Raw genomic sequence first — 57,671 nt, forward strand, 5'->3', positions numbered from 1 at the left:
TTGCTGTGAACTGAGCCGTACGGTTAGCTGTCGATGGTCGCTTCGTCCGCTTTCTCTTCGTTCTCTTCTGAGTCCGCGTCGGCCGCCAGCTCGTCGAGTCGTTCTTCGGCGCGATCTCTGTCTTCGGGGTAACCGACGTCGATGCGCCACCCGTCGAGCCGGATGGCGTCGATGGTGCGTCCGGACTGAATGAGTAGATCGATCGCGTCAGGGAGCTCGTACTCGCCGCGGTCAGACGGTTGGACGAGATGGCACGCGTGGAAGATGGCGGGCGTAAACGTGTAGAAGCCGGTCATCACGAGGTTGCTCGGCGGGTCGTCAGGTTTCTCGATTACCTCGGTGACCTCGCCGTACTCGTTGGTGTCGAGGACGCCGTATCGGGAGGCCTCCTCGTAGGGGACCTCTTCAACAAGAAAGGCGGCGTCGGCGCGTTCCTCCTTTTGGCGACTCGCAACGTCGCCGAGGTTGCCGCGGAAGACGTTATCGCCGAGCATCAACATGAAGTCGCCGTCGACGTGGGGTTCGGCTTGGAGGATGGCGTGTGCGAGCCCCAGCTGTTCGCGTTGGTGTGTGTAGGTGATCGGGACGTCGCGATACTCGTCGCCGTAGCGGTCGATGATCTGTTCGGCTTTGTAGCCGACGACGACGATCAGCTCGGTCGCGCCCGAGTCGATCAGGTTGTCGAAGACGTCCTCGATGAGCGGCGTCCCGTTGACCTCGACGAGTACCTTGGGCTTGTCGTCGGTGAGTGGGCGGAGGCGAGTGCCCTTGCCCGCCGCGAGTACCACTGCTTGCATGGTTAGGGGGTCTCGGTGAGATTGGAAATAGTTTGTGAGTGAGCGAGCACGCCCTGAGTCTCCGGTCTGAGACGAGTACCTCTGAGACGGGTCCCTGATAGCCCTCGCAGGACCGTGTTCTCGTGGGTCTCTCGACGGGGTGTCTGGCAAACAGCAATCTTATCAGTCGAGCACGGGAACCCTCACGCACTCAAATGCCGGACGCCAGCGACGACATCACTTGGAGTGAGAAGCTGACGGCGTTACGTCGGGTTGCGGGATATCGGCCGAAGCTCACTCTCGTGATCATCCTGTTGGGCGGTGCCACCGCGCTTCTTGAGGGAATCGGGCTCAGTTTCATTTGGCCCATCCTCGAAGTCGCGCAGGCCGATGGGCCGATCACGGAGGGCGGGGGATTACTCGCCGTCTTCCTCGAACTGTTTCGGTTCATCGGTATCCCGTTCCGGCTGGAGTATCTAATCCTCGGCGTCGGGATGGCGATGACCGTCCGATTCACGTCGTCATTCCTCGTGACGTGGATGCGTGCGATTCTCCAGAAGGGGTACGAGGAAATGCTCCGGACGGAGGCGTTCGACTCAGCACTCGACGCGCGGGTCAGCTACTTTGACGAGGAGGGTTCCGACGACATCCTGAACGCGATCATCACCGAAACGCGGTACTCCAGTCGGGTGATCCGATTCGCAGTGCAGTCCATCGAAACGATATTCCTCGCTCTCGTCTACCTCTCCGTGATGTTTTACATCGCGCCGCTGATGGCGTTCGGCGCGCTGATGTTGCTCGGCGGGATCACCTACCTTTTGCGCGAGGTTATCGAGCCAGCCTACACCGTAGGATCGCGCGTCGCGACGTCGAACGAGCGCGTCCAGGAGACAGTTCAGGCCGGGACACAAGGGATCCGCGACGTGAAGCTGTTTGGACTTTCTGCGGAGATATTCGAGGTCTTTGACGAGTGGATCGGAAATTACCGCGAGTCGTCCATCGATCTGGATCGCAACAAGGCGGCGATTCAGAACTTCTACGACCTCGCGGCGGCGCTCACACTTTTTGGATTAATCTACATTGGATTCACCTACAGTGGCCTCGTGCTCGGTGCGCTCGGCATCTTCTTCCTCGCGATGTTTCGACTCGCACCGCTGGTCAGTCGACTGAACAGCAACGTCTACAACATGGAAGGAAATCTGTCGCACCTCGTTCGCACACAGACGTTTGTCGAGGAACTCAACGGGCGGCGAGAGACGAGCGGCGATGTCGATCCCGGTCGCGTCTCCACGATCAAGTTCGATGACGTCCGGTTTTCGTACACAGACGACGAGCAGGTGCTCGACGGAATTTCCTTTTCGGTCGACCGAGGCGAGTTCATCGCGTTCGTCGGACAGTCGGGCGCCGGTAAGTCGACGATCGTTTCGCTCCTCGCGAGATTCTACGATCCCGACAAGGGGAGAATTATGGCCGACGGAACACCGATCGGCGAATTCGACCTTCGTGTGTGGCGCGATCGGATCGCTGTCGTGCGTCAGCAGCCGTTCATCTTCAACGACACACTGGAAGGGAACGTCACGGTCGGGAACCGCGACGCGTCCCGTAAGGAGGTCGAGCGGGTCTGCGAGATCGCGAAGGTAGACGAGTTCGTCGACGAGTTGCCGAACGGATACGATTCCGAGTTGGGCGACGATGGCGTTCGGCTGTCCGGTGGGCAGCGTCAGCGTGTCGCACTTGCGCGGGCGCTATTGACCGACGCCGATTTCCTCGTGTTAGACGAGGCAACGAGCGACCTCGACTCGAACCTGGAGAAAGAGGTACAGGAGTCGATCGAGTCTATGGACCGAGAATACGGGATGATTGCGATCGCGCATCGATTGTCGACGGTGCAGAACGCGGATCGGATTTATACTGTTGATGATGGTACAATCGTAGAGGAAGGCACCCATATAGAGTTGCTAAATAGTGGGAAAAAATATGCAAAACTATACAATATCCAATCATAGTATGCGAGGATACAGCAAGGTTTCCAAGACAAGTGCTTCGAATTCAGTGGAAGATATCGCGGATGGTAGTAGCGTCATATGTAGAACCGCTCGCAGAGAGTTTTATCTCACTTCGATTCACCGGTCGATGCACACCGAGATCTCTCATGAAAAGCCGCAAGCTCGGGAACAAATTGGAGAAATCCCGTCAAGTGGACAGGTTTGAGGACGCTTTCCAGTCACTGATTACGTCGGTTTAACTCACAACACGCTTCACCTCAAGGATTTTACGTCCTAAGGCCATGGGCCCCGAAACGAGGTCCAGAACCGATAGGCCGAGAAGCCCATACGGTTTGATCCCTAATTCATCATGGAGAATGTCATCGTGGTCGTGTAAACACCGAACACTGTACTTCGCGGCTGCATGGGAGTTTTCGTTGAGGTACGCTCCCCACGCACGCGTGAAGTGTGTCTCGCGTCGCTTTCGACGGATGTCTTCTCGCAACTCAGGGTGTCTTAAGGAAAGCTTGTGGAGGAGGTAGAGCAGTTCTCGGTAGTTCAATCCTCGATTAGCCGAGACGTTCTGGTCATGCACCCGCTTTTCAATCAGGAGTTCTGGGATGTGCTCGAAATCGTGGCTCTCCGCAAGGCGGAACCAAAAGTCGTAGTCGGCGGCGAGCTGGAACGTCCCGTCAAATCCACCTAATCGGTTCCATAAATCTCGGGAAAGAGTTACACCGCTCAGTGTTCGGACGAAATTGTGCTCCTCTATCAACTGTTTGAGTAGTGAGGTTCCACTCGAATTAGAATCCGGACAACGCCATGTGTCGATGGACGATCCATCGTTGGAGACCACTCGATAGTCTGAATACGCCATCACGGCCGACTCCCGGTCGTGTGTCTCGGCGTGGGTTGCGAGTTTATTTGGCAGCCAGCGGTCGTCCTGATCGAGAAATGCGATGTACTTTCCGCGTGCTCGTGAAACGGCACGGTTCGTGTTACGACCGATTCCAACGTTTTCCTCGTTCTTTAGGAAGATCTCGGGAGAGACTGGGTGATTCTCGACGACTGCACAGGTATCGTCACTGCTTGCATCGTCGGAGACTACGAGTTCATAGTCCTCGAACGTTTGTCCTTGAATGCTCTCTAATGCGTCTCCAACGAAGTCAACCCCATTATAAGTAGGAAGAATTATAGAGAAAGTCGGTTCGTTGCCCATTACGAATTTATATTTATTCCATCAGCCTATACTTATCGGCTGTCACGCTCGCGGCCCTTTAGTCCCGATTTTACGTAGAACTTGTCAATCTCAGGATGACTCCCAACATAAAGCGGGGTTGGGTCCAACATTCTTTAAAATATTGGACAAAACGGTAGATTGTCCCGTACGAAACATAGATGCCTATATCCGACTATCTGAAACTTGTATTAAATGGACGTACATCTAAATTGCGTGAGTTGACAAGCGCACACTTTCTGAGTGCAACCTCGGAGTATTCGAAGACGGTCCCAGCTTGATCATCGAACGTACGGTCGCAATCCTTGCACAGATATCGCTGAAACACTCGATAGTTACCGTACCGAATTACAGATGCACCACGGCAGCATGGACAAAAGATGCCGTCGCCCCAGCGAATCTATGCCAGCAGAGTCGTGGCTCAACCCTCCGAGACGAACGTCTTGATAGGCATCATCGTTCGTCCGGTAACACGGCCGCCCATCCTTATCCGCTGTGACTTCCAACTGCTGCTGAGGATCGACTAACAAGTCTCTACCTATGAATCCAGTGATTTAACTCACTCGCTGACCACTCACCATTATGACTCGAGTCGCCCTCGTCGTCCTCGATACGCTTCGGAAGGATGCTTTCGACAGACATTTTGATTGGCTTCCGGGGATTCGGTATCCGAATACGTGGTCCCCGTCCCATGGCACGGTTCAAGTTCACGGATCCTTATTTACGGGCAGATACGCGAGCGAACACGGGGTCACATCGAAGACCCCAATCTTAGATGTCTCTAAACCAACGCTAGCAGAACGTCTTTCCGATATGGATATTTCGACGCGGGGCCATTCTTCAAATCCCTACGTGTCTCCTGCATTTGGGTTCAACCGAGGCTTCTCTTCATTCGACGGTAACCACCGTGTGCGTCGTATGTTTGAGTCAGTGTATGACTGGAGTGAATTACTAGATACGGACCTCCCTCAACATAGAAAATACCTCCAGGGACTTCTCGGTTGTCTTCGAAGTGACGACCCCGTCGAATCAGTTCGACAGGGATTGCTCTTGAAAGCAGAAGGAAGCGGTTGGTGGGAACCTACTGATAAGGGCGGGAAGAGGACTGTTGAGTGGGCTAAATCGCAAACGTACAAAGAAGATGAATTCGTATTCATCAATCTGATGGAGGCTCATTCTCCGTATCTTCAGATTCCCCCTGAGTTTACGGAGGGCATCCCGAATGAAGCCGTTCCCCGCAACCCTAATATTGAACAGGTCTTTGAATCCCCCAACAGCGATCCGGTTCGAGCCGCATATGAGGCGAGTGTAGAGTACTTATCCGACATTTACAGGAAGTTGTTCTTTGAGCTAATTAAGGACATGGATTATGTGATTACCATCGCGGATCACGGAGAAATGCTAGGAGAAGACGGGCTATGGGGACACGATCATGGTATAAATCCTCCTCTTGTTGACGTGCCGTTGGTCGTTTCGGATGGTTCACAGGAGAAGGAATCAGACGACAGGCTCGTGAGCAGTCTGGACGTTTACCAGACGATACTTGATATTTTTGGCAGTTCCGATGAGGATGTAGAAGCGTTCTCGCTGTTCTCTTCTGAAAACCGAGAGGTCTGTCTCACTGAGTGTCTCGGACTCCCTACAGGACTTCTGGAGAGGTTCAGCGGGAAGTATCCCTTGGAGAGTTACGATGCCACGTTCAGGGGAATCGCAATACCTACAGACTACGGATACAAAACGCGAAGTGGATGGAGGCAACTAAACGGGGAGAAGGGGCTCCAAGAGCAACTTGATTCTCAAGTCGAGTCCTTGTCAAGACAAAACATAGGAGAGGAGACTAAACGAGCAACAAAAACAGCATCTGAGAGACTTAGGATACGCATAGACCCAGATCAGATTCCAGGCTTTCGCTGTTATTGGATTCAACAAAATAAAAGAAGAGTTTAGGCACATTCGGCTCTTCCACATTCTGACCGATGCTATCCTCTCGGCTTCCGCGGATTCTACAGAGCAATAGTTATATGTGGGTTTCTAGCTGTGTTCATTACCACAAAGCTCATAATCCATCAAATCTGGCATCTCTCTAAGTAGTTCTAAGATTGTTATATTAAATACATATTAGGATTATTTTAACTCAAATACATTAATCTGAATAGTGAGTATCAGCTTAAATATTGTGATCAGTATTATAATATCCGTCCATGTAAAATTACGTTCTATGCCGTTCGAGTTCGAATCGACAGATATCAACGGACCAGTTGTGATCAAGCCGAGGGTGTTTGATGACGAACGTGGGTACTTATTAGAAAGCTATGCAGAGGGTCCATTTCGAGAAAGAGGGCTTCCAACAGACTTCGTGCTTGAATTCTATTCAGAATCCTTCAAAGACGTTCTACGTGGACTTCACCAGCAGGCAAGTCCCTATGAACAAGCAAAAATCATACGCTGTTTTAGCGGAAAAATATACGACGTTGTAGTCGATGTCCGACCAGGTTCTGAGACGTATGGACAGTATATCTCAAAGGAAATATCAGGAGAAAACAAACATGCGCTCTATGTCCCAGAAGGATTCCTCCACGGATTCGCCACGCTGAGTGACTCTGCACTGGTTCATTATAAGGTGACTAATCAGTTCGCACCGGATCATGAACGTGGAGTGAGATGGGATGACCCGACAATCGGTATCAATTGGCCAGTCAATAATCCAATTATTTCAGACAAGGATCAGCAGTTACCGACATTACAGCAGAGTATTTATGCTAACCAGTGAATAAGCAGACATATATAATGAGTGATTATCGAATCCACTACGCAAAAGCAACCTACGGTGACGAAGAACGGCAAGCAGTTAACGATGTGCTCGATCATCCAGAACGACTCGTTGGGGGTCCATATACGGACGAAATGCAAGAGCGAGTGTCGGACCTATTCGGAAAAAAACATGGCGTGATGGTTAACTCCGGATCCTCTGCAAATATGCTCGCTGTCGAGGCACTAAATCTTCCTCGCGGATCAGAAGTAATCACTCCTCTGGTAACGTTTTCAACGACCGTTGCGCCGCTTGTTCAGAAGGGGTTAATTCCAGTCTTTGTGGATATCGGTATCGGTGACTATCAATTAAAGATTGATCAAGTTGAAGACGAAATTACTGACAAGACGGAGGCACTAATGGTACCTTCTCTCTTGGGAAACATACCAGACTATCCCAAGTTACGTGAAATTGCCGATAAGTACGATCTCTATATTATTGAAGACTCAGCTGACACTCTCGGAGCAAAGATCAACGATCGTCCAACTGGCGAATTTACTGACATATCGACAACAAGCTTCTATGGGTCTCATGTTGTTACCTCCTTCGGTGCAGGGGGAATGGTCTCGGTCAATAATGATGCATGGAACCAACGAATGAAGAAACTCCGTGGGTGGGGGCGATCATCTGCCGCTGATGAGACAAACGATATCGATAAACGGCTTGAAGCTAACCTCGGGGGAACGGCCTACGATTCAAAGTTTATCTTTGACGAGCTCGGATACAACTTCTTGGCAACGGAGGCGAGTGCTGCGTTCGGTGTTGAACAGGTCAAAAAACTTGAGAAATTCACAGACATTCGTCGTGAAAACTTTAATGCGCTGTACGAGTACTTTGAGAAGTATGAAGACTGGTTTGTACTACCCGATCAGCTTGAGAATGTAGACACCTGCTGGCTTGCGTTCCCACTTACGATTCGTAGTGACGCCCCATTTGATCGGAAATCAATTGTTAAATTCCTTGAACAGAATAGGATCCAGACTCGCTCTCTTTGGTCAGGGAACCTATTGAAGCACCCTGGGTTCGAAAATATCGATGCAAAGCTACCACTTGACTCCTATCCGAATGCCAACCGCGTTATGCAAGATTCCTTCGTAATCGGTGCCCACCAATCACTAGATGAAGCTGACATAGAGTACGTCACAGACACCTTCTCTGAATTCTTCACACAAGTACAATGAAGATCTTAGTCACAGGAGGATCGGGATTCGTGGGCTGGTCTATCCTAAATAGGCTTGCAACAGATTATGATGTGTGGTATACGTACTTTCAGAATGATGTCACACACCCAATAGCTACAGGTATAAATCTGGATATCCGGAATAAAAAGGCGGTCTTCGAGTGTATTAATAATATTTGTCCAGATGTTATCATCCATTCAGCAGCTATGACTGATGTCGACGCCTGCGAGACAAATCCAAAACAAGCTCATACCATTAATGTCAATGGAACAAAAAACATTTTAGATGTTGCAACCGACTGTGACGCATCAGTTGTATTTCTGTCAACGGCCTTTGTTTTCGACGGCAAAAAATCGGAGTATCGACCAAATGACAACCGGAACCCAATCAATAAATATGGTCAGACAAAATATGAAGCAGAGAAAGCTGTTGAAGATTCTGACCTCAGAACGACAATATTACGAATTGATCAACCCTATGGGAGAGTTCAACCATGGCAATCTGAAACAATGATCCAGTGGACTCTTGCTCAACTGTCGGATAATACGCATGTCGAGGTGTTTGACGACTGGCACAACAATCCGACATATATATTTGATATTTCAAAAGTAATAAAATTAGTAGTTGAGAGAACGTCTACTGGCACATTCCATGTTGTGGGTCCCAATTATATCAGTAGATTCTCTTGGGCAAAATTAATCGCAGATGCATTTGGGTACGACAGTTCTCGTATTGTTCCCTCCCATTCAAAGTCTGTTAACTTACCCGCAAAGAGACCAAATGTCGATCTCGACAATACAACTGTAACAACTGATCTCAAATTATCAATGACTGAAATTAACATGGGACTTAAAGAGATGGTAGACTCCTAATCTTGTTTTACTACACTAATTGTAGCGAATACATTCATAAGTCAATACTCCATTATATCATATTATAACCACAACATTAATCCAACACAAGTGAAAATTTAAACTAATGAAAGGTGTACTACTTTCTGGTGGTACTGGGTCACGCCTTCGACCTATAACCCACACTGGACCAAAACAATTAGTCCCAGTCGCAAACAAACCAGTTCTCGAATACGCAATCGAGGATCTCAAAGAGGCTGGAATAACCGAGATCGGCGTCATTCTCGGCAACAAGGGTCGAGACGAAATTCAAGATCTACTCGGCGACGGTTCCAAGTACGGTGCCGAGATCACATATATCGTCCAAGGAAACCCGCTTGGACTTGCCCACGCAGCTGGATGCGCTCGCGACTTCGTCGGCGATGACGACTTCGTGATGTACCTTGGGGACAACATCCTCAAGTCAGGCGTCACTGACCTCGTCAAAAGTTTCCAGGCGGGTGACTACGGTGCGGGCATCGCTTTACAAGAAGTAGATGATCCACAAGCTTTCGGGATCGTTAATGTCGACGGGGAAGGCAAAATCACGGAACTCATCGAAAAACCAGACGACCCGCCCACGAACCTCGCACTGATCGGTATGTACATTTTCTCGCCGGCAATATTTGATGCGATAGATAACCTCAAACCGTCGTGGCGTGGAGAACTCGAAATCACCGACGCGATCCAATCGCTTCTCGAAGATGGCCACGCAATCGATTCCCATGTCGTTACGGGCTGGTGGAAGGACACCGGCAAGCCCGAAGACATCCTTGAAGCGAACCGCCTCGTACTTGAAGAGATGGCTCTAACCACTGCAGGTGTCATCGAAGATGGTGCAGAGGTCAATGGTCGTATTGAACTGGACCAATCTTCGACGATCAAAAGCGGGGCAGTCGTCCGTGGTCCTGTGTCTATCGCAGAAAATACGACCATTAAAAGTGGAACGTACGTCGGGCCTTACAGCTCAATTGGCGCCAATTCAACACTTAAAAACATCCATATCGAGAATAGCGTTGTAATCGGTGACTCGCAGATCACTGCAGACGGTCGGATTGTCGACAGTCTCCTTGGACGCAACGCTAACGTCGAGAGTGCAGCTGAACTCCTCCCCGAAGGTCGCCGACTCGTCGTCGGTGAGAACTCCCAACTCAAACTGTAATCATGCGTATCACCACCCACACCTGTCCTGACTGTGGCACCATCGTCGCCGCGAACGAACTCGAAGATAATCGCGTGATGAAATGTCCGGGACTCGGTTGTCAGGAAGTGCTCCGATTTGAAGATCTCCCTGCAGACGCACGCGAGCACTTCCTTGAGCACCGAGACCGCTACCAGATCTAGCGAAACATGTCTTTGACAGTGTTGACATACTCTCGTATCGTCGGTAATGTACACCCAAGCGTCGATTACACACCTTCAATATTGAAGTAGCCATGTGTGGCTCATGGTGTATATCGGTCGAAATCGTCTATCGATCCTTCGGTCAGTAGATCTTCGCTGCGACCAACCCGATCGGCGATTACCACTCCAAACGTATTGGGGTAATACATGACAAACACGCGACATTAACACACCCAGTGGCGTCTCGCTCAATGAGATCCAGCAGTGTGTCGGCATCCTGGCCAGCCAGTGTCGTCGTTACCCACAGATCTGTGATCAACGGAACGGCTTAATCCGAGTGGAGCTGGTCACGAACTCATGCCGGAAAGCGACTCAGAGTATCACTACTTCGATGAATGCCTCAGACGAAGGAGAATCGCGCCACGAGTGCGTCTGGTAGTACATCGGTGACTGCCTGCTCATCCGATAGTTTCGACTTAACGTAGACCTGTCGGGGGTTCGTCGCTGCGGACTCAATGTAGGGCTCCCGATTTGTTCCGTCGAAGACATAGTCCGTCGAAACATGAACGAATGGAACACCGGTTGCGGCACAATGAGCCGCCAGCTTCCCGGGTACGTCCCCGTTGAGCAGCTGGGCCTGTTCGAGATCCCGTTCACAGTCATCCATATCCGTCATCGCAGCACAGTTAATGACCACATCCGGATCGTAAGTTGTGAGTACATCTTCGAACAAGGTATGGTCTCTGAGATCGAACTGCGTGAGTGGAATCTCAAATGCTGGTTGCGTTGAGTGGTAGGATCCACAGATGGTCAACTCGCGTTGGAGGCCTACATGAACAACATTACTATCGAGGAGTCCATTAGCACCGACGACGAGCACTCGCATACTGTGGTGTTCCGACAGGTATGTAAACATGTACCGTGAATTAACTCCATATGCAAATTCTCGTCACCGGTGGTGCTGGCTTCATCGGATCGAACTTCGTTCATTATCTTCTCAACCAACACGAAGACGACGAAGTGATCACTTTAGACGCCCTCACATATGCGGGCTCAAAAGACAATCTCGATGGTGTTCTCAACGATCCTCGTCATGAGTTCGTCGAAGGTGATATCCGCGATCGGGAACTCGTCAGTGACCTCGCCGATGATGTCGATACAATAGTTAACTTTGCCGCGGAGTCACACGTCGACCGCTCAATCGACGGTGGTAAACCCTTCGTGAGTACGAACGTCCAGGGCACTCAGACCCTCCTTGATGCCGCTACTGAGGGAGACATCGACCGGTTCCTCCAAATCTCAACTGACGAGGTCTACGGGCAGATCTTGGATGGAAAATTTTCTGAAGAAGATCTACTCAATCCGCGAAATCCTTATGCTGCGACGAAGGCAGGTGCGGATCTGTTAGCTCAAAGCTTTCAGACGACCCACAACCTTCCAGTTGTCATCACACGGACCTGTAACAACTTCGGCCCACGCCAGCACCCCGAAAAGCTTATTCCGAAATTTATCCAGAACGCTGCCGACGGCATGACACTACCTGTCTATGGTGATGGGTCGAATGTCCGAGAGTGGATCTACGTCAAAGACAACTGCCGTGCACTCGATGTAGTGCTTCGAGAGGGGACTGTCGGAGAGATATATAATATTGGTAGTAATACTGAAAAGACAAATCTAGAAGTTACCGAAGCGATTCTCAATGCTGTCGGTGCATCTGAAGATCTCATCGAGTTCGTTGAGGACCGCGCTGGTCACGATCAGAGATACGCCCTTGAAACTAAGAAGGTCGAAGCCCTTGGATGGGAACCACAGTATACGTTCGAAGATGGACTCCGTCGAACTATCGACTACTATCTCAACTAAGCGATGACCAGCGAGCAAACAATCCCAAACGAGGATTGGGTAACGACAGTCCGAACTTCTCACTAGTCTCAGTTGAGCTCATTGTCGAGTACGATTTTGGTAACCTCTTCGGAAAAGATTAACGAAGTGCGTTCAAAATATACATATGCGAATTAGTAAACTGTAGAGCTTAATTTTTCTAAGACGGATCGGTTAAGGCTACTGTTCTGTGATCATAAAGTTCTCATCGGTGAACAAGTTTAAGATATTTACATATGCCCAAGGCAACCCTTTTTATAAAAGTTGGTTCAAAGTTAGCATATGTTGCGGTGTAGTCTGTGAGTTTATAATAGTTTTCCCATATGTCACACTCAGAGTCACTTCCGTCTCTCCAAGGGGATGTGGATGCATAGTGCAATATCTTAATCTTGGTATAGTCAATATCTATGTTTCCGTCCTTTACTAAATCAGTATTTGGTGGGAAATTCCATATCGGAGATATAATTTTCACATTGTTATCCCGATGTAACACGGCATTAAGTGCTGTTTGCTCATTACTGTATGGATTATATTTTTCGATGAATTCAATTGACCTTGATGCAATATTCTCATTTCTCCATTTTTTAATATTAATATACATAACGCCTGCATTAAAATATCTTTTTTCCAAGGAGACGTTTAGACCTGCGACAGAATTCCAATAATCAGGAGCTGCGGCCACAACATAGTCTGAAATATCTTCATTCATGATTGGTAAAATATCTTCCTTCACTATGGTATCTGAGTCTAAATATAATACACGTGTTACATCCTCCGGTAGGAGATCTCCCAGGAGTAGTTTAATATTAACTCCCTTTGGAATTCTTGAGATATTTGAATCTGGAAGGCAGTCAAATTTATTTCCAGGTACATGTATGAATGTTATGTCAAATTTACCATGGATATTATTTAGATACTCAATGTTTTGAAAAAAATCCTTGTTATATTCTTCCTCAGATATAATATGTATGTGGAATTTATTCTTGTTGTTGTTATCCAACAGCGATGCAATTGATGCGAAGCACTCATACCAAGCATCACCACCGACAATATAAGCAATATGTAATACCATATATTTTGGTTTATATCTCACCCAGTCGTCCGCAGGTTATAAACATGACTTTTCAGCAATTCATTCATTCCAATATAATATTATTGGATGAGCCAGGTTCCTCCTTGGCACTCCGGGTATATTGTGAGTGTTCACCTACCATACAACAAATAGTTTAAATGGGTAAACTAGTATCTAGCAATAATGCCAACCAAATCCATCTTGGTTACCGGAAGTAGTGGAACTATTGGAACCGCACTTTGTCACCGGCTACTTGAGAAGGGTTACGATGTCCGAGGGACAGATCTTAAACAAAATCGATGGTCAACTGAGATTAACAAACGTACCATCATCGCAGATGCTACCGATAAATCGACTGTTGAACAACTACCTAATACATTCGATTTAGTAATTCACCTCGCTGCGAATGCTCGTGTCCATAAGCTGGTCCAAAATCCCGATCTCGCGAAAGAAAATTTTGATACCACATTTACTATCTTAGAATACGCCCGGGAGATCGGAGCCGACTTCATATTCTCTAGCAGCCGGGAAGTGTACGGAAACAACGGCAAGATCATCTACGACGAGACGGACACATACGTCGACGAGTGCGAGAGCCCGTACACCGCGAGCAAGATCGGCGGCGAGGCGTTGGTCAAGTCCTACGACGTCTGCTACGACATCGACACCAGCATCGTCCGCTTCTCGAACGTCTATGGGAAGTACGACGCGTCGAATCGAGTGATTCCGCTGTTTATCGCGCAGGCGTCCCAGGGAGAGGATCTGACCGTCTACGGAGACGACAAAGTCCTCGACTTCACGTACATCGACGACTGCGTCGACGGTGTCGTACGAGTTGTTGAACAGTTCAACAAGGCTGCCGGCAGTACGTTCAACATCGCGTCGGGAGAGGGGACCTCTCTGGTTGAGGTCGCACAGACGATTGTCGACAAGACCGACGCCGACGTCTCGATCAACGTCGAGGAGAATCGAACTGGCGAGGTTAGCCGATACGTTGCAGACATCTCGAAAGCGAGTAAGATCTTCGGCTACGAACCGTCCTACGACATCGATCAGGGGATCGAGGCGACGGTAGACTGGTACCTCGCCCGTCAAGACCTCTTCGACACGATCACTTCCTGACAACCTACAAAACAGAGTTGTACAGCTCCATGAGGTTGTCCGTTACGGCCTCGATCGAGTGACTCTGTTCGATGTGCTCGCGACCATGCCTTCCCATTTCCGACCATCGATCGGGTTCCGCGAGCAGCGTCTCAAGCGCGCGAGTAAGCGCCTCGCTGTCTCGTTCCGGGACGAGTAACCCCGTTTCACCGTCATCAACGATCTCCGGAATTCCGGCGTGGTGCGTTGCAACGACTGGCAGTCCCATCGACTGCGCTTCGAGTAATACGGTGGGCGTCCCCTCTTTGTCCCCGTTCTCGGCCGTGACGCTGGGTAACAAGAATAAGTGCGCTTCTGCCATCTCATCTGCGACCACCGACTGCGGCTGCCATCCCCGGAGATCGACCACGTCTTCAAGACTGTGTTCCTCTATTTTTGTCTCGATCAGGTCACGTCGTTCGCCGTCGCCGATGATGGTATACCGGAGGTCGTGATTCTCTGCGATGGCTGCGACCGCTTCAAGCGCGTACATGATCCCCTTCTTTTCGACAAATCGTGCTACCGTAAGTAACCGAATGGGTCCACCGTCTAACGATCGCCTATGGTACGGGAAACGGTCCGTGTCGATACTCAGTGGGAGTATTTCTGTATTCTCTTTCGGGCAGCCCGCCTCGATAATCGCTGATCGCATGTCTTCACTTAATACAGTGACCGCGTCAGCGCGCTTGAACAGTTCGTCGTAAACGTGAGGATCCACCTGAAGCGATTGACTGGCATCCCGACCGTAGAATGACACGATATATGGCACGTCATGGCATTTCATAAAGCTTAGATATCGATTACCGACCGTTCCGAAGTGAGCGTGATAGACATCCGTTATTTCGCTCTCTGAAAGAGTTCTTAGATTGGATATCCGGCGAGGCGCTGATGTGCCAGCAGCGAATTCTCTGAGAATAACCCGTTTCGGAATTTGGCTATTCCGTAATAATGGGGGAAGGGAATCAGACAGAAGCTGGAGACCCTCCCGATATGACTGGGGGGCATTAGAATAAGTCACCCGTCTATCGAGATCGTACTCCTCAACCACGTCATGCATGGTATCTGAGTCTGACTTGGATTCCGCAAAAACAGACACATTTTGATCCTGGTTTAGTAATCCGACTACTTGGTTTTGAATGAACGTCTGAGTGGTACTTGGAAATTTTTCGACCAAGAAGTTAATGTCCATTGTTAACAGGATGTTCCCATACCGATTTATGTATTTCCCATTCGTTACAACGATGAATCTATATGCCGATACGTATCGAAATTTGCCCAAAATTGACTCCGAAGAGACCACTCAATTCGAATATTAGGTAACCACGTTCATAGAATCCCAGAGTAAGCGCTTATATGATCGTCTGCAATCCGCTCAGGCCGGAATCGTCTAGAGTGGAGCCTTCCCTTTGATGATAGTTTCCTCCGTAGGTCTCCTTCTTCGGTGATCCTTCTCAATTTAGCCGCCAGATTGGAGGAGTCCCCTGGAGGGAATAGCAGCCCGTTTGCACCATCCTCAATGATCTCTGCGATACCTCCGACATCGCTCCCGATTACCGGAGTGCCGAGCATCATTGATTCGACCGTGATTCGCCCAAATGGTTCCTCCCACAGAGAGGGAAAGATGGTCGCAGTTGCACCGGCCATAGTACGATAAACATTGGATGTTGGCACTCTGCCACGAAATTCAATCGAGTTTGGAGCGTGAGTCTCTGCTACCTGATCCAATCGCTCATAATCAGGACCGTCACCGAATACGATCAGCCGACAATTGGGGTATCGATCGGCCAGCCTGCCCACCGCTTTGATCGCTGTTTCAATCCCCTTTGATCTCGTGAGCGAACTTGCAGTAACGAAAGTCGGGAAAGGAAGCGAAACAGATTCGATATCGGTATCCATGGAAACGGGATTGTAGACCACTGTGGTGTGGGGGGGCAGTTCCATACTATTCGACATTCGGTCACGCAAATGGTTCGCAATGAAAACAGAACAATCAATCGATGAAAGAACCTGACGCTGATGCCTCCGTTTCGCCAAGAGATAGGCTTTCGTTCCGGTTCTACTGTGACCGTCTAGATCATTCCGCGTAACACAGTCGTCTAGTCGATCCTCGCATCCTGTACAACGCTCGCCCGCTACGCTATACGTACTGATGGGGCAAACTGGCCAGTAGTCCCGAACGGTGGCAATTGTTTTCGCCGACGTCTCGATGCCGCTTAATGCGAGAGCACTTCTACGATGATGTGCATGTATCAGGTCAGCAGATTTACTTTGAGCCTCTATCTCTCGAGCGAGCAATTTCTTAATAATTAGATCAGCAGCTAGCGCCGGAAGACGCTCTACGCGTTCCGGAATGTTAACTGGTACAACGTGAGCATCACCGAAATCAAGATTTGATTCACTGGATGAATTCACGCCGATAACTGTTACTTCGCTAATATCACTGCGGTGGCTCAGTTCACTAATAGTGGTTTGTGCGCTGAGTTCTGCACCTCCCACGTTGGCCAAATTGTCTGTTACTGCAAGCAGTTTCATTAGATGATTCTACCGCTCGTAATGGACTGATCGATTCCTATAATGCCACTCAGTTTGAGTTGATGGTCGCCCCGGAAATTTTGAAATTCTCTCAGGCTGCATTATGGTATAATTCAGTTAAGCGTTCAACATGATTACTCCATGTTGGGATTCTGTTTTTGTCCACCTCTAATGAACGAACAGAGTTGACAGCCTCGCATACTCTATCGGTGTCTGGTGAGTCAACGCCCAAAACGGCCTCATACGCTTCCCAATCCACGAGTGCTCCCTGACGTAATATGACGCAAGGCGTTCCTGCTGCCAGCGCTTCTCCGACGGTTAGGCCGAACGACTCGAACGACGATAATGTTATGAACACTTCCGCGCCACAATATAGGCCGGGGAGATCCTGATCTGGGACGTGCCCGAGGAAACGAACGCGATCCTCGACACTCGTCTGCTCGGCAACGTTCTCAAGGTGTTTCCTATACGGACCACTTCCAGCGATCAAAAGGTCGTGATCCGGGAATTCGGTCATCGTTCGGATCGCATACTGAACTCCTTTATACCTCTCTAACCGTCCGACACAGAGTAAATATGGCCGGTTATGTTTGTGTGGTTCCGCGGTTGAGAATCGATCCACATCGATCCCGTTCGGAATCACCTCGGCCTCTATTCCGAAATCTGATTGCAGTTGAGTGCTTTCCCACTCACTAACCGCGACAACAGCATTTGTTCGATCGAAAATCCACTGACCAATCGGGTGATATCCCCTCAGAAGTAAGTTTCGGATCCTGTTTTCGCTTCCACCGTGATAGTGAGGAGTGACAATCAGTGTGGCATCTCTCGCAGCGATTGCCGCGAACGGTAGAAGCAGCGCATGATAGTTATGGGCGTGAACGATATCTGGCTCGATTTTCCGGATCACGTCGGCTACTTGTGGAGCAAAGTGATATGCACCATCCGGTGAGAGAGACCGGTAACGACGAACTGCAACGCCATTCCGAGTTTCGAACCGTCTCCCAGTACCTGCATCCGCAGAGATGACTGTGATCTTGTGTCCAGCCTCAACGAGACGAGTACTGATCGCCTCCACGTGATTTTCAACACCTCCTTGTGACGGAGGATAGCTCTGCGTCACTTGGACGACGTGCATTGAGACTTATCAAAAACCACACTCATAGGATTAATACCCACCGATTTCGTCAATGATCGCGTACGAGAGTCTTACAGACAAATGAGATGACTGAATCGTCATCACTATATCAGCATTCGCCTCTTCATTACAAAATGAATGTGTGCCAGGTCGCTCCCTACGTCACGTATCCACCGCGAATGGGAGGCGATCATCGCACACACGGGCTGATGAAGGAATTCCCGGAGTTCGGCGATTCCGTTGTCCGCTATTGTCAGGGCGGATCACCCGCAATGTACCGATCGCTCGATCTTCGACGATGGGTGACGATCGCGGACGGGTACGAGGAGCGACGACATCTCCACCCGCTTCACGAAATTCTAAAGGCCCCGATGCTTCTCGGGTATCCGAACTTACTCGCTAGCGGTTCACTCCGAGCCGTAAGCGATGGTCTCGATGAGTTCCTGTCAAACGCAGATATCGTCGTCGTGCGCGAACCCTGGCAGATGGTGTACGTACTCGACCACGCGGACCCGGATGCACCAGTCGTCTATTCGAGCCACAACGTCGAGACGGAGCGCTTCGGCGATATTGAACAACCGCTTTTTTCCGAACAAGTACGGAAACGGGTAGCCGCGCTGGAACGGCGGGCAGTTGAGGAGACCGACGCCGTGATCTGCACGAGTGACCGAGACGCAGACGTATATCGCGATCAGTACAATCCGGGCGGACCGGTGATCACGGCACCGAACGGGGCGTACGAGGAGGATCTTCGCGAGCATCGTCCGGATTCGGACGATGCGAATCGAGTTCGACAGCGGTACGGGATCCCAACAGACGCGACCGTCTCGCTGTTCATGGGCAGTAACTACCGTCCGAACGTCGAGGCGGCCGAGATCGTCGTTGATGTTGCCCGGGACCTCGAAGAGCGAGATCACGACTTTCGGTTCCTTATTCTCGGCGACGTCGGCAACGCACTCGATGGTCGGAGTCTTCCGTCAAACGTCACCACGACCGGATACGTCACGGAAGATTTTGAGGCCCACTTCGATGCGGCCGACATCGCGTTGAACCCGATGGTGTCGGGAGGAGGAACCAACATCAAACTCATTGAATACTTCGCTCGAAGCCTCCCAGTTGTTTCGACTCCGTTCGGTGCACGAGGACTTGACGGAGGTGACGAAACGCATCTACTGGTGTCCGATGTGGCTGAAATCCCGGAAAGGCTCGAAAAATTGCGTACTGACAGTAAAATTCGGAGACGGATTGGTAATAATGCCCGGTTACTCGCCGCAGAGCGATATACGTGGGAATCCTCCTCACAACACGTTCGAGAGACTTTATACGAACTGTTTGGTCCGTTTTAAATAAACTCCCGTGACTGCCCCTCATGGGTGAATCAACCATCGTTTGAGAAGTGATTGAAGGAGAGATGACAAGCCTTATGCGCGTTTTGACAGTCGTCTTCACGTAATGAGTAAAGCGAACGATTCACCAGACGGATCGGCGTCTTCGCCCTCCGACTTGGTCAAAAAGTGGTACCATGTTCCCCTCCTTTTCGGGGCGCTAGCTTTCATGTTGTGGGCTCGGCTTCGGTCATACGGCAACTTTGTCGTTAATGGGGAAGTCTACTTCCGCGGTAACGACGCGTGGTATCACTTCCGTGAGACAAGTTATCTCCTTCAAAACTGGCCGAAAACCATGCCCTTCGACGTCTGGACCGGTTTCCCGCTTGGTAACCAGGTCGGCCAGTTCGGGACGCTGTGGGACCATATAATAGCGGTAAGCGTCTGGATCGCCCGCCCGATCATGGGTAGCACCGAGGAGGTTATGCTTATTATGGCCCCCATTGCCGGGGCACTCGTCGCGATCCCGACGTACTTCATCGCACGCCGGTTCGTTGACCGGTTCGCTGCGCTCGCAGCTGTCGTCGTCCTTGCGCTTCTCCCGGGGACCTTCTTCAGTTACAGTCTCGTCGGATTCCCGGACCACAGCGCTGCCGAAGTGCTCTTCCAGAGTCTCGCCGTCCTCGCGTTCCTCGTCGCCTTCGCTGTCGCCGAACGCGAGGCACCCGTCTGGGAGCTCATTGTCGACCATGACTGGGACGCGCTCAAACGTCCCGCCGCGTACGCCGCGGCCGCAGGAGTCGCGCTCGGCCTCTACATGTGGACGTGGCAGCCAGGCATCCTCATGGTCGGCTTCACCGGCGTCTTCCTCGCAGTGAAACTCACCAGCGACACCTTCCACCGCAAAAGTCCGGAGCCTATCGCCTTCGCGGGCGCCATCTCGATGGGCGTCGCTGGCCTCATGCAGTTGATCCCGCTCGACACGTTCTCGTTTACTCCCACCCAGTATTCGCTCCTCCAAGTTGTTCTTCCGCTCGGCGTCGCCGTCGGCGCCGTCTTCCTCGCGTGGCTCGCCCGGCAGTGGGAGCACCGAGAGCTTGAGGTCAACACCTACCCGCCGGCCGTCGGCGGGCTCATCCTCGCCTCCGCGGGCGTCGTCTGGCTCGCGCTTCCGTCGCTGTGGTCGACGCTCACGACGAATCTCCTGAACTTCATCGGTTTCAGCGCGAGCGCTTCGTTCCGGACGATCGGCGAGGGCCAACCTCCCCTCCAGAACGCCGCCTTCTCCGACTTCGTCCTCTCGCAGTACGGCTTCGCCTTCTTCCTCGCGCTCGCAGCGATTCTCTACATCCTCGCGCGGCCCCTCTACCGCTCCGACGACGCCAACCACACCCTCTACATCCCGGCCGCGCTCGCGGTCGTCGGCTCCGTCTACGCGGTACCCCAGCTCTACGGCGCCATCGGTGGCCTCGTCGGCCTCGACTGGCAGGTGGTCGGCCTCGTCATCGCCGCCGCGTTCCTCGTCGGCGCGACGTTCCTCGTCGAGTACGACACCGAGGAGCTCTACTTCGGCGTGTGGGCGGCCTTTATCGGGAGCGCCGCGTTCACGCAGACTCGCTTCAACTACTACCTCGCCGTGATCGTCGCGGTCGGCGCGGCGTACTTCCTCCAAGTGGCCCTCAACTCGATCAGTCTTCGGTCACTCGACGACCTCCGCGACGTCGAGGGGTGGCAGGCGATGGTCGCGATCGCACTCGTCGTCGTCCTGATCGTTCCGCTGGTCGCGATGGCCACTCCGGTGTGGGCCGCAGGCGCGAACACCGGCCCCGGCAGCGTCGTCCAGTGGGACGACAGCCTCCAGTGGATGAACGACGAGACGCCCACGCCCGGCGAACTCGAGGGCGCGGACAACCCGATGGAGCTGTACGGTACCTACGAGCGCCCGGCAGACGGCGACTTCGAGTATCCTGAGGGCGCCTACGGCGTGCAGTCGTGGTGGGACTACGGCCACTGGATCACCACCCGCGCGGAGCGCATTCCGAACGCGAACCCGTTCCAGCAGAACGCTGGCGAAGCCGCCGACTACCTCCTCGCGCCCAGCGAGGAGGCCTCCCGCGAGGTCCTCGCGAGCCAGAGTACGGAGGGCGAACACACCCGCTACGTGATGGTCGACCGGCAGATGGCCTCGCCGAACTCCAAGTTCGGAGCGCCCGTCACGTTCTACTCCGGCAACGAGACGCGCTCCGATTTCAACCGCGTCCTCTACCAGGAGACGGAACAGGGCGGGTTTAGCACGGTGATGCAGGTGAACACCCAGCGCTACCACGAGAGCCAGATGATCCGCCTGTACGAGCATTACGGTAGCGCGGTCGACCCCGAGCCGGTCGTCGTCGACTGGGAGCCGCGGACCGCCCAGACGCAGAGCGGTGAGCAGGTCACCGTGAGCGTCATCCCGAGCAACCCGCGCACCACGGTCCGCCAGTTCGACAACATGACCGCAGCCCGCGAGTACGTCGAGGCGGACGGAAGCGCGCAGATCGGCGGCGTCGGCGACCTCCCCTCCGAGCGCGTGTCGGCGTTGGAGCACCACCGCCTGGTCCACGTTTCCGAGGCAAAGGGTCGGTCGGCCTCCGCGAGGCAGATTCAGATCCTCCAGCAGCTCGTCGCCGAGGGAACCACCGTCGAAGACATCCTCGGCGAGTCGTTCCTCGCGGCATTCCAGGACGACTTCGTGAAGACCTTCGAGCGGGTTCCCGGCGCGACGATCGAGGGATCGGGCGCTGAGCCCGGCGCGGAGGTCAACGCGACCGTCGAACTCGAGAAGCCCTCGGGCCAGACGTTCGAGTACACCCAGTACACGGAGGCCGACGCAGACGGGACCTTCGAGTTCACGGTGCCGTACTCGACGACCGGCTACGACGAGTTCGGCCCCGAGAACGGCTACACCAACACCAGCGTCCGTGCGACCGGGGCGTACACCGTTAGCACCGCACAGACGACCGGCGACGACCTGTACACGACGCAGCGCGTCGGCGAAGTCGAGGTGACCGAGGCGCAGGTCGTCGGCGCGGACGACGCCGCGGCGACGGTCGAACTCGAACGGGAGGTCATCGACTGTCCGAGCGGTGATCCCGAGTGTCCGATCGGCGGGAGCGGCTCCGATGGTAACGAGTCGGCAACGCTCGTCCCCACGGCTCCCGTCGTCGCGGACGCGACTGACGCCGACGCGATCCTCGTCGGGGGCGCGAGCGCGTAACCGACGATGGCAGGCCTCCGAAACTGGGCGATCCTGTATCTGAAGGGCATCGCGATGGGGAGCGCGGACGCGGTCCCCGGCGTTTCTGGCGGCACCATCGCGCTGATCGTCGGCATCTACGAGCGCCTGATTGCGGCCGTGACCGCGATCGATCTCGGCCGAGTTCGTCGCGTCCTCGCTGGCGTCCGGCCCACCAATATTCCGGACGCTCGCGCGGCGTTTCACGAGGTCGACGGCGCCTTTCTTCTCGTGCTCGGCGCGGGCATCGGCACGGCGGTCATCGTCGTGTTGAGCGGCGTCAACTACCTCCTCGCATCGCGGCCGATCGCGACGTATGGCTTCTTTTTCGGACTGATAGCCGCCTCGGCGGGCGCGCTGCTTGGGGGCGTCTCGCTCGATACGCCGCGACGGAAGGCGGCCGCAGTCGCCGGCTTCCTGCTGGCGTTTCTCGCCTCGGGGGTTGCTTCGACCGGCCTCGGGAGCTCACTGCCGGTCGTCTTTCTCGCCGGCGCGGTCGCGGTCAGCGCGATGGTGCTGCCGGGCATCTCCGGGTCGCTGCTGCTGGTCGTGCTCGGCCAGTACGAGTACATGTCTGGCACAGTGAGCCAGACGGTCGACGGGCTGGCCGCGCTCGTTACCGGAAACGGAAGCGACGCGTTGGTCGAGACGCTGCCGACCGTCGCGACGTTCCTCGTCGGCGGCGTCGTCGGGCTGTTCACGATCGCTCACGCGGTTCAGTACGCGCTCGCCCGCGCCCGGAGCGCGACGCTGGCGTTCCTCTTGAGCCTCGTCGTCGGTGCCCTCCGGGCACCGCTCCTCGAGGTGTCGGTTCGGCTCGCAGAGAGCGGGGAGTCGTGGCGGGCCGCGGCCCCCCGGTTCGCACTCGCCGCGGTCGCCGGCGCGGCGTTCGTGCTCGTGTTGGACCGGTACTCCGCGGCGATCGAGTACTGAGGCTGATCGACACTCAGCCGATTCACCCGAGCCTTGAAATCGGCGCTCGTCGAACCCACGTGACGATGCGAACGCGACGAACCGTGTTGGCCTCCGGAGTCGCCGGACTGACCGGCGTCACCGGCTGTGCCGGGCGACGCTCGAGGTGGCAGGGCGACGATTCGAGCGAACGCGACGGTCTGAACGCCGCCACTGTCGACGCGCGACTCGGGTTCGTCGGCGACCTCATGCTCGGCCGCAGCGTCAACGACCGGTGGATCGACGACGACCCTACCGGCGTGTGGGGGTCGACGCTACCGCGCCTCAACGAACTGGACGGGCTTGTCGGCAACTTGGAGTGTTGTGTCTCCGAGGGCGGCACGAAGTGGCCGGGCAAGGTGTACTACTTCCGATCGGATCCGTCGTTCGCGATCCCGGCGCTCGAAGCCGCCGACGCGTCGTTCGTCTCGCTCGCGAACAACCACATTCTCGACTTTCAAGCGCCCGCACTTCGGGACACGCGGACGCATTTGGATCGGGCGGAGATTACCCACGCCGGCGCCGGCCCCGACCTGCAGACCGCGCTCGACCCCGCGGTGTTCGAAGCGGGCGATCTGACGGTCGCGGCCTTCGGGCTCACCGACCAGTCCGAGGCGTTCGCCGCCTCCGCTAACACCGCGGGGACCGCGTTCGCGACGCTCGATCCGGCGGTCTCTGAAACCCGCTCGCTCGTCGAGGGGATTCTCGACGCGGCCGCCGCTTTCGACCCCGACCTCGTCGTCGCCTCGCTCCACTGGGGGGCGAACTGGGAAACCACGCCACGGAGAGTCCACGAGCGATTCGGTCGGTGGCTCGTCGACCGAGGGGTCGACGTCGTCCACGGCCACAGCGCGCACGTCCTCCAAGGCGTCGAGGTGTACCGAGGGCGACCGATCATCTACGACGCCGGCGACTTCGTGGACGACTACGTCGATTACATCGACCGAGAAGGCGTCCACAACAAACGGAGCGCGCTCTTCGAGGTGGTCGTTCGCGACGGCGACCTCGACGAACTACTCGTCGAGCCAACCGCGATTGTCGACGAGGCGGCGACGCTCGCCGACCCCGAAATCGCTGCGTGGGTCCGCGACACCGTCGCCGAGCGCTCCGCGGCGTTCGGGACCGACGTCGAGCGCGCGGACAGCGGGCTATCGATCTCACTCGGCGAGGACTGAACTTGCACGCGTCCTGCTGGCGTCCAAACGCTATTCAGTCGCCGTCGGCAACGGCGAGTGTGACTGATACCAACCGCGAGTGGGTGCTCGCCGAACGGCCGACTGGCGAGCCTGATCTCGACTGCTTCGAACTCCGAGAGTCCGCGGTCCCGACTCCCGACCCGGGCGAACTCCTCGTCCGGACGCGGTTCCTCTCGGTAGACCCGTACATGCGTGGGCGGATGCGCGACGCCGAGTCCTACGCGGAACCCTGGGACGTCGGCGACAGCCTCAAGGGGGGAATCGTCGGTGAGGTCGTCGAGAGCGAGCACGACGCGTACGCCGCGGGCGACCTCGTCACGGGCGAGGGCGCGTGGGCCGACTACGCGACCCTCGCCGCCGACGCGGTCGCTCCCGTCGACCCGTCGGTCGCCGACCCCGAGGCCTACCTCGGCGCGCTCGGGATGCCGGGTCGGACCGCCTACTTCGGCCTGCTCGAGGTCGGCGAGCCGAAGCCGGGCGATACCGTCGTCGTCTCCGGCGCGGCGGGCGCGGTCGGCTCAGTCGTCGGCCAGATCGCAAAACGCAACGGCTGTCGAGTGGTCGGGTTCGCCGGCTCCGACGAGAAGACCGCGTGGCTTACCGATGAACTCGGCTTCGACGCCGCGATCAACTACAAGGCGACCGACGACTATCACGCGGCACTCGAGTCGGCCGCGCCGAACGGCGTGGACGTCTACTTCGACAACGTCGGCGGCCCGATCACCGACGCCGTGTTCGCGAACCTGAACCTCGACGCTCGCGTCGCCGTCTGCGGGCAGATCGCTCACTACAACGACGAAGAGGTGCCGACCGGACCGCGGAAGCTCCCGCAGCTGATCGCCGTGCGTGCGCGAGTCCAGGGCCTGCTCGTGAGCGACTTCGCCAGTCGGTTCGGCGAGGCCAGCGAGCGGCTCGGCCGGTGGGTCGCGAGCGGCGAGTTGACGCACCGCGAGACGGTCGTCGACGGCCTCGAGAACGCGCCCGACGCGTTCCTCGGACTGTTCGAGGGCGACAATATCGGCAAGCAAGTGGTGCGGGTGTCACCGGAGACAGCGTAGCGAGCGCTGCGGGATACTCGTCAGTCAGTATCGATGTCGCTTCTCGGAAGCCAGATTATCATACTGCCAATAAATGACTTCAGAGAAGACCTCAAGTACTACTCCCCACACAACTTCGCATATTGATAAGTATACCATCGAACCAGACTGCTCGGAAGAAGAATTTATAGCAGTCTCTAAGGTGTATGCCCGGGAGATCGTCAAGGCCTACGAGTTGTCTGTAAATGTTAGCCAGTTGGATTGGGAGGTTAGTCGAAGAGCCAAGAGAAGAGCAGGCCAAGTAAAATACACCGGAACTGAGGCCACATCAGTAGTACTCACTTGGGCATACTTTGCGGAACTAGGCTGGGAGGCAATGGCAAGTACTATTCGCCACGAATTGATCCATATTCACTTACTCAACGAACGTGGCGACAGCGGACATGGAGACGCCTTTCAGAAATTAGCTAAACAACTCGATACCACTGTCAATTGCGAGTTGTTTGTAGAACCGAACTGGTGGATTACGTGTGTTGACTGTGGTCTAAGGCTGCCTCGATATCGTGAATCTAAGCTTGTTTCATCGCCTGAAAAGTATCAGTGCGGTAAGTGTAGCGGAGATCTTGTCGTTGAATAACACTGGAACGACGCCCTCCGTGCTCAAACTCTTCGGCGATAGCTACGATGTCGACACCTGGGCGGACACTCTCACCACGGCGGTGACGCAGATACGTTACGACGCCAACGACCACAAGTCAATCACGGAGATCGAAGGCCCCAAGCGGCGCTATTAGTCGAAATCCGGCATCCAACTCCGCTCACCTGTCTGTAAATCAATTCCTCGTCACCGACACCGGCCGCCAGTTGGGCGAATACCCCTCGTACCTACCAGGTAAAACCAGTTGACAACCTGGCTCTCAACTGACTCGGCAGCTGGATGATTTCAGTCCACCCCTGGTGAGACCGATCCGCGGTTCAACTAGACCTCATGTCCACGAGGATACCGGGACTGCCAGGAGTAGCGTATTACTCGACTTCGATCTCGGTTCGCTCGCTTGGTGTCTGATACGAGCGGTCGTCATGTTTCGAGAGGTCGTTCACTACCAGTTTGAAATTGCGCTTGTTGGCTTTCCAGACGATATCAAAGATATCACCCACGATAGGGATGGTCCCCCCGACCACATCTACGGAGATGTTCGCGATCATTTTGAGCAGCGTTGTGTAGGATACACCGAGACGGGCCGCCTCAAGCACGATGTACAGCGAGAATCCGCCGGTGAGAACGTCTCCTGCGCCTGGGAGAACACCGACCACTGGATCGATACCGATACGATAGTCTGTTCCCGGAACGCGGAATCCCTCATCGAGAACGTACGCCACCATTTGCATGCGCTTGACTGCCGCTCGGTCAACCGATTCCGGAAGGTGCTCTATCCGTTCATTGAACTCTGTCAGTATTTCGCTCTCCGGTTCATTCGTCATAGACACCATACAGCGTCCTGCCGGATAGTCCTGGTGTCGGTAAATCGAGACTGTGGCAGAGACCTGAAGGCCCCATGACCTCCTCGTCACGCAGAACCACCGCGATCACATTGTTCCCGACGACGGTTGCGTTCTCGCCGAGATGATCGCAGTCGACAGCCGAGTGACGACAATTTTTCGTCAGTTTTGACGACATAGATCAGCACCTCGCCGTCTCGCTTGGAGCCGTCGGGATTGGTTGGATACGCGTCCGGCGGTGGCTAAATCTGAAGACGCTCCTGTAGTCGGCGATTGCGGGCGATCACTCGTTCGTTTTTCATCGAAGCTCGAGGCCTGCTTCGACGTTGTCGCCCTCAACTCGAATCTGGTGGTGACCTATGTCGCTGACTTCGGCCGGTGTCTGCTACTTGTGTGTTCCCGCTCTGTCGCGAGGGAGTCTCAACGGATCTGGTCGTCCCGCCCCCCAAGTGGATTTATTATTGACATATGCTTACATAGTGTGAGAGGCTTTAGTTGAATATGCAAGAAGCCGGACAGTCAACGATCGGCAATACCTCGATCACCGCGGGAAGCCCGTGGGTGTTCTTTGGAGTGACGTTTGCTATCACATGGGGGTGCTGGCTGTCGGCGATAATCCTAGGGGTGAGTTTTGACACAGCCTTCGGAGCCGTGCTGCTACTGATCGGGCTTGTCGGCCCTGGTGCTGCTGGTATTGGATTCACCTACCTCGTGTATGATTCTGGGGGACGGTCTGATTTCTGGAATCGCATCAAACAGATTCGCCGAATCGGTCTCCGATGGTTCTTGGTTATCCTGTTGATTCCAGTAGTAGTGACAATCGTGGCTGCTATCGCCGATTCGTTACTGGGTGGCCCGGGTGCTGTCTGGGGCGAAGGGATACAAGACTTAAACGTGAATCCACTAGCGATACTGCCAGCACTGTTCTTCGCAACGCTTCCGCCAATCCTTGAAGAGTTAGGCTGGCGTGGGTATGCGTTAGATCGGCTTCAGCTTGATTGGTCAGCGGTTGCTGCCAGCTTACTCTTAGGTGTTGTCTGGGCAGTCTGGCACCTCCCGTTGTTTTTCATAGAAGGCTCATTTCAGCGTGAGGTCGTCGGATTTGCAACACCGGGGTTCTGGCTGTTTATGATTGGTATCGTCGCACTTTCAGTCGTCTTCACGTGGGTGTACAATCATACGTCACGTAGCATTCTCGGTATCATTCTACTGCACGGGTGGGTGAATTTCGTATCTGAAACCGTCGAGGTTGCAGATCCGTTCTATTATCCTACTTGGGTACTTCTTGCAGTCCTCGTTGTGATGATTTGGGGGGCGAAAACACTGACAAATGTCGATGAAGTGCCACGGCCACCCCTGACTCCCAGATCGTAGCCGAGCTGTATTCGTGGGTTGGATCTGGCAACTCAGACGCCGAACCATCGCCGTAGGGCACGTACACTATCTCCAGTTGGAGTATACCAACAACGCTGCGACCGTACCTGAGGCGGAACTCCTTGAAGGCTTGACCGGTGTAGTCTTCGGATGTCATGAGCGCACGATGAATTATGTAGTCCCCGATGTCGGCGTGAACGTCCAGACGGTCGTCTCCCCTCTCTGAGGTATATACGCTCTTCTCTAGCAGGTTGGTCGCACAATGTACAGGGGTACGTTCATAGGGGTACACGTACGCAGGGTATCGACACCTCTCACAAACCCAGACCGGGCTCAAGTGAGTCGGCTGGAAACAAACAGATTCCTATCCAGACAACCGGATTGACGACACGCTATGGAACGGATGTTCTTGCTGTTGATGATCTCGACCTGACTGTCTATTCCGGGGGGATATTTGGCTTTCTCGGACCGAACGATGCTGGGAAGTCCACCAGCGGGTGGGATTCTTCCGGACGGATACGGACTCTACGATCGTCTCACTGGCCGCAAACATCTGGAGTACGCGATCGCGTTGAAACAACCCCACGACAACATTAATCACCTCATCGATAGTGTCGGCCTCGATACTGCAGTTGCTGATCGGGTCGTGAGAGACTGTGAACATGATCAGGCACCCCCCTGGATGGTGACGGGCTCGAACCGCTGAAGGCCGAAGTACGTGTTCAGGACGGCACCGAACCCGACGACTGCGACGGTAAGTTGTGCGATCCCGCCGAGGTACGGTACGAACCCAAGGAGTTCGATGACCAGCAGGAATGCCGCGATCCCGACGATCGTCGCGACCCCGTCTCGCTCGATCGGAAGGCGTGTCCCGATGAGGTATCCGAACACGGCCTGGCCGTAGAGGACGACGAGGAACTCGGCGATGAGCCCGACGATGGCAACCGGGAGCAAGATGAGGGTGAACGCCATATAGACGAAGAGGACGAGGAGGGTCGTTGCGCCGAGGCTGCCGATGACGCCGCTGACGAGCGCGTGATCGGTGATGGCCGCGCCGACGTTCTCGATGACGAGTGGGTGTCGCTCGACGAGCCACCAGCCGAACGCACCGAGGACGAGAAACTGCAGAAGGAATCCCCCGATCTGCTGTGCGGGCGAGCTGGATGGGGTTGGTGTCTCGAATTGCGAGACTTTCCCGACCGACGCGTCGGGACTAACCGAAGCCGACCCTGAATAGGTCTGGACAGTACCTGTCACAGTTGCACCGTCGCGCACGGTGAGATTTCCGTTGAGGAGCGTCACGTCGCCGTCGATGGTGCCGTCGATGTCTGCGGTGCCACCGATCACGTAGATGTCACCGCTGACGGTTGCGTCCTCGGGGACGGTGGTGGTTCCGCCGGCGACGACGTGGACGTCCGCGAGTGAGTCGACATCGTTGTCCCCCTGGAACGTCACGGACATCTCCTGGATCTCGGTGCCCCCGATGGAGACCATGAGGAGGACGACGATGAGGAGCGGGATGGCTTCGGTCGGACTCATGCACTTTCACCCCGATTTTCGCGAGCGAGTTCGGCCATCCGTCTGCCGTACAGGCCGACTACGAGCCCGAACAGGAGAAGCAGTGAGAGCGCCTGCACCACGTTCAGGTGCGAGAGGAGTGTGAGTTCGGTCGCCTGGAAATACAGTGCGAGCGCGGTACTCGAGAACGTCGCGAGCCAGCCGGCGACGCCGATGCCGATCGCTGAGTGGGTTCCGATCGTTTCCGACGTCGAGAGGTCGGGCCAGAGCGCGAAGTTCAGCGTCGTGTAGAAGCTCACTGCCACCGCGTACAGGGCGGGATTCAGGGGAGACGTCTTGTCGCCGGCTATGGACGGGAACAACTCTGCGAAACGAAGGTCGGACGTGTACATGACGTGTGTGAGCGCGAACAGTGCGAACGTCCAGAGGAAGATACGCGAGAGCGAGTAGTTCGAGTAGATGACGCCGGCCATCACGGCACCGATGACGTGTGCGACGGCGATGAACAGCCGCGTCGAGAACTCCGGTGATTGCCAGGAACTCAGGAGAAGCGATGGGGTATCGATGATTCGGAGGAACCCGAGACTATCGATGAAGAACACGCCGAACATCAAGACGACCGGGACGGCGAATGCCAGACTCAACGTACGAACCGGATCCCTGTGACAGAATCTTCCAGTGCCGTACGACTCGTGTTGCTTACCGAGAGCGTCGAGGATTGCATCAAGACGGTCGAAGCTGGCGAATGACACAATGCCGAGCACCAAGAGGCCCGGTGCCATCGCGGTGACCATCAACTGGCTGAAGACGTCGACAGACCAGGAGAGCGGAATCGCGTTCGCCAGGAAGTACGCGATGGCCGTGATCGCCGCGGCCACGTATCCCCGATCAGAAACAGGAACGAGGTCGATCGCGAGGGAGAACGAGACTGGGAATCCGACGCCGAGCCCGATCGACGCGAAGACGATCCAAGCACCGAACGCGGGAACGGTCCGAATCATCGGTGCCACGAGCGTGAGCGCGAACTGAACGCAAACGACGCCGAACAGGAGTTTAAGCTTCGTCCGGAGGTTCGTACTCCAGCCGCGCCGGTCCATCGTTACGCCGGTCACGGCTGCGACGACAAGCGTCACGAGCGCGAGTGCCGCCATCCACATAGAGACAGCAGTGTCGGACATCCCGACGAGTCGGGTCCCAAGATCGATCAGTCCCAGCTGGACGAATGTGATGTTGTAGTAGTAGCCGGCGACCATCAGTGAAACGAACAATACGTACCCGGAAACTGTCGTCCACCGCCGGTGCCGTACGTGTGAGAGGAACTGCATCAACCTGTCCTGATAACTGGTGACGACTGATGTGTAATAAAATCAATGTTTGAGGAGCCAGTACGCCCTCTAACCGCGGCTTTCACAGAAACGGAAATACTAGCCGACAACCAGAATCCCGAATCCGAGCCGGCGAGCTCTGGAGCTGTGGTCGTTGGTTGTCAGGGTCACACCAGAATTCACGTGACTTGGAGGCGGTGAAGGAGCCGGAGTGTCCGAGGCTCACGCCGGAACCCCTCCGGTTACGGACCTGTTTTTAGTCGAATAGCTATTACTAAGAAGTGATACGTTAGAGTGAAGACCGTTATGGGGCCGGAGGGATTTGAACCCCCGATCGACTGATATCTCCGGTGCGCCTCGGAACTCCAGAGGGTCGTCAACACGAGCGATGATCAGTCGCCCGCTCGGTATATCAGTCTGGAGTGTCGTCCCGGGCGCGAACCTCTGGAGTCAGTCGCCATGCCTGGCTTGGCCACAGCCCCACGCGGTATCGCAATAAGTCGTTGCCGAAACGCGAATAAAGGGGTTTCGATCACGACCGTCTCGGCTCAGCGGTCGTCGTCGCTCCAGTCGCACTCCTGGCACTTGTAGCCGGTGACGAACTCGGTGACGCTCGGCATGTAGCCGACGGTGATGACGTCCCCGCCGCACTCCGGACAGTCCCGGTCGGCGTCCGTGATTGATTCGGCTTCGAGCACCGGCTCGCCCTCGACGAGTTCGGCGAGTGTCTCGGGCGTCACCATCCGTCCCTGCACGACGCGATTGGACATACACGGCGTACTCGCCGGAGCACCTAAACCCCGGCGACAGGCCGGCAGGAAAGTCGATCGAACGGGCCGCGGCGCCTACAACCAGGGCGCGCGCGAATCGTCGTCCGCGAAGGGATCCGTGTCGTCTTCCGACGCGTCCCGGTCGCCACCGTTGGCCAGCACCGCCACGTCGTCGTCGACGATCGGACCGGGCGCGTTCGGCGGGGTGTCGAGCGGCGGATCGGTCGGGTCGGCGTCCTCGTCGCCGACGCGGTCGTCTTCCGACGCGTCGTCCGCAGAGTCAGATAGGTCCTCACCACCGTCCGCGTCGTCGCTGTCGGGGCCGTCGTCCGACGAGTCGGCGTCGTCGGGGGCGGGGCCGGCGTTCGGGTCGTACGCGAACAACGTGGTGACGGCGAGAACGGCCAACGCGATGGGCGCCTCGGTCTGCATCAGGTCGAACGGCCCAAGCAGGATCGGGAGCGCGAGCACGCCGAGCGCGACCGCGGAGCCGAACCGGAAGCGATCGATGTCCACGCGACCGCGAAGGTGCGGCGATAGCAGCGCGATCGCCAGCGCGAACGCCACGCCGACACCGGCCGCGGCGGCGCCGTTGGCGACGTACTCGGGAGACGTCTCGATCGCGAAGCCGCTGGGGCTGAAGCTTGCGACGAAGCCGAGCGAGATGATGACGCCCGGACTCGGGAGGAACTCGCCGATCTCCGAGCTGGCGGTCTTGGCAGCGACCGTGAGGATCACGAGTCCAGCGAACCGCTCGAAGACGGGCAGGTTGAGGAAGCCCCTGAACGTGGGGGCGAACGCCGCTTCGAGCGCCGCCAGGGGGATGATAACCGCGCCGATCAACAGCACGGAGGTCACCATCTCCCGGCGGGTACCGTCCATCTCCGCGAGGATCACGGCCGCGGTGGCCGACCCGCCGAAGATGAGGATCCCGGTCTCGACGACGCCGGTCGCGGAACCCAAGACGCCGGCGATGACTAAGGCGGGGAAGATGCCGTCCACCAGCGGCAGCACCATCACGGTCGCGAGCAGCTTCGTGGCGCTCCCGACCTGTCGCTCTAAGCGGAGCGCGATTGGGTGACGTGAGACGCTCATTCAGGGACGATGTCCCTGACCTATGGGCACACGGTGGGAAGCGGACAACCCGCGATAGCCGAGCGTTCCGCGTCCGGCGTCAAAGCCGAAGGCGGCCCGACGAGTCCGTGTACGGAATTTGCGCGGATTGCCGGCTGTAAAGGAGGCGCCGAGGGCACGGATCGGCTGGCCGGCGGTACGCGCGTTCACGGGACTGTCGGAGTCCATATCTAATATATGTGTTTTGTTTGCGTTAAAGGTTGTGTGAGTCCCGTCCACACGACGAAGAACAGTTCTGTGTGCCGCTTATATACAAGCACAAAAATTGACGGAGGAATAGCCATTTAGTCGACGATCTGTCGATAGATAGCGACGCAAATCGCCGATACTGAGATCGTGGACCGCGCGTGAGGCAGGGAATTCTACCCACGGGAGGGCCCGTCGCGCTGTGAAACGAGAAGACCCGTCGCTCAGTGGTACGAGAGAACCCGTAGTCCAGTGAATGCCGACGCCCATGCGGGGATGGAGTGTTCGAATTCCGATCCATGAATGTGGGGATATACTGAACTCGGGTGTGAACGACGTGCACGTCCGTGCTGACTCGCAACGTTTTTCATTCGCGACTGACGACGATTTATATGGAGACCAACGCCGGTCGATTCTCAGCGAAACTCGACGTGCCGGAAGCGCTAACCTTCGATGACGTGCTTCTCCGACCCAAAGAGAGCCGGGTGGAGCCAGACGACGCCGACCTCTCCACGCGCGTCTCGAAGCACGTCGAACTCACCGTGCCGGTCCTCTCGGCGGCGATGGACACCGTCACCGAGAGCGACCTGGCGATCGCGATGGCCCGTGAGGGCGGACTGGGCGTCCTCCATCGCAACATGACCGTCGAGGAGACGGCCGCCGAGGTCGAGCGCGTCAAGCGCGCGCACGAACTCGTCATCCGCCGCGAGAACGTCGTGACGGTCGCGCCCGACGACACCGTCCGTGAGGCCGACGCGCTGATGGAGCGCGAAGGGGTCTCCGGCGCTCCGGTCGTCGACGATAACGACGCCGTCCTCGGGATCATCTCCGGGACCGACATCCGTCCGTATCTCGAGGTCGGCGAGGACGACGCCGTCAGGGAGGCGATGACCGACGAGGTCATCACCGCGCCCGAGGACGTCGACGCGCGAGAGGCGCTCGAACTGATGTACGACCACAAGATCGAGCGCGTTCCGATCGTCGACAGCGACGACCGACTCGTCGGACTCGTGACGATGCAGGGGATCCTTCAGCGCCGCGAGCACGAGGAGGCCGCCCGCGACGAGCGGGGGCGCCTGCTCGCTGGGGTCGCCGTCGGCCCCTTCGAGGAGGAGCGCGCTATCGCGGCCGACGAGGCCGACGTCGACGTGATCTTCATCGACTGCGCACACGCGCACAACCTCAACGTGCTCGACTCCGCCCGGGCGATCAAGGAGACCGTGGAGGCCGACGTCGTCGTCGGGAACGTCGGCACGCGGGAGGCTGCCGAGGCCGCCGTCGACTTCGCCGACGGGCTGAAAGTCGGAATCGGCCCGGGATCGATCTGTACCACGCGCGTCGTGAGCGGCGCGGGGATGCCCCAGATGACCGCGGTCTCGGAGGTCGCCGACGTGGCGACCGAACACGGCGTCCCGGTGATCGCCGACGGCGGCATCCGCTACTCCGGCGACGCTATCAAGGCGCTGGCCGCGGGCGCGAACGCGGTCATGCTCGGCTCTTACTTCGCCGGCACGGACGAGGCACCGGGCCGCGTCATTACGATGCAGGGGAAGAAGTACAAGCAGTACCGCGGGATGGGTTCCGTCGGCGCGATGAAGTCCGGCGGCGGCGACCGCTACCTCAAGGAGGAGGACGAAGACGAGGAGTTCGTCCCCGAGGGCGTCGAGGCCGCGACCCCGTACAAGGGGAGCCTCGCCTCGGAGCTCCATCAGCTCACCGGCGGAATCTGCTCCGGGATGGGATACGTCGGCGCCGAGACCGTTCCCGAACTGCACGAGCGCGCCGAGTTCGTTCGCGTCTCCAGCGCCGGACAGACCGAGGGCCACCCGCACGACGTGATGATCACGGACGAGGCGCCGAACTACAGCCCGAACGAGTAATCGACCGACTCCGGGCGTTCGGTAGCGGCGGTGTGGACCCGAAGGGGTATTTTAATATAGTCCGCCGAAAGACGGAACGTGTGAGCGAACACGTCGTCGCTCCGAGAATCCATGAGTGAGCAATCGCCGCTGGTCCTCGTGGTCGAGGACGAACCAGATCTTGCCGACCTGTATGCCGCGTGGCTCGACGACGAGTACCGCGTTCGGACTGCATACGGTGGTCAAGAGGCGCTGGATCAGCTCGACGACGTCGGCGATGACGTCGCGGCGATACTGCTGGACAGGCGGATGCCTGGACTCTCGGGCGACGAGGTGCTGTCGGCGGTGCGCGAACGCGGAATCGACTGCCGGGTCGCGATGGTCACCGCCGTCGAACCCGACTTCGACATTCTGAACATGGGGTTCGACGACTACCTCGTCAAGCCGGTCACCAGCGACACGCTGAAGGAGATGGTCGTGGGGCTGTTACAGCGCGGCGAGTACGACACGGAGATGCAGGAGCTGTTCTCGCTGACGTCGAAGAAGGCGATGCTGGAAACCGAAAAGAGCGCCACCGAACTCGCCGACAACGACGAGTACCAACGCCTCACCGATCGGATCAACGAGCTTCGGTCCCAGGCCGACCAGTCTCTCGAAGCGGTGACGGAGGACGAGGGCAACTTCGAGAAACTGTTTCAGGAGTTCGACGACGGGAGCTGACGGCCCGAACGCCACCCGTCGTTTGACACCGTACGCGACCCGTCAATCGAACGCGACAGCGCCCGTCCACCCCTTCCGCCGACTATTTAAATACGATCCGGACGAACCGACGATCGAATGCGCGTCAGCGACCTTCCGCTCGCCGAGGAGTACGTCGACCACTTCGCCGAGCGGGGGATCAGCGAACTCTACCCGCCACAGGCCGCCGCCGTCGAGGCCGGCGTCTGTGACGGCCAGAACGTTGTCGCCGCGATCCCGACCGCGTCCGGAAAGACGTTCGTCGCCGAACTGGGACTGCTGACCGCCGGCGGTCCCGGGCTGTACGTCTGTCCGCTCCGCGCGCTCGCCCGCGAGAAGTACGAGACGTTCGCCGCGCTCCCCGGCGTCGAGGTCGGGATCTCAACGGGCGACTTCGATGCCACGGGCGAGTCGCTCGCCGGCAACGACATCGTCGTCGCGACCAGCGAGAAGGTCGACTCGGCGATACGCAACGGCGCCGACTGGGTCGACGCGATCGCCTGCGTCGTCGTCGACGAGGTCCACCTCCTCGGCGCCGAGCGGCGCGGACCGACCCTCGAAGTGACGCTCGCGACGCTCCGCCGCCGAAATCCCGACGTGCAGGTCGTCGCGCTCTCGGCCACCGTCGACAACCCCGAGGCCATCGCCGGGTGGCTGGACGCGACGCTCGTCGAGTCCGACTGGCGCCCGGTCGACCTCCGGACCGGCGTCGCCGTTGGCGGCCACGTCGAGTTCGACGACGGGACGTCGATCGACATCGAAATCGGAGACGAACGAGCCGCCGGACTCGACGAGGACGGCGCCCCCGACAACACCGAGACGACGGCCGCGCTCGTCGCCGACACGGTCGACGACGGCGGCCAGTGCCTCGCGTTCGTCCGATCGCGGACCGAGGCGGTGGCCCTCGCCGAACGGCTCTCCGAGGACGACCTCGCCGGAACGATGGGGATCGAACCGGCCGCCGGGGCCGCTGCCGACGCGGTCGCCGAGGTCGACGGCACCGTCACCGGGCGGCAGCTCGCCGACTGCCTCCAGTCGGGTGTGGCCTTCCACCACGCCGGGCTTCGATCGGGGCACCGCTCGATCGTCGAGTCGGCGTTTCGCGACCGCAACGTGGCCTGTATCTGCGCGACGCCGACGCTCGCCGCCGGCGTCAACGTCCCTGCGCGGCGCGTCGTCGTCCGCGACCAGAAGCGGTACGCCGGCTCTGCGATGGAGTGGCTCCCGACGCTGGAGGTCCACCAGATGTGCGGCCGCGCCGGCCGCCCCGGCCTCGACCCGCACGGCGAGGCGGTGCTCGTCGGCGACGCCGACACCGAGGCAGAACTGGTCGAGCGGTACGTGGAGGGTGAGCCCGAGGCCGTCGAGTCGACGCTCGCGGACCCGGCGTCGCTCCGGACGCACGTCCTCTCGGCGGTCGCGACCGGCTTCGCCGAGACGGAGGAGGAGATACTCGGCGTGTTCGAGGGCACCTTCTACGCTCGGGAGGCGGGAGCCGGCGGGCTCGCGGACGCCGTCGCGGTCGCGGTCGACGACCTCGTCGCGGCCGGCATGGTCCGCCGGGTGACCGGCGGCGTGGACGAGTACCGACTGGCCGCCACGCCGGTCGGCGAGACCACCTCGAGGCAGTACGTCCGCCCGGAGACGGGCGAGCGGATCGTCTCGGGGCTTCGGACCGCGGCCGCGATGCCGACCGCGACGACGCTGACCGTCCTCGAAGTGATCTGCGACACCCCCGACATGCAGGACACCTACCTCGGCAACGAGGAGCGCGCCGAGATATACCGATTCGCTCGCGCGAATGCGGGGATGCTGACCACCGCGATGCACGAGACCGACAACTTCGAGGAGTGGCTGGAGTCGGTCAAGACCGCCCGGATACTCGACGAGTGGATCGGCGGCGCCACCGTCGAGGAGCTCGTAGAGGCGTACCGGATCGGGCCGGGCGACCTCGACTCGCGGATCGAGCGCGCCGAGTGGCTGCTGAGTGCGGCCGAGGCGCTGGCGGAGACGATCGGCGTCAGCGTGCCGGCGGTCTCGCGAGCGCGGGCGCGGTTGTGAAAATCTGAGAGGAAGTGGCTCTGCTGAAATCCTCAGAAGTTGATAGTTTTGCACGCTCGATCGATCAGTACAGGAGAATCAGTTACGCAAGTGGCTGTTGATTCATCTGAATAACGTCAGAAGTCGTCTGTTGAATATAGAGGCTGAATTCAGCAACCAACTCTTCGATTGCCTATCTTGTCCTTACATCTTTAGATGGGGAGTTGGTGTTACAAGGAGTTCCCCTGGATCACCTCGTACGGGCGCATCATCTCCTGATCCTCGTGTTCGAGGATGTGACAGTGCCAGACATACCGTCCGGAGAATTCGCCGAACCGGCTGATGATTCGGACGGTTTCTCCGCCATAAACGTTGACCGTGTCCTTGTTACCGCGCTCTGTCGGTTCTGGCGGTTCTGTGCCGTCGGGGCCACGTCCGATTACCTGGAAGTCGACCAGGTGAAGGTGGATTGGGTGAGAGTCCGGTGTGTTGTTCGTGATCTCCCAGACTTCCGTCGTCCCTATCTGGGGTTTGGTCAACACAGGGTCGTTCCAATGTTCGCCACCCGCACGACCTCCTTCCTCGCCGAGGAGGTGGGTATCCAGCCCGTTGAGTGTCGTCGTCTCCAAACTCATCTGCCGTGTTGTCTTCGTCGCCTCTTCGCGGAAGGTCTCTGGCCCGGGCAAGTTGAGTGTCGTCGGATCCACGACCGGTGTCTCCGGACCCGTGTCAGCCACCCTGAACTGCGCCAACTCAGGGAGTCCGCCACCATCGTTGTTATCTGCATCTGGACTCACGAACGGGAAGCCCGCATCGTTTTTCACGGTGAGCGTATCACCGGCGTACTCTGAGAAGTCGACGATGACGTCCGCCCGTTCGGCCGGCCCGAGGAGCAGGGAGGTGGTATCCTGTCCCGATCCGATCGGCACGACGTCTTGAAGGAAGCCGAGGTCGGTTCCGATCTGGTAGATGGTCGGTACCTCTCCGTCGGTTTCGTTCTCCAGGCTGATATCGAAGAATCGCCCGTTCGACCCGTTGAGGAGCCTAAACCGGTATTGTCGCGGTTGGACCACGAATCTGGGCCAGGCCTTGCCATTGACAACCGAAACATCACCGGCGAACTCGGGTGCGAACTCGCCCGGATATTTGTACCGACCGTCCTCGTGGAACATGCGGTCCTGAAAGAGGAGCGGGATCTCCTGATCGCCGCTTGGGAGTCCGAGGCGACGCTCTGACCGGCCCCGAATGAGGTAGAAGCCGGCGAGGCCAGCATAGACGTTGAGCCGCGTAATCCCGAGGGCGTGGTCGTGGTACCATAGCGTCGCGGGCGACTGCCGGTTGGGGTAATCGTAGACGGCCTTTTGGAACTGCGGACCTTCTATCCCTCCCGGCGATTCCCACTGTTCGGGCAGGCCATCGCTCGCGGACTCGACGTGGACGCCGTGGGCATGAGTCACCGTTCGGACTTCCGGGAATGCTAAGGTTCCGCCGAACGCTTCGAACTGGCTTACCCAGTCTGGATATCGATCCTCATAGTCTTCGGGTTTCGTCCCGTGAACGGCCGTGTCCACACTATCAGTGAAGAGGTGCGTTTCGGGGAGTGGATCGCTTGAGAACTCGACTTTCAAACGCTGGTTCTGAGTGGCTTCGATCGTCTTCCCCGGATACTTTCCTTCGTCGTCGTTCGGGCCCTTGTACCCCCAGATCGGCGTGTCCGGTATGTCGGGATGGTGGTTGTGCGTCCCCGGTGCCATCTCGATGTGGTAGTAGGGTGCACCCTTTCGACTACCGGCGGGTTCCATGACCGCTGGCTTCGCATTTCCGATCTGAATCTCCTCCCAGCCGGCATCGAGGATGGAATCCGGTGACGTAAGTTCCTCCCCTTGAGCGGTCACCGACGTCGCCGAGAGCGGGATGACTGACGCGGCTCCCAGGCCTCCACCAGTCTTCAATACCGATCGTCGACTCAGTCGTTTGCGATTCTCAGTCACGTGATCTGTTGTCTCGTCGTTCGAAGTCATCGAATCGCCGGAAGTGGGTTGTCCCGACAGAGCTGCATCATCTGCCAACGTGATTGTAATACTGACATTATTAAAAATCGGGGATTTGATACATGGGTTCATCTAATCTTACCCGGGTAGGCCCCTTTAGCGTTGAGTCACAGGCCATCTCGTTGACTCTCCTTATGAGAATGTGTGAGAAGATTACGGCAGTCTCAGAGCGAGTTCGCTTGTGCACGATATGCGCGCTCTATTCAGCACGGCTTCGGAACATCTATTCGAACTGGTAGAACTTTTGGCGGTGAACACGCAATCTTCAGCGACCGGCTGTTTCTGCCTATTTCATACCTGAAAATGGGATTTCAACAGAGCCGAAGAAGTGAAAAGGGCGACCGAACCCGTCAGTCCGCCGGCTCGACGGCCCGGTGGAACGGCGTCCGGGCGATCGTCCGCCGGAGGTCGGCCAGCGAGTCGCGGCCGGCGTCGCCGGCGACGGCCATCACCGCGAACACTTCCTGTCTGGAGACCTTCACCCCGGTCTCGGTCAGCGCGTCCTCGGGGCGAGAGCTGAGTTCGCGGAGCGTGCCGACCGCGAGCAGGTACGGCACCGTCCACGCCTCCATCGTGTTCCCGTTCGATAGTGGCATCGTCTCGAGGTACGCCTGCGCGTCGTCAAGGAACGATCGGGCGTACTCGGCGGTGCGCCCGACGACGCGGGCGGACGACTCCCGGTTCTCCGGGTGGACGACGCGCTCCTGGTCGACGCCCTCGTCGGCCAGCCACTCGGCGGGGAGGTAGACGTTGTTCTCCTCGGTGTAGTCGTCGTACACGTCCTTCGAGACGTTCACGAGTTGGAGGAGGAGCCCGAACTCCTCGGCGGTGTCGCGGAGCCGCTGCGCACGGTCCTCGGGAATCTCGCCCCGGGTGAGGAGGTTCGTGATGAGGTTACCGACGGTGCCAGCGGCGTAGTAGCAGTACTGCTCTAATTCGTCGCGGTCGTCGATGCGGAGCCCGCCCTTGGTCGCGTGGCGGTCGACGAACATCGCCATCCCATCGACCATCTCCAGCACGGGCGGCACGATGGCCTCGCGGGCCTCGGGATCGAGGTCCTCGAACGTCGCGACGATCGTCGGGGCCTCGGCGACCACCTCCCAGTCGTCGTCGCGGTCGGCCGGGAGCCACTCGTCGACGGCCTCACGGAACGCCGCGATATCGACGTCCTGGTCCGGATCGATCGCGTTCCGGTACGTGCGCAACACGTCGCTCTGCGCCTCGGGCGGGATGTGACCGGCGTCCTCGACGGTATCGGCGACTCGACAGAGGAGGTATCCGACGCAGATCTGCGACGCCATCGGTTCCTCCAACACGTCGACCGTCAGCGCAAAGGTCCGAGAAACGCCCTGGACCGCCTCGTGACACCACGGAAGGTCGGGCTCGGCGGGACCGTGTACTCGTCCGCTCATTCAGTTATCGACTCTTACGGCACAACGCATAAAAAGCCTCGTGGAACGCCGCAGGCCGTCGGCGCCTCCGACGTCGGCGTTCGGGAGGCTGAGACGACCGGCTACGTGTCATCGGGCGTCAGGAAACGGCACGGGCGTGTACGATCGTGTGAAAACGGATAAGTCGCCGTCGCCAGAGTGGTCCGTATGGACTTCGCACTCACCGAGGAACAGCGTCAGATCCGCGACACGGTCGCGTCGTTCGTCGACGACGAGGTCGTGCCGCGGGCCGCCGAAATCGACGAGACCGACGAGTTCCCGGCCGATCTGATCGACGAGATGGCCGAGTTGGGGCTTATGGGGATGCCGTTCCCCGTCGAATACGAGGGGGCCGGCCTCGACTACCACAGCTACGCGATCGGTCTCGCGGAAATCTCGCGGGGGTCCGGCGGACTCGGAACGGTCGTCGCCGCTCACACCTCGCTCGCGGGAAATATGCTGTACGAGTTCGGCGACGAGCGGCAGAAAACCGAGTACCTCACCGCGCTCAACACCGGCGAGGACATCGGGGCGTTCGCGCTCTCAGAGGCCCAGGCCGGCTCGGACGTTCCGGCGATGACGACCGCCGCGGAGCGCGATGGCGACGGCTACGCCGTCGACGGCGGAAAGCTCTGGATATCCAACGGTTCCGTCGCCGACACGGTTGTCCTGTTCGCGAAGACCGACCCCGACGCGGGCCGGAAGGGGATCTCCTCGTTCGTCGTCCGCCCGGAGGAGGACGACGGGTTCATCGTGGAGGGGACGGAGGACAAACTCGGCGACAAGGGGTGTCCGACCGCCGAACTCCGGTTCGACGACATGTGGATCCCCGAGTCCCGGCGACTCGGCGAGGAGGGTGAGGGGTTCGTTCACGCGCTGAAGACGCTCAACGGCGGGCGGATAACGATCGCGGCGCGTTCCGTCGGAATCGCGCGCGCCGCGCTCAGCGAGGCGGCGTCGTACGCACAGGAGCGCGAGCAGTTCGACCGCGCCATCGCCGACTTCCAGGCGATCCAGCACAAGCTCGCCGACATGGACACCAAGGCCCGCGCGGCGGAGCTGTTGATGCACGAGGCCGCGGACCTGAAGATGCGCGACGAGGACTACATCAAGGAGGCGGCGCAGGCGAAGCTGTACGCCTCGGAGATCGCCCGCGAGGTCGCCAACGAGGGGATCCAGATCCACGGCGGCTACGGGTACACGAAGGACTTCCCGGCCGAGCGCTTCTACCGGGACGCGAAGCTCTCGGAAATCTACGAGGGGACCAGCGAGATATTGCGGAACACCATCGCCCAACAGCTGCTCGACGAGTAAGCGGTCGCGGACGCGAGGTTACCGCTCGGACTCGTTCGGCGTCTTCTGGTCCGAGTCGTTCGCTTCCGGCTCGCTCGCTTCCGGATCGCTCCGCTCCGAGTCGGCCTCCCCGTCCGCTTCCGAATCGGCCGCTTCCGAATCGCTCTCCGAACGCTCGCCGTCGTCATCGTCCGAGTTTTCGCTGCTAGTCCGCCGATGCGCTACATCCGTGTCCGACGGGAAGCGATCCACCGCGTTCTCACCGGTGTCTATCAGCTCCGCGGGATTCGAGTAGTCGCGCTCGCTCACCGCGAAGTTCGGACGGATGACTCCGTCGTCCGGAATATCTGTGGCTGAATCGGCGTCGTCGACCGTTTCGGCGTCGTCGACCGTTTCAGCATCGTCGACCAGCTCGGTGTTGTCGACTCTCTCGGCGTCATCGACCCTTTCGTCGTCATCCACCGTTTCGGCCTCGTCGACCGTCTCGGCGTCGCGTTCGCCCTCGCGGGAATCACCGGCGGGGTCTATCGCGCTGCTGCCCTCCGCGGCACCTACCGCGTCGTCGACGTCGTCCTCGAACCACTCGAAGGCCTCCTGGCCCGAGCGACGACTCGTCACCGCCGACTGGAGTCGCTCTTGGAGCGACTCGCGAAGCTCGATCGCCTCCTCGAGTTCGAAGTCGACGGCGGCGGCCGACGTGCCGGCTATCGAACTCGTACCGGCGGTGTCGGCGACGATTGTCGCCACGTTCCAGCGGCGCTGGAATATCGTTCGGCTGTCGATGACGGTCTGGATTCGGTAGTACGGGACGACCGTCACCGTCCGGCTCCAGAACCCGTTGCGGGTGAGGAGGTGGTCGTCGCCGAGCCAGTAGCCGCGGTGCTTCCACTTCAGGTGCGCGGCCGGCGGCACCGCGAGCAGCAGGACGGCGGGCCCGTACCACGGGAGGTCGGCGGCGACGAACCAGTCGACGGCGAAAGCGATCCCGACGAGGACCGCAACGACCATCGTGTACCGGATGAGGTACCGCCACCGGATACGCTTCGGCGGCCGTGAGAACGTCGGCGTGCCGAACGACTCCACCTCGTGCGCGAGGCGGTAGACGCGGTCCGTCGTCGCGATTGGGACCGCCGCTTGGCTCCCTTGTTCGCCGGACTGACCGGGCGCGTACCCGGCGGTCTCGATCGAGAGGCTCGCGTAGCCGAGTGCTCGCTTCGCCGGGTTGTCCGTGATCATCAGCGTCTGAATCTTCTCGGTCGGGATCGAGCCGCTGTACCGCCGGAACAGCCCGCGCTCGTAGCGGAGTTCGTCGCCGGCCCGCGAGAGCCGGAATCCGTAGTAGTTCGAGAACGCGACCGCCGCACCCAGGATCCACGACACGAGGAACAGCGCGCCGACGGCGACGATGGCGGTCGCGGTGATCGCGGTGGCGGACGCGTCGGGGATGAACCCCGACAGCACCGGGACCGACCCCGAACTCAGGAACACCAACAGCCCGATCAGGCGCCCGTCGAACGAGAGGGCTCCGACCAGCGCGAGTTCGCCCGGCGAGATGGCGAACAGCTCCTCCTCGGCCGGTCCGACCCTGTCGCTCTCGGCGATCGTGGCCTCGTCCACGTCGCCGGATTCTCCGGTCTCCCCGGCCGACGCAGCGGACTTCCGCCGTTGGAGTTCGCGTCGAAGCCGGGTCGCCTCGTCCGGCTTGACGAACCGGATCGATCCCTCGGTCGAGGAGCCGCCGGCGGTCTCCAAGTCGACCGCAGCGATCCCGATCGCCCGCTGGATCACGCTCTGGCTCACGTCGACATTCTGGATCCGGCGGTAGGGGATCTCCCGCTCGCGACGGGAGACGACCCCGGAGGAGATGTCGAGCGTGTCCTCGGTGAGTTCGTACTCGAAGCGCCGGTAGTAGGCGACCTCGTACGCGAGCGCGACGAGGAGAATCGCCCCTCCGACGGCGGCGGCCACCGGGACTCCCCAGTCGTTGCTGTTCACGATGAAGAAGGCTATCACGAGGAACCCCGACACCTTCTGGAGCGCGCGGTACGGGACCGACTGGGGCGCGAGCTTCACACCGCGTCCTCCCCGTCCGCGCGGATCGCCAGTCGCTTCAGCTCCTCGCGGAGGTCGCTCGCGCCGTCCGGCGTCAGTCCCGGAATCTGCACGTCGGCGCCGCGCGACCCGGCGGTGTACACGACGCACGAGGCGAGACCGACGCCGCGTTCCACGGGCCCGCGTCGCGAGTCGACGTGTTGGATACGCACCAGCGGTACCGTCGTCCGAACCTGCGTGACGACGCCTCGATCGAGATACAGCGCGTCCTCGCGGATCTCGTAGCTCCAGCGCCGGTATTTGAGCACGGCGTGTGTCACGCCGAGCGCCAGCACGACGCCGGCGACGACGACCGGCGCCCACTCCGGGAGGCGGCCGAGGTAGACCCCGCCGGCGAACGGGAGGGAGAGCACCGCAGCGAGAAGTACCGCACGGAGGATCCACACGAGTCGAATACGGGGGTGCAGCGACTGTGCCGTCATCGGGGCTCCCCCGCCGCATGTCCGCGTTTCATACGTCGCCGTTGTCGACCCCGACGTATAAGTCCGGGCGAAACGGGCCTCCGTCGACGTCGGTCTACCGGGCGACCTCGATTGCGTGTAACTCTCTACCACAGTCAATTATTGCCGAAACCGATATCACGCGGGGCCGAGTCGGGGCCGCCATGGCCGACGACCCGTTCGAGAACATGCTCGCACAGATGGACCGCGCGAAGGAGTATGCCGACGTGGACGACGGCGTCTTCGAGCGCCTCAAACATCCGGAGCGCACCCTCAAGGTCACGCTTCCGGTCGAACTCGATTCCGGCGAGGTGAAGGTGTTCGAGGGATACCGGTGCCAGTTCGACAGCGCGCGCGGCCCATTTAAAGGCGGCGTCCGATATCACCCGACTGTCAGCCAGCGCGAGGTCGAGGCGCTCGCGGGGTGGATGACGTGGAAGACCGCCCTCGTCGACCTCCCGTACGGGGGCGCGAAGGGCGGGATAATCTGCGAGCCGAAAGAGCTCACGCAGAACGACCTGGAGAGTCTCACCAGGCGATACACGGAGGGCATCAGACGGATGATCGGCCCCGAGACGGACGTGCCCGCGCCGGACATGAACACGAATCCGCAGACAATGGCCTGGATTATGGATACATTTTCTATGTACGAGGGACACTCCGTGCCGCAGGTCGTCACCGGCAAGCCGCTGGAGCTCGGCGGGACGCCGGGGCGCGTCGAGGCGACCGGTCGCGGCGTTTCTATCGTCACCGAGCGACTCTTCGACTACCTCGACCGAGACCTCTCGGACGCGACCGTCGCGATCCAGGGCTTCGGCAACGTCGGGTCGAACGCGGCCGAACTCCTCGAAGAGGCGGGCGCTCGGATCGTCGCCACCTCCGACGTAAGCGGCGCGGCGTACGACCCGGACGGACTCGACGTCGGCGCGCTCACCGAGCACGTGAACGCGGGCGGATTGGTCGAGGAGTACGCGGCCGGCAACCTTCGGTCGACGTCGGAAGAACGGGAGGCAGTCGACGGCGGGGTCCGCTGGGACGACCCCGAACTGATCGGTAACGACGAGCTGTTGACCCTCGATGTCGACGTCTTGATCCCGGCCGCCGTCGAGGGCGTGATAACCGCCGAGAACGTCGGCGACGTCCGCGCGTCGGTGATCGTCGAGGCCGCAAACGGCCCGACCACCGTCGCCGCCGACGAGGTGCTGACGGAGCGCGACGTACAGGTGGTGCCGGACATCCTCGCGAACGCCGGCGGCGTCATCGTCTCCTATCTGGAGTGGGTTCAGAACGCCCAGGAGTTTTCGTGGCCGCTGGAGACGGTGAACGCGGAGCTCGAACGACGCATCGGGACGGCGTTCGACCAGACGATCGAGCAGTACGACGAGAAGGACCTCCCCGACCTCCGGACCGCCGCGTACACCCTCGCGCTCGAACGCACGGCGAGCGCGCACGAGTACCGCGGGCTGTTCCCGTAGTTCACGGCCCGCCGGCGGTGGTCGGCGCCTCTCTCGCTGACGTGTCGTGAGAGTTCTCTCAGGCCCGTCGGATCCGATCCGCGCTCACGTCGATCGGATCGGCGCAGTGGACGATCGGCTCGCCCGTCGGTCGCTCGAACCCGTTGGCCTCGAAGAGGCTGTTCTCGCGAATCTCGACGGTCCCCTCGCGCAGCGTCCACGGCTCGTGACCGATCTCGCCGCGGTAGAGGCGGTTCCCGTCGGCGTAGAACCGATAGTTCTCGACGAGGAACGCCTCCAGCGAATCAGGCTCGACCGCGAACCCGTCACCCGTCGGACCGTAGGTGGCGTCGAAGCGCGCGCTCGGGACCCCGCGATGCGTCCGGCGGCTCTGGAACCGGACGGTGTCGCCGTCTCCGGCGCGGGACACGTACATCTCGGCGCGGTAGTACGGCAGCGCGAACAAACGACGAGCGATCGACACGCCGAGTCGGTCGTCGGCGTCGAGGTTATAGAAGTAGACGCCGGGCCCGCTCGGGCCCTCGACGTACGTCCGGAGGTTGAGTTCCGGGAAGCTGAGCCCGACGGGAGCGCCTCGCGGTCGGATGTCGTCCATCACGAAGGCCACGACGCCGAGGTACGCGTCCCCGTCGTGGGTGGCGACCGAGAGCCGATCCGGGAGCGTTTCGGCGACGACGGCGGGCTCGACCGGCCAATGACAGAAGAGCGTGTCGCGCCACGTCATCTCCAACCAACGGAGTCTGGGCATACGATTCGGTACGAGCGCGACGAACAAAATCCGCACGGCGGACGGGGAACCCCCCGCTCGTCAGTCGCTCCGATTCCCCGAGTCGGGAGCCGGGTCGCCGCCGTCGCCGACGCCGCTGACGCTGATCCCGGAGGGCGCGTCCTCTGCCTCCTTCCACTCGCCGAGGCCGGAGGGGTCGAGGTGGACGTGGACGTCGCCGACGTTGTCTAAGTCGCGAAGTCTGGTGATGAGGGCCGTCTCGACCGCGTGAGCCTCTCGAAGCGTCATCTCACCGTCTACCTCGACGTGGACCTCGACCTCCAGATCGGTCCCGTCGTAGAACACGGTGAGGTCGTGAACGCCCTCGACAGCGGAGTGCTCGCGGAGCGCCTCGGTGACGCGCTCGCGGTCGCCGTCTGGCGGTGCCGCGCCGACGAGGTACGTGACGTTCTCGCGACCGATCTCGACGCCCTGGTACACGACGATGAGGCTGACCAGTGCCCCCGCGACCGAGTCGAGGATCGGATACCCGAGCAGCACGCCGATTACGCCGACCATCGCCGCGACGGTGGTATAAATGTCGTTGAGGCAGTCGGCGGCGAGCGCGGTCAGCGACGTCGATCCGAGGCTTGCGTTCACGCGCTCCGTGTACCAGTAGAGGAGGTACATGTCGACCATCGCGAACAGCAGCGCCACGACGAGGACCGGGCTCGCGGCCACCTCCGGGGAGCCGAAGAGCACCGTGACTGACTCCCGAAACAGCAGGATGCCAAGCAGGACAATCGTCGCGCCGACGAACAGCGCGGTGAGCGGTTCGATCCGTTGGTGGCCGTGCGGATGCGTCTCGTCGGCGTCGTCGTACCGGGAGCCGCCCCAGACGAACACGACCGCGCTGGCGACGAGGTCGGCGACCGAGTGGGCCGCGTCGGCGAGGAGCGCGACACTCCCGAAGGTCAGTCCGGTGACGCCCACGACGACAATCTTCACCGCGTTGCCGAGGACGTTCGCCCCTGCGGCTCGCTGGAACCGCGCCTTCTCGCCGTCACCCCAGGGGCGCCACATACGTCCGGGTCGTCGCCGGCCCTTCTTAAGCGCCTCGGCGTCGCGTCGACCGCCCCCGGCCGAGTGCGAGTCGACCGCTGCACGCCTGCGCGCTGAATCCGCCGACGGCCGACGCGTGGGCGCCGAACGACGCGGATCGACGCCCGTCGTAACGACTAAGAACGAAACGCTCCTCGGTAATGGTAATGAATCATGAGTTTTTCGCTCGAGGTGGTCCCCGTGGGCGTCGAAATTAAGGAAACGGAGGTGAGCGACGAGGACTTCGAGGAGATGAAAGGGTTTGTGAGAGATTACCTCGCAGCCAGCGTCGAGAGTGAGGACGACGGCGGGCGGATGCGCTGGTACCCGTGGCACTCCGCGGACTACCGCTTCAACCACATTCTGAACGTCGTCGACCTCGCGGTCGACATCGCCGAGATGGAAGGCGCTGACGTCGACGTCGTTCGGGTGGCGGCGGTGTTCCACGACGTCGCGAAACTGGAGGCGGAACAGGACGTCCACGCCGAGGCCGGCGCGCGCGTCGCCCGAGAGTACCTCCAGAGCCGGGGAAACTACCCCGAGTCGTTCATCGACGAGGTGTGCGGCGCGATCGTCGACCACTCGTACACCGGCGATCTCACCAACGTGCCACTGGAGAGCCGGTGTCTGATGGAGGCGGACGTCCTCGACAAGGTCGGGGCGAACGGCGCCGTGTTGATGCTGTTACGGATGGGCTACGAGTCCCGCACGCACATGGACGCCGCGATGATGGTCGACCGAGTGCTGGAGCGCGCGCACGACCACACGGACCGCGTCGTCTCCGACACCGCGGAGAGCATCGCACACCAGCGCATCAAGCGCGTGAAGTGGCTCCGCGAGTGGTTGGAGGAGGAGGTCAGCCGGATGGACGCCGACGGCGTCACCGACCGCTAATCGCAACGCGATCCGTCGCGGTCCGTAGCGGTCGGTCTCCAACGACGAAACTGTTTTTAAGAGAGTTCCATCTCGCGGTCAGGCATCTGGGTCGACCCGCGGGAGCATTGCCTCGACGTATCGACGCGCACCCCGCCGGGTGTCGTCGGCCCAGCCTCGGTCCCCGGTCGTCGCCCAGCGGAGCATCCCGCCCGTCGCGAGGGTCTGCAGCGTCGACGCCACCTCGGCGGGGGCCAGTCGGTCGGTCGGGAGTTCATCGGCATCCGCGCCCGCGTCGGCCGCGGCCTCGCGGACGGTCCGTTCGAGGAACGCCTCGAACACACGGTCGCTGCGCTCGAAGTGGTCGCGGTAGGCGTCGTCGCTGGCGGCCTGCGCCCTGAGTTCGACGATGACGGACAGGAATTCGGCGTCCGGCGCGTACTCGTCGTCGACGGACTCGGGAGCGGTCGTCGCCGCGATGTAGGCATCGAGCCGCTCGCGGGGGGCCATGTCGAACTCGCCGGCCGACAGCGACGCCTCGAACCCGTCGAGGAGGTAGCCGAGCAGGTCGACGAGCAGTTCGTCTTTCCCCTCGTAGTGGTGATAGACGAGCGACGGGCTCTTGTCGAACTCCTCGCCGATCCGGCTGATCGTGAGGTCGGCGTACCCGTGCTCGCAGAGCGCGCGAAACGCCGCTCCGAGGATCGCCTGCCGGGTGTCGGTCGGCTCCGCGAACGGGTCGTTCATGCAAGTTGTACGAAGTCCACCCACAAAGAGCTCTTGATTGAACGTTCATTCAATACGCTTAACTCGGACGCATCCCACACGATGGTATGACTCGACGCGACGCGTTCGACGGTCGATCGGCGGATTCGGAGATCGTCGGAGGCGACAGAGACGGCACCGGGGGCCGGAGATGAGCCGGCCGAGTCGACTCGGTGCGCTCGCCCTCGCCGTCTTCTCCGTGACGGCCCTCCTCGGCGCCGGAGCGTTTGCCGGCGCCGCTGCGTCCGCCGACGATCCGACGGCCGCGCTCGCGGGCGACGACGGGCGGACCGCGGCGCTCGGCCCAGCAGCGGGCGACGACGTCGTCGCACAGACGGATCGGCAGATACGCGGATCGCCCGCGCTCCGGCTGTTCGCCTCTCAGCGGACGGTCCCGAGCGGTGCCGAGTCCACGGTGACGCTCGACATCTTGAACACCGGCGAGATGGTGTTCGGGAACCAACTCGACTCGCGGGTAACGACGGCGCGCGGACTCACCCTCGAGATCGACGACGGCGACGTGCCGATCGAGGTCGAAGACGGCCCCGTCGTGGTCGGCGACGTGCGGACGGACGCGAGCCCCGTGCAGGTCCCGCTCGACGTCACGGTCCCCGACGACGTGCCGGACGGCGAGTACGAGGTCGAGGTGACCGCCGACTACCGGTACACCTTCGAGATCGTCCCCGAGTTCAACGACCACAAGGACCGGGACGGCACCGACCGCTTCGACGTCACCATCGTCGTCGACGACGGCGCCCGGTTCGCGATCGTCGAGACCGACACCGACGCGCAGGTCGGCGGCGGCGGCGACGTCACCGCGACGCTCCGGAACGTCGGCGATGAGGTCGCCCGCGACGCGGTCGTCACCGGGACATCGACCGGGAGCGCGGCGGTCATCGGCGACGGGAGCGCGGACGCCTTCGTCGGCGACTGGGCGCCCGGTTCGAACCGGACCGTGACGTTCGACTCGACGGTTTCGCCGTCCTTCGGCGGCGGGGCGTACGCGCTCGTCACGTCGGTCGATTACCGGGACGCCGACGGGATCGAGGCGGCGTCTCCCACCTCGCGGGCCGGCGTGGTCCCGTTCCCCGAGCAGTCGTTCTCGATCGACGACGTCGAGGGGACGCTGGAGGTCGGCTACTCGGGGACGGTCAGCGGGACGCTCACCAACGAGGGCCCGCTCGACGTCGACGAAGCGGTGCTCGTTGCGAACTCGCAGAGCGACCGAGTGACGGTCGGCGAGCGGCGGTACGCGCTCCCGGCGATCCCGGCGGGTGAGTCCGTCGAGTTCTCGTTCGACGCCGACGTCAGCGGGAGCGCCGCCCCAGGCCCGCGGCAGTTCACGTTCACCACCGAGTACACGAACGGCGACGCGACCATCGCGGTCGACGAGCGTCGACGGATCGAGGTCGCACCGCGGCAGCCGGAGTTCTCGCTCACCGCCGACAACGTGACCGTTCCCGCCGGCGAAACCCGGCAGGTCACCTTCCGGATCACCAACCAGCGTCCGGAGACGCTCTCGTCGATCAACGCCGGGCTGTACGCCGATAGCCCCCTCTCGGCGCCGAACGACGAGGCGTTCGTCGACGAGTTGGCGCCCGGCGAGTCGGAGGAAATAACCTTCGAGGTGGCCGCCGCGTCCGGCGCGAGCGTCGAGACGCACCCGATCGAGTTGGACTTCCGCTACGACGACGAACGCGGCAACGACCGTATCTCGGACGTCACCCAGTACCCGGTCGCAGTGACCGAACCCACCGACGACGGCGGCTTCCCCCTCGTTCCGATCGGCGTCGGCCTCCTCGTCGTCGTCGCCGGCGCGGGAGCGGTCGTCCTCTATCGGCGGCGGTGAGCGGATGGGGGACCAGACAGGCGGGCACCTCGCCGATCGGCCGCCACGAGGGAGGAGACCGTGACCGCCGCCGACCGAGCCGTCGAGCGCATCGACGAACTCGTCACGGAACGGCCGGCGGCGGTGATCGTCGCGTTCCTCCTCATCAGCGTGGTCGCCGCGGGCGGTGTCGGGGGGATCACCACATCGGCCGGCGCCGACCAGTTCACGCAGGACATCCCCGCGCAGCGCGCGCTTGACGATATCGACGAGGAGTTCGAGACGTCGATCGGCGGGTCCGCGACGTCGGCGCAGGTCATCGTCACCGACGACAACGTGCTGTCGCGGTCGACGTTGCTCCGCGTCTTGGAGACACAGGACCGACTGGAGTCGCGGTCGACGCTCCGGGTTCGTTCGACGACGAGTCACGCCGACGCCGTCGCCCGTCAGTTGGACCCGACCGCCGAGACGCCGGGCGAGCGGCGCGACGCGGTCGCCGAGGCGACGCCGAGAGCGCTCCGAGCCGCGATCGCGGACGCCGACGCGACGGGCGCCGTCTCGGCGCAGGTATCGGTCGACTACAACCCGACCGCCCAACGGGCTGGTGCCGCGATCGTCGGGATCACCTACGACCTGCCCGAGGCCGCCACGACCGCTCGGGTGACCGAACTGCAGACGCAGAGCGTCGCCGTCGTCGACTCCGTGCCCGGTAACGAGGCCGGGGACAACGCCGTCCTCTTCGGTGACGGCATCCTCCAGTCGGAGGTCACGGCACTCCTCACCGACACCGCGATAATCGTGTTCCCCTCGGCGCTCCTCCTTATCTTGGGCTTCCTCGTGTTCGCCTACCGCGACCCGATCGACATGGCGATCGGACTCGTCGCACTGCTGCTCTCGCTGCTGTGGACGTTCGGGTTCATGGGGTACGCGGGAATCCCGTTCTCGGATTCGCTCATCACCGTCTTCCCGCTGTTGCTCGCGGTCGGCATCGACTTCGGGATACACATCGTCAACCGCTACCGGGAGGAACGCGGCGAGGGGTTGGGGATCGCGGACGCGATGCGGACCACGACCGATCAGCTGCTGATCGCCTTCCTCCTCGTCACCATCACCACCGTTTTCGGGCTCGCCTCGAACGTGGCGAGTCCGTTCGAGCCGAACCGCGACTTCGGGCTCGTCGCCGCGGCGGGAATCGTCTTCACGCTCGTCGTCTTCGGGGTGTTCCTCCCGGCCGCGAAGGTGCTCGTCGACCGCTGGCGCGAGCGGCTCCCGATCCCCGAGTTCGGGACGACCGCGCTCGGCTCAGGTGGCTCGCGGCTCGGTCGCGTGCTCCGCGTCGGGGTCGACCTCTCGAAAGTCGCGCCCGTGGCCGTCGTCGCGGTGCTCCTCGTCGGCGGCGCGGTCGGCGGCGTCTACGGGACCGGCGTGAACACCGAGTTCTCGGAGGAGGCCTTCTTCCCCGACGAGGACCGACTGGAGACGTACTCGAATCTGCCGGAGCCGCTCGCCCCGACCGACTACACCTTCCTCCGCGTGCTCACGCTGTTCGAGGAGGAGTTCGAGCAGGGGTTCGTCGGGAGCGTGACGCTGTACGTCGACCAGTCCGTACGAGACGACGACGCCTTGGAGCTGATCGACCGGACGACGCGAAACCCGCCGGACACCTTCGAGACGACCGCGGAGCGCCGCGCCGCCTCCACGAGCATCGTGACCGTCATCGAGGACCGGGCGGCGCGCGACCCCGAGTTCGGAGAACTGGTGGACCGCAACGATCGCCTCGGGACCGGCGTCCCCGACCGCGACGTCGACGAGGTGTACGACGCGTTGCTCGACTCGCCCGCACGGGACCAGGCGCGCGGTTACCTCGCCGCCGACCGCGGGAGCGCGCGGATCGACTACACGATCCGCCCCGACGCCGACAACTCCGAGGCGGTCGCGGACGTCCGCGAGGTCGCCGAGCGGACCCCCTTAGAAGCGGTGCCCACCGGCGACCTCGTCGTCAACGAGGCCGTAATCGACCGGCTCACGGAGTCCGCGATCCGGAGTCTGATCGCCGCGTTCGTGCTCACGGCCGTGTTCCTCGCACTGTCGTACGCCTACTTGGAGGGGAAGGCCGTGTACGGCCTGCTCAACCTCGTACCCGTCCTCGTCACGGTCGGCCTCCTCGTGGGCTCGATGCGGCTGTTCGATATCCCGTTGACGCCGATCAACGCGCCGATCCTCTCCGTGTCGATCGGGCTCGGTGTGGATTACACCGTCCACTTCGTCCACCGGTTCGTTGACGAGTTCAAGGCCGGGAAGGCGGTCGACGAGGCGCTCGACGTCACCATCGCGGGCACGGGCGGGGCACTCACCGGGAGCATGCTCACCACCGTCTGCGGGCTCGGGGTCCTGTGGCTCGCAGTGATCCCGCTCTTGCGCGACTTCGGCGTGTTGCTCGCGCTCGGCGTGCTCTACGCGTATCTCTGTTCGATCCTGCTCGTACCGTCGCTGGTGGTCGTGTGGGACCGGTACGGCGACCGCGTCGGACTCGGACTCGACGGGACCCTCCGCGACGGGCCGGCAGAGCGCGCCGACTAATCGGCCGACCCTGCGCCGGCGACGTCGTCGCTCGCGCCCTCGCCCGTCTCCCTACCGACGGCGCCGCGTTCGGCGGTGTCACGGTCGGGGACCTCGTCCCCCGCGCGCCGCGACTGGACCTTCCCGGCGAGCACCGCGACGATGTAGACACCGACGGCGACGAGGACGATCGTTCCCCCGGCGGTCGTGTTGTAGTTGAAGGAGAGCGTGATCCCGGCGACCACCGCGATCTGCGCCAACACGACGGAAGCGAGCAGCGCCTCGCGGAAGCCGCGGGCGAGTTGGGCGGCGGCCGCGACGGGGACGACGAGCATCGCCGCGACCAAGATTACCCCCATGATCTGCATCGCGCCGACGACGACGAGAGCGGTCAGCGTCGTCATCAGACGGTTGTACCACGGGACATTGATCCCGGCTACGCGGGCGGCCGTCTCGTCGAACGTCACGTACAGCAGCTGTTTGTACGTGACCGTGACGACGAACGCGACGATCGCGAACAGCACGACCAGGAGGACCGCATTTTCTCGCGAGACCGTCGAGAGGTTCCCGAACAGGTACTGGTTTATCCCGACCGCGAGCCCGCCGGTGTTCAAGCTGATGAGGACCGCGCCGAGCGCGAACCCGGTCGAGAGCACGATCGCCATCGACACGTCGTTGTACGCGTCGGTCGTCTCGGCGATCAGCTCGATCGCCAGAGCGGCTATCACGGCGACGATCACGGCGGTAACGTACGGCGAGATCCCCGCGCCGAGCACCGAGTTGACGAACAGCCCGACGGCGACACCTGCGAACGCGGTGTGTGCGAGCGCGTCGCCGATCAGCGCGAGCTGTCGGTGGACGAGGAAGGTGCCGATGAGCGGCGCCATCACCGCGATGAGCGCGCCGACGAGGAACGCGTGGTGCATGAACACGTAGTCCAGCATGGCGATTCCGAGCTGCTCGCCGACCCATCCGAGGCCGTCGCTCCACAGCCCGACGAGCCGCGAGAGGAAGTCGAACGGAGCGCTCGACAGGAGCACCGACGCGACCGCGACGGAAGTCGTCGGAATCACGTCCGGATCCCCCCTTTCTCGCGGAGAACGTTCGTCCCGTACGCGCGGTCGAGCGCGTCGCTCTCGGCGAACGCCGTCGGCTCCCCGTCGAAGTACACCTCGCGGTTGAGACAGACCACTCGCGAGGTGTGCTCGATGACGGCGCCGATGTCGTGCTCGACGAGCAGGACCGTCAGCCCGTCGTCGACGAGCCCGTCGAGGAGGTCGAAGAAGGCGTCGACCGACTCGGCGTCGACGCCGACCGTCGGCTCGTCCAGGACGAGTAGCTCCGCCTCGCCGGCGAGCGCCCGGGCGATGTACGCCCGCTGGCGCTGCCCGCCCGAGAGCGAGGTGATCTTCCGGTCGGCCAGGTGTCCGATCCCGACCGTCTCCAGCGCGTCGCGGGCGCGGTCGCGGTCGGCCGCGGTCACGCGACCGAACCCGGCGTGTGGGAACCGACCCATCAGGACGACCTCGCTCACGGTGATCGGCATCCGCTTCTCGTTTTGGGTCACGTCTTGGGCGACGTAGCCGATGCGTTCGCGCTCGGCGAACGCGCGGGCTGGGTGTCCGAGCAGTTCTGCCGAGCCCGAATCGGGCTCGTGCAGGCCCAAGACAAGCCGGAGCAGCGTGCTCTTCCCGGAGCCGTTCGGCCCGACGATCCCGACGTACTCGCCGCGGCCGACCCGAAGATCCACGTCTTCGACGACCGGCGTGGCGGCGTAGCCGAAGGTCAGCCCGCGGACGTCGACGAGCGGTCCGTCGTCGCTCGGTGCGCGCGCGGCGCTCGACGCCTCGCTCATGGCTCGAAGTTCCGGCCGTAGTCGGCGAAGCTGACGTCTTCGGGGTCGTCGATGCCGAGCAGGATCCGGAACGTCGGTAGGTTCACCTCGCGGGCGATGTCGAAGTACCCCCAGCCGCGGTCGACCCACGACTGCGCGGTCCCGGCGTACGGCGTCACCGGGAAGTACGCCTCTACGTCGGTCTGTTCCAACAGCTGTTTCGCGGGACGGATCGGCTCGAACACCGCAGCGCCGATGTGGCGGATGTCGTTGGCGGCGATCGTGTCCTGCGCCCGCTGCATGTCGGCCGGTCGCACGTCGTTGCTGGCGGCGAGGTTCACCACGAGCGGTTCGATCGTCGCGTCGTACCGCTCCGCGAGGTAGGCGAACGCGTTGTGGGCCGCGAGGAACGCCACGTCGCGCTCGGCGGCGTTGAACGTGGCCGTCCACTCCTCGTCGAGGGCGTCGAGCTCGGCGTCGAGCGCGTCGGCGTTCTCGCGGATCGTCGCTTCGTTGTCGGGGTCTATCGCCGCAAGCCCGTCGGCGATGTTCGCGACCGCGATCTTCGCCCGCTGCGGGTCGAGCCAGAAGTGCGGGTCCTTCGCGTCCTCGACCGCCTCGTCTTCGGTGAGCGAGTCGGCGAGGTCAAGCAGTTCGACGTCCGCCCGAGCGTTAATAAGGGCGGTCTCCGTCGCCTCGGCCTCCAGCGTATCGATCGCGCGGTCGACCCACGGCTGGAAGTCCGGACCGACGTGAACGAGCGCGTCGGCGTCGGTGATGCGACGTTGGATTGACGGATCGGGCTCCCAGCCGTGGCCGTGGAGCCCCGTCGGCACCAGGTTCTCGACGTTCAAGGCCGTCCCCTCGGAGAGGGTGTCGGCGAAGTCGTAGAAGGTGAAGAACGACGCCACGACGGTGTACTCACCGTCGTTCTCGTCGCCATCGGTACCGGCGCTTCCGCCGTTAGCCGCCGGACCGGCCGCGTTCCCCGTACA

At 60.1% G+C, this 57,671-nt stretch carries 47 protein-coding genes, 1 tRNA gene and 2 pseudogenes (1 of these 50 only partly in view); 25 read left to right on the forward strand and 25 right to left on the reverse strand.

From position 1 onward, the window contains the following. Window positions 1-23: 23 nt before the first annotated feature. A complete protein-coding gene (aglF, locus tag ACNS84_RS02565; RefSeq protein WP_435073278.1) occupies window positions 24-797 on the reverse strand; it encodes a UTP--glucose-1-phosphate uridylyltransferase AglF in 774 nt (257 codons plus the stop codon). A gap of 194 nt (window positions 798-991) precedes the next feature. Between aglF and ACNS84_RS02570 the strand changes: the two genes are divergently transcribed. Beyond that, window positions 992-2,782: an ABC transporter ATP-binding protein gene (locus ACNS84_RS02570; protein ID WP_435073279.1), complete on the forward strand. Its 1,791-nt coding sequence runs from the start codon at window positions 992-994 to the stop codon at window positions 2,780-2,782. Window positions 2,783-3,017: 235 nt separating this feature from the next. Here ACNS84_RS02570 and ACNS84_RS02575 read toward each other — a convergent pair whose 3' ends face one another. Then, window positions 3,018-3,980, reverse strand: coding sequence for a glycosyltransferase family 2 protein (locus ACNS84_RS02575; protein WP_435073280.1), 963 nt, complete (start codon window positions 3,978-3,980; stop codon window positions 3,018-3,020). A gap of 41 nt (window positions 3,981-4,021) precedes the next feature. Then, window positions 4,022-4,410: pseudogene (locus tag ACNS84_RS02580) on the reverse strand (transposase); the annotation flags it as partial. A 170-nt stretch (window positions 4,411-4,580) separates the two neighbouring features. Between ACNS84_RS02580 and ACNS84_RS02585 the strand changes: the two are divergent. From ACNS84_RS02585 to ACNS84_RS02610, 6 genes are all read left to right on the forward strand, one after another. After that, a complete protein-coding gene (locus tag ACNS84_RS02585) occupies window positions 4,581-5,945 on the forward strand; it encodes a sulfatase-like hydrolase/transferase (protein ID WP_435073281.1) in 1,365 nt (454 codons plus the stop codon). Between the two features lie 271 nt (window positions 5,946-6,216). Beyond that, the gene (gene rfbC / locus ACNS84_RS02590; protein WP_435073282.1) at window positions 6,217-6,768 is read left to right on the forward strand and encodes a dTDP-4-dehydrorhamnose 3,5-epimerase; all 552 of its coding nucleotides are present in this window, start codon (window positions 6,217-6,219) and stop codon (window positions 6,766-6,768) included. A 17-nt stretch (window positions 6,769-6,785) separates the two neighbouring features. Further along, window positions 6,786-7,988, forward strand: coding sequence for a DegT/DnrJ/EryC1/StrS family aminotransferase (locus ACNS84_RS02595; protein ID WP_435073283.1), 1,203 nt, complete (start codon window positions 6,786-6,788; stop codon window positions 7,986-7,988). Further along, window positions 7,985-8,860, forward strand: a complete 876-nt coding sequence (locus ACNS84_RS02600) for an SDR family oxidoreductase (protein WP_435073284.1) — start codon at window positions 7,985-7,987, stop codon at window positions 8,858-8,860. The genes ACNS84_RS02595 and ACNS84_RS02600 overlap by 4 nt, the downstream gene beginning before the upstream one ends. A gap of 106 nt (window positions 8,861-8,966) precedes the next feature. Continuing rightward, window positions 8,967-10,040, forward strand: coding sequence for a glucose-1-phosphate thymidylyltransferase (locus tag ACNS84_RS02605; RefSeq protein WP_435073285.1), 1,074 nt, complete (start codon window positions 8,967-8,969; stop codon window positions 10,038-10,040). 2 nt (window positions 10,041-10,042) lie between these two features. After that, a complete protein-coding gene (locus ACNS84_RS02610; protein WP_435073286.1) occupies window positions 10,043-10,222 on the forward strand; it encodes a hypothetical protein in 180 nt (59 codons plus the stop codon). 400 nt (window positions 10,223-10,622) lie between these two features. Here ACNS84_RS02610 and ACNS84_RS02615 read toward each other — a convergent pair whose 3' ends face one another. Further along, entirely contained in the window at window positions 10,623-11,108 is a 486-nt protein-coding gene (locus tag ACNS84_RS02615) for an SDR family oxidoreductase (protein ID WP_435073287.1), read from the reverse strand. 50 nt (window positions 11,109-11,158) lie between these two features. Between ACNS84_RS02615 and rfbB the strand changes: the two genes are divergently transcribed. Beyond that, window positions 11,159-12,085: a dTDP-glucose 4,6-dehydratase gene (rfbB, locus tag ACNS84_RS02620; protein WP_435073288.1), complete on the forward strand. Its 927-nt coding sequence runs from the start codon at window positions 11,159-11,161 to the stop codon at window positions 12,083-12,085. Between the two features lie 223 nt (window positions 12,086-12,308). Here the strand turns inward: rfbB and ACNS84_RS02625 are convergent, their stop codons facing one another. Next, window positions 12,309-13,175 carry a glycosyltransferase family 8 protein gene (locus ACNS84_RS02625; RefSeq protein WP_435073289.1) on the reverse strand — a complete coding sequence of 289 codons (867 nt, stop codon included), beginning with the start codon at window positions 13,173-13,175 and terminating at the stop codon, window positions 12,309-12,311. Window positions 13,176-13,358: 183 nt separating this feature from the next. On the opposite strand from ACNS84_RS02625, the gene ACNS84_RS02630 reads away from it, so the two are divergent. Next, window positions 13,359-14,297 carry an NAD-dependent epimerase/dehydratase family protein gene (locus tag ACNS84_RS02630; RefSeq protein WP_435073290.1) on the forward strand — a complete coding sequence of 313 codons (939 nt, stop codon included), beginning with the start codon at window positions 13,359-13,361 and terminating at the stop codon, window positions 14,295-14,297. Between the two features lie 4 nt (window positions 14,298-14,301). On the opposite strand, the gene ACNS84_RS02635 is transcribed toward ACNS84_RS02630, so the two are convergent. From ACNS84_RS02635 to ACNS84_RS02645, 3 genes are all read right to left on the reverse strand, one after another. After that, window positions 14,302-15,504 (reverse strand): glycosyltransferase, encoded by a 1,203-nt coding sequence (locus ACNS84_RS02635; RefSeq protein WP_435073291.1) that lies wholly within the window; start codon window positions 15,502-15,504, stop codon window positions 14,302-14,304. Window positions 15,505-15,641: 137 nt separating this feature from the next. Continuing rightward, window positions 15,642-16,847 (reverse strand): glycosyltransferase family 4 protein, encoded by a 1,206-nt coding sequence (locus ACNS84_RS02640; protein WP_435073292.1) that lies wholly within the window; start codon window positions 16,845-16,847, stop codon window positions 15,642-15,644. Window positions 16,848-16,938: 91 nt separating this feature from the next. Further along, a complete protein-coding gene (locus ACNS84_RS02645; protein ID WP_435073293.1) occupies window positions 16,939-17,982 on the reverse strand; it encodes a glycosyltransferase family 4 protein in 1,044 nt (347 codons plus the stop codon). 209 nt (window positions 17,983-18,191) lie between these two features. Between ACNS84_RS02645 and ACNS84_RS02650 the strand changes: the two genes are divergently transcribed. The 6 genes from ACNS84_RS02650 (at window position 18,192) to ACNS84_RS02675 (ending at window position 26,402) form a co-directional block, all read left to right on the forward strand. Then, a complete protein-coding gene (locus ACNS84_RS02650; protein ID WP_435073294.1) occupies window positions 18,192-19,328 on the forward strand; it encodes a glycosyltransferase family 4 protein in 1,137 nt (378 codons plus the stop codon). 106 nt (window positions 19,329-19,434) lie between these two features. Then, entirely contained in the window at window positions 19,435-22,563 is a 3,129-nt protein-coding gene (locus tag ACNS84_RS02655) for an oligosaccharyl transferase, archaeosortase A system-associated (protein WP_435073295.1), read from the forward strand. 6 nt (window positions 22,564-22,569) lie between these two features. After that, on the forward strand, window positions 22,570-23,514 hold the full coding sequence (locus ACNS84_RS02660; RefSeq protein WP_435073296.1) for a DUF368 domain-containing protein: 945 nt from the start codon (window positions 22,570-22,572) through the stop codon (window positions 23,512-23,514). A gap of 65 nt (window positions 23,515-23,579) precedes the next feature. Beyond that, window positions 23,580-24,707, forward strand: coding sequence for a CapA family protein (locus tag ACNS84_RS02665; RefSeq protein WP_435073297.1), 1,128 nt, complete (start codon window positions 23,580-23,582; stop codon window positions 24,705-24,707). Between the two features lie 59 nt (window positions 24,708-24,766). Next, complete coding sequence (locus ACNS84_RS02670) at window positions 24,767-25,786, forward strand: NADP-dependent oxidoreductase (protein WP_435073298.1); 1,020 nt, start codon at window positions 24,767-24,769, stop codon at window positions 25,784-25,786. A gap of 73 nt (window positions 25,787-25,859) precedes the next feature. After that, entirely contained in the window at window positions 25,860-26,402 is a 543-nt protein-coding gene (locus ACNS84_RS02675) for a SprT-like domain-containing protein (protein ID WP_435073299.1), read from the forward strand. A gap of 389 nt (window positions 26,403-26,791) precedes the next feature. On the opposite strand, the gene ACNS84_RS02680 is transcribed toward ACNS84_RS02675, so the two are convergent. Next, on the reverse strand, window positions 26,792-27,247 hold the full coding sequence (locus ACNS84_RS02680) for a DUF4112 domain-containing protein (protein WP_435073300.1): 456 nt from the start codon (window positions 27,245-27,247) through the stop codon (window positions 26,792-26,794). 519 nt (window positions 27,248-27,766) lie between these two features. On the opposite strand from ACNS84_RS02680, the gene ACNS84_RS02685 reads away from it, so the two are divergent. Together ACNS84_RS02685 and ACNS84_RS02690 are read left to right on the forward strand one after the other, a co-directional pair. Beyond that, a complete protein-coding gene (locus ACNS84_RS02685; RefSeq protein WP_435073301.1) occupies window positions 27,767-28,639 on the forward strand; it encodes a CPBP family intramembrane glutamic endopeptidase in 873 nt (290 codons plus the stop codon). Between the two features lie 360 nt (window positions 28,640-28,999). Beyond that, a pseudogene (locus tag ACNS84_RS02690) lies at window positions 29,000-29,288 on the forward strand (ATP-binding cassette domain-containing protein); the annotation flags it as partial. A 17-nt stretch (window positions 29,289-29,305) separates the two neighbouring features. Here the strand turns inward: ACNS84_RS02690 and ACNS84_RS02695 are convergent. The 6 genes from ACNS84_RS02695 to ACNS84_RS16085 all read right to left on the reverse strand — a co-directional run bounded on the left by ACNS84_RS02695 (window position 29,306) and on the right by ACNS84_RS16085 (window position 33,554). Then, entirely contained in the window at window positions 29,306-30,178 is an 873-nt protein-coding gene (locus ACNS84_RS02695) for a DUF8173 domain-containing protein (protein ID WP_435073302.1), read from the reverse strand. After that, window positions 30,175-31,482 (reverse strand): MFS transporter, encoded by a 1,308-nt coding sequence (locus tag ACNS84_RS02700; RefSeq protein WP_435073303.1) that lies wholly within the window; start codon window positions 31,480-31,482, stop codon window positions 30,175-30,177. The genes ACNS84_RS02695 and ACNS84_RS02700 overlap by 4 nt, the downstream gene beginning before the upstream one ends. Before the next feature lie 307 nt (window positions 31,483-31,789). Then, a tRNA-Trp gene (locus ACNS84_RS02705) sits at window positions 31,790-31,964 on the reverse strand. Between the two features lie 66 nt (window positions 31,965-32,030). Continuing rightward, window positions 32,031-32,252 carry a DUF5795 family protein gene (locus tag ACNS84_RS02710; protein ID WP_435073304.1) on the reverse strand — a complete coding sequence of 74 codons (222 nt, stop codon included), beginning with the start codon at window positions 32,250-32,252 and terminating at the stop codon, window positions 32,031-32,033. A 75-nt stretch (window positions 32,253-32,327) separates the two neighbouring features. Further along, window positions 32,328-33,347 carry a DUF5794 domain-containing protein gene (locus tag ACNS84_RS02715; protein WP_435073305.1) on the reverse strand — a complete coding sequence of 340 codons (1,020 nt, stop codon included), beginning with the start codon at window positions 33,345-33,347 and terminating at the stop codon, window positions 32,328-32,330. Then, window positions 33,348-33,554, reverse strand: coding sequence for a DUF8099 family protein (locus ACNS84_RS16085; RefSeq protein WP_496923245.1), 207 nt, complete (start codon window positions 33,552-33,554; stop codon window positions 33,348-33,350). A gap of 410 nt (window positions 33,555-33,964) precedes the next feature. On the opposite strand from ACNS84_RS16085, the gene guaB reads away from it, so the two are divergent. The 3 genes from guaB (at window position 33,965) to ACNS84_RS02730 (ending at window position 38,230) form a co-directional block, all read left to right on the forward strand. Further along, complete coding sequence (guaB, locus tag ACNS84_RS02720; protein ID WP_435073306.1) at window positions 33,965-35,452, forward strand: IMP dehydrogenase; 1,488 nt, start codon at window positions 33,965-33,967, stop codon at window positions 35,450-35,452. Between the two features lie 111 nt (window positions 35,453-35,563). Beyond that, window positions 35,564-36,151 carry a HalX domain-containing protein gene (locus ACNS84_RS02725; protein WP_435073307.1) on the forward strand — a complete coding sequence of 196 codons (588 nt, stop codon included), beginning with the start codon at window positions 35,564-35,566 and terminating at the stop codon, window positions 36,149-36,151. A gap of 117 nt (window positions 36,152-36,268) precedes the next feature. Beyond that, window positions 36,269-38,230, forward strand: coding sequence for a DEAD/DEAH box helicase (locus ACNS84_RS02730; RefSeq protein WP_435073308.1), 1,962 nt, complete (start codon window positions 36,269-36,271; stop codon window positions 38,228-38,230). A 209-nt stretch (window positions 38,231-38,439) separates the two neighbouring features. Here ACNS84_RS02730 and ACNS84_RS02735 read toward each other — a convergent pair whose 3' ends face one another. Both ACNS84_RS02735 and ACNS84_RS02740 read right to left on the reverse strand, forming a co-directional pair. Further along, window positions 38,440-40,278, reverse strand: coding sequence for a multicopper oxidase domain-containing protein (locus ACNS84_RS02735; RefSeq protein ID WP_435073309.1), 1,839 nt, complete (start codon window positions 40,276-40,278; stop codon window positions 38,440-38,442). A gap of 332 nt (window positions 40,279-40,610) precedes the next feature. Continuing rightward, complete coding sequence (locus ACNS84_RS02740) at window positions 40,611-41,672, reverse strand: phytoene/squalene synthase family protein (RefSeq protein WP_435073310.1); 1,062 nt, start codon at window positions 41,670-41,672, stop codon at window positions 40,611-40,613. Between the two features lie 186 nt (window positions 41,673-41,858). On the opposite strand from ACNS84_RS02740, the gene ACNS84_RS02745 reads away from it, so the two are divergent. Beyond that, window positions 41,859-43,004 (forward strand): acyl-CoA dehydrogenase family protein, encoded by a 1,146-nt coding sequence (locus tag ACNS84_RS02745; RefSeq protein WP_435073311.1) that lies wholly within the window; start codon window positions 41,859-41,861, stop codon window positions 43,002-43,004. An 18-nt stretch (window positions 43,005-43,022) separates the two neighbouring features. Here ACNS84_RS02745 and ACNS84_RS02750 read toward each other — a convergent pair whose 3' ends face one another. Together ACNS84_RS02750 and ACNS84_RS02755 are read right to left on the reverse strand one after the other, a co-directional pair. Beyond that, window positions 43,023-45,056 (reverse strand): PH domain-containing protein, encoded by a 2,034-nt coding sequence (locus tag ACNS84_RS02750; RefSeq protein ID WP_435073312.1) that lies wholly within the window; start codon window positions 45,054-45,056, stop codon window positions 43,023-43,025. Next, a complete protein-coding gene (locus ACNS84_RS02755) occupies window positions 45,053-45,517 on the reverse strand; it encodes a PH domain-containing protein (protein WP_435073313.1) in 465 nt (154 codons plus the stop codon). Before ACNS84_RS02755 ends, ACNS84_RS02750 begins: the two co-directional genes overlap by 4 nt. 182 nt (window positions 45,518-45,699) lie before the next feature. Between ACNS84_RS02755 and ACNS84_RS02760 the strand changes: the two genes are divergently transcribed. Then, complete coding sequence (locus tag ACNS84_RS02760; RefSeq protein ID WP_435073314.1) at window positions 45,700-47,010, forward strand: Glu/Leu/Phe/Val family dehydrogenase; 1,311 nt, start codon at window positions 45,700-45,702, stop codon at window positions 47,008-47,010. Between the two features lie 58 nt (window positions 47,011-47,068). On the opposite strand, the gene ACNS84_RS02765 is transcribed toward ACNS84_RS02760, so the two are convergent. Together ACNS84_RS02765 and ACNS84_RS02770 are read right to left on the reverse strand one after the other, a co-directional pair. Beyond that, on the reverse strand, window positions 47,069-47,758 hold the full coding sequence (locus ACNS84_RS02765; RefSeq protein WP_435073315.1) for a YqjF family protein: 690 nt from the start codon (window positions 47,756-47,758) through the stop codon (window positions 47,069-47,071). 60 nt (window positions 47,759-47,818) lie between these two features. Further along, window positions 47,819-48,799 (reverse strand): cation diffusion facilitator family transporter, encoded by a 981-nt coding sequence (locus ACNS84_RS02770; RefSeq protein WP_435073316.1) that lies wholly within the window; start codon window positions 48,797-48,799, stop codon window positions 47,819-47,821. Between the two features lie 210 nt (window positions 48,800-49,009). Here ACNS84_RS02770 and ACNS84_RS02775 point away from each other — a divergent pair, with 210 nt between their 5' ends. Further along, entirely contained in the window at window positions 49,010-49,711 is a 702-nt protein-coding gene (locus ACNS84_RS02775) for an HD domain-containing protein (protein WP_435073778.1), read from the forward strand. 78 nt (window positions 49,712-49,789) lie between these two features. On the opposite strand, the gene ACNS84_RS02780 is transcribed toward ACNS84_RS02775, so the two are convergent. Next, window positions 49,790-50,437, reverse strand: coding sequence for a TetR/AcrR family transcriptional regulator (locus ACNS84_RS02780; RefSeq protein WP_435073317.1), 648 nt, complete (start codon window positions 50,435-50,437; stop codon window positions 49,790-49,792). A gap of 169 nt (window positions 50,438-50,606) precedes the next feature. On the opposite strand from ACNS84_RS02780, the gene ACNS84_RS02785 reads away from it, so the two are divergent. After that, window positions 50,607-52,304 carry a COG1361 S-layer family protein gene (locus tag ACNS84_RS02785; RefSeq protein WP_435073318.1) on the forward strand — a complete coding sequence of 566 codons (1,698 nt, stop codon included), beginning with the start codon at window positions 50,607-50,609 and terminating at the stop codon, window positions 52,302-52,304. Between the two features lie 60 nt (window positions 52,305-52,364). Further along, window positions 52,365-54,863 (forward strand): efflux RND transporter permease subunit, encoded by a 2,499-nt coding sequence (locus ACNS84_RS02790; RefSeq protein WP_435073319.1) that lies wholly within the window; start codon window positions 52,365-52,367, stop codon window positions 54,861-54,863. Here ACNS84_RS02790 and ACNS84_RS02795 read toward each other — a convergent pair. The 3 genes in view from ACNS84_RS02795 to ACNS84_RS02805 are tightly spaced (each overlapping or abutting the next) and all read right to left on the reverse strand, a layout consistent with a single transcriptional unit that may run on beyond the window. Further along, window positions 54,860-55,915, reverse strand: coding sequence for a metal ABC transporter permease (locus tag ACNS84_RS02795; protein ID WP_435073320.1), 1,056 nt, complete (start codon window positions 55,913-55,915; stop codon window positions 54,860-54,862). The genes ACNS84_RS02790 and ACNS84_RS02795 overlap by 4 nt on opposite strands. Then, a complete protein-coding gene (locus ACNS84_RS02800) occupies window positions 55,912-56,697 on the reverse strand; it encodes a metal ABC transporter ATP-binding protein (RefSeq protein ID WP_435073321.1) in 786 nt (261 codons plus the stop codon). Before ACNS84_RS02800 ends, ACNS84_RS02795 begins: the two co-directional genes overlap by 4 nt. Then, window positions 56,694-57,671, reverse strand: the 3' portion of a protein-coding gene (locus ACNS84_RS02805) for a metal ABC transporter substrate-binding protein (RefSeq protein ID WP_435073322.1). Its footprint extends 90 nt past the window's final position; only the last 978 of its 1,068 coding nucleotides appear in the window; its start codon lies off the right edge, out of view; it ends in the stop codon at window positions 56,694-56,696. Before ACNS84_RS02805 ends, ACNS84_RS02800 begins: the two co-directional genes overlap by 4 nt.

It is taken from the genome of Halorubrum wangae, from assembly GCF_051194135.1.
Taxonomy (GTDB): domain Archaea; phylum Halobacteriota; class Halobacteria; order Halobacteriales; family Haloferacaceae; genus Halorubrum.

Coding starts and splice junctions, on each gene's coding strand:
- ACNS84_RS02760 (WP_435073314.1), top strand. CDS start 45,700: ATGGCCGACGACCCGTTCGAGAACATGCTCGCACAGATGGACCGCGCG.
- ACNS84_RS02615 (WP_435073287.1), bottom strand. CDS start 11,108: ATGCGAGTGCTCGTCGTCGGTGCTAATGGACTCCTCGATAGTAATGTT.
- ACNS84_RS02730 (WP_435073308.1), top strand. CDS start 36,269: ATGCGCGTCAGCGACCTTCCGCTCGCCGAGGAGTACGTCGACCACTTC.
- ACNS84_RS02610 (WP_435073286.1), top strand. CDS start 10,043: ATGCGTATCACCACCCACACCTGTCCTGACTGTGGCACCATCGTCGCC.
- ACNS84_RS02755 (WP_435073313.1), bottom strand. CDS start 45,517: ATGACGGCACAGTCGCTGCACCCCCGTATTCGACTCGTGTGGATCCTC.
- ACNS84_RS02645 (WP_435073293.1), bottom strand. CDS start 17,982: ATGCACGTCGTCCAAGTGACGCAGAGCTATCCTCCGTCACAAGGAGGT.
- ACNS84_RS02655 (WP_435073295.1), top strand. CDS start 19,435: ATGAGTAAAGCGAACGATTCACCAGACGGATCGGCGTCTTCGCCCTCC.
- ACNS84_RS02785 (WP_435073318.1), top strand. CDS start 50,607: ATGAGCCGGCCGAGTCGACTCGGTGCGCTCGCCCTCGCCGTCTTCTCC.
- guaB (WP_435073306.1), top strand. CDS start 33,965: ATGGAGACCAACGCCGGTCGATTCTCAGCGAAACTCGACGTGCCGGAA.
- ACNS84_RS02725 (WP_435073307.1), top strand. CDS start 35,564: ATGAGTGAGCAATCGCCGCTGGTCCTCGTGGTCGAGGACGAACCAGAT.
- ACNS84_RS02660 (WP_435073296.1), top strand. CDS start 22,570: ATGGCAGGCCTCCGAAACTGGGCGATCCTGTATCTGAAGGGCATCGCG.
- ACNS84_RS02635 (WP_435073291.1), bottom strand. CDS start 15,504: ATGGACATTAACTTCTTGGTCGAAAAATTTCCAAGTACCACTCAGACG.
- ACNS84_RS02745 (WP_435073311.1), top strand. CDS start 41,859: ATGGACTTCGCACTCACCGAGGAACAGCGTCAGATCCGCGACACGGTC.
- rfbC (WP_435073282.1), top strand. CDS start 6,217: ATGCCGTTCGAGTTCGAATCGACAGATATCAACGGACCAGTTGTGATC.
- ACNS84_RS02570 (WP_435073279.1), top strand. CDS start 992: ATGCCGGACGCCAGCGACGACATCACTTGGAGTGAGAAGCTGACGGCG.
- ACNS84_RS02595 (WP_435073283.1), top strand. CDS start 6,786: ATGAGTGATTATCGAATCCACTACGCAAAAGCAACCTACGGTGACGAA.
- ACNS84_RS02675 (WP_435073299.1), top strand. CDS start 25,860: ATGACTTCAGAGAAGACCTCAAGTACTACTCCCCACACAACTTCGCAT.
- ACNS84_RS02770 (WP_435073316.1), bottom strand. CDS start 48,799: ATGTGGCGCCCCTGGGGTGACGGCGAGAAGGCGCGGTTCCAGCGAGCC.
- ACNS84_RS02800 (WP_435073321.1), bottom strand. CDS start 56,697: ATGAGCGAGGCGTCGAGCGCCGCGCGCGCACCGAGCGACGACGGACCG.
- ACNS84_RS02640 (WP_435073292.1), bottom strand. CDS start 16,847: ATGAAACTGCTTGCAGTAACAGACAATTTGGCCAACGTGGGAGGTGCA.
- aglF (WP_435073278.1), bottom strand. CDS start 797: ATGCAAGCAGTGGTACTCGCGGCGGGCAAGGGCACTCGCCTCCGCCCA.
- ACNS84_RS02695 (WP_435073302.1), bottom strand. CDS start 30,178: ATGAGTCCGACCGAAGCCATCCCGCTCCTCATCGTCGTCCTCCTCATG.
- ACNS84_RS02700 (WP_435073303.1), bottom strand. CDS start 31,482: ATGCAGTTCCTCTCACACGTACGGCACCGGCGGTGGACGACAGTTTCC.
- ACNS84_RS16085 (WP_496923245.1), bottom strand. CDS start 33,554: ATGGACTCCGACAGTCCCGTGAACGCGCGTACCGCCGGCCAGCCGATC.
- ACNS84_RS02600 (WP_435073284.1), top strand. CDS start 7,985: ATGAAGATCTTAGTCACAGGAGGATCGGGATTCGTGGGCTGGTCTATC.
- ACNS84_RS02625 (WP_435073289.1), bottom strand. CDS start 13,175: ATGGTATTACATATTGCTTATATTGTCGGTGGTGATGCTTGGTATGAG.
- ACNS84_RS02605 (WP_435073285.1), top strand. CDS start 8,967: ATGAAAGGTGTACTACTTTCTGGTGGTACTGGGTCACGCCTTCGACCT.
- ACNS84_RS02650 (WP_435073294.1), top strand. CDS start 18,192: ATGAAGGAATTCCCGGAGTTCGGCGATTCCGTTGTCCGCTATTGTCAG.
- ACNS84_RS02630 (WP_435073290.1), top strand. CDS start 13,359: ATGCCAACCAAATCCATCTTGGTTACCGGAAGTAGTGGAACTATTGGA.
- ACNS84_RS02710 (WP_435073304.1), bottom strand. CDS start 32,252: ATGTCCAATCGCGTCGTGCAGGGACGGATGGTGACGCCCGAGACACTC.
- ACNS84_RS02765 (WP_435073315.1), bottom strand. CDS start 47,758: ATGCCCAGACTCCGTTGGTTGGAGATGACGTGGCGCGACACGCTCTTC.
- ACNS84_RS02575 (WP_435073280.1), bottom strand. CDS start 3,980: ATGGGCAACGAACCGACTTTCTCTATAATTCTTCCTACTTATAATGGG.
- rfbB (WP_435073288.1), top strand. CDS start 11,159: ATGCAAATTCTCGTCACCGGTGGTGCTGGCTTCATCGGATCGAACTTC.
- ACNS84_RS02680 (WP_435073300.1), bottom strand. CDS start 27,247: ATGACGAATGAACCGGAGAGCGAAATACTGACAGAGTTCAATGAACGG.
- ACNS84_RS02585 (WP_435073281.1), top strand. CDS start 4,581: ATGACTCGAGTCGCCCTCGTCGTCCTCGATACGCTTCGGAAGGATGCT.
- ACNS84_RS02740 (WP_435073310.1), bottom strand. CDS start 41,672: ATGAGCGGACGAGTACACGGTCCCGCCGAGCCCGACCTTCCGTGGTGT.
- ACNS84_RS02665 (WP_435073297.1), top strand. CDS start 23,580: ATGCGAACGCGACGAACCGTGTTGGCCTCCGGAGTCGCCGGACTGACC.
- ACNS84_RS02685 (WP_435073301.1), top strand. CDS start 27,767: ATGCAAGAAGCCGGACAGTCAACGATCGGCAATACCTCGATCACCGCG.
- ACNS84_RS02780 (WP_435073317.1), bottom strand. CDS start 50,437: ATGAACGACCCGTTCGCGGAGCCGACCGACACCCGGCAGGCGATCCTC.
- ACNS84_RS02715 (WP_435073305.1), bottom strand. CDS start 33,347: ATGAGCGTCTCACGTCACCCAATCGCGCTCCGCTTAGAGCGACAGGTC.